The sequence below is a fragment of the Collimonas sp. GW821-FHT07E08 genome (assembly GCF_059418905.1).
The window spans coordinates 365-55,477 of sequence record NZ_JBWKQR010000011.1 but is presented as its reverse complement, the minus strand read 5'-3'; the positions used below and the strand labels follow the sequence as shown (position 1 = coordinate 55,477).

55 protein-coding genes, 3 tRNA genes and 1 riboswitch (1 of these 59 running past the window's edge) are annotated in these 55,113 nt (G+C 61.6%); of the genes, 26 read left to right on the top strand and 32 right to left on the bottom strand.

Features of this window, described 5'->3' with window-relative positions:
• The 3 genes in view from AC07RZ_RS15515 to AC07RZ_RS15505 are tightly spaced (at most 43 nt apart) and all read left to right on the top strand, a layout consistent with a single transcriptional unit that may run on beyond the window.
• Positions 1–574: the 3' portion of an RluA family pseudouridine synthase gene (locus AC07RZ_RS15515; RefSeq protein WP_494668585.1), read on the top strand. Its footprint begins 320 nt before the window's first position; the window shows 574 of its 894 coding nt (coding positions 321–894); its start codon lies off the left edge, out of view; the stop codon is at positions 572–574.
• A 43-nt stretch (positions 575–617) separates the two neighbouring features.
• On the top strand, positions 618–875 hold the full coding sequence (locus AC07RZ_RS15510; RefSeq protein ID WP_494668584.1) for a hypothetical protein: 258 nt from the start codon (positions 618–620) through the stop codon (positions 873–875).
• Positions 876–883: 8 nt separating this feature from the next.
• Positions 884–1,531: an esterase/lipase family protein gene (locus tag AC07RZ_RS15505; RefSeq protein WP_494668583.1), complete on the top strand. Its 648-nt coding sequence runs from the start codon at positions 884–886 to the stop codon at positions 1,529–1,531.
• Positions 1,532–1,563: 32 nt separating this feature from the next.
• On the opposite strand, the gene AC07RZ_RS15500 is transcribed toward AC07RZ_RS15505, so the two are convergent.
• The 6 genes from AC07RZ_RS15500 to ampC form a co-directional block, all read right to left on the bottom strand.
• A complete protein-coding gene (locus tag AC07RZ_RS15500; RefSeq protein WP_494668582.1) occupies positions 1,564–2,370 on the bottom strand; it encodes a hypothetical protein in 807 nt (268 codons plus the stop codon).
• Positions 2,367–3,017: an adenylyl-sulfate kinase gene (cysC, locus tag AC07RZ_RS15495; RefSeq protein ID WP_494668581.1), complete on the bottom strand. Its 651-nt coding sequence runs from the start codon at positions 3,015–3,017 to the stop codon at positions 2,367–2,369. Before cysC ends, AC07RZ_RS15500 begins: the two co-directional genes overlap by 4 nt.
• A gap of 288 nt (positions 3,018–3,305) precedes the next feature.
• Positions 3,306–4,613, bottom strand: coding sequence for an MFS transporter (locus tag AC07RZ_RS15490; RefSeq protein WP_494668580.1), 1,308 nt, complete (start codon positions 4,611–4,613; stop codon positions 3,306–3,308).
• Positions 4,610–5,062 (bottom strand): MarR family winged helix-turn-helix transcriptional regulator, encoded by a 453-nt coding sequence (locus AC07RZ_RS15485; RefSeq protein WP_494668579.1) that lies wholly within the window; start codon positions 5,060–5,062, stop codon positions 4,610–4,612. Before AC07RZ_RS15485 ends, AC07RZ_RS15490 begins: the two co-directional genes overlap by 4 nt.
• A gap of 173 nt (positions 5,063–5,235) precedes the next feature.
• The gene (locus AC07RZ_RS15480; RefSeq protein ID WP_494668578.1) at positions 5,236–6,393 is read right to left on the bottom strand and encodes an NHL repeat-containing protein; all 1,158 of its coding nucleotides are present in this window, start codon (positions 6,391–6,393) and stop codon (positions 5,236–5,238) included.
• Between the two features lie 156 nt (positions 6,394–6,549).
• Positions 6,550–7,740 (bottom strand): class C beta-lactamase, encoded by a 1,191-nt coding sequence (ampC, locus tag AC07RZ_RS15475; protein ID WP_494668577.1) that lies wholly within the window; start codon positions 7,738–7,740, stop codon positions 6,550–6,552.
• Between the two features lie 147 nt (positions 7,741–7,887).
• Between ampC and xth the strand changes: the two genes are divergently transcribed.
• Positions 7,888–8,655, top strand: coding sequence for an exodeoxyribonuclease III (gene xth, locus AC07RZ_RS15470; protein WP_342829002.1), 768 nt, complete (start codon positions 7,888–7,890; stop codon positions 8,653–8,655).
• A gap of 74 nt (positions 8,656–8,729) precedes the next feature.
• On the opposite strand, the gene AC07RZ_RS15465 is transcribed toward xth, so the two are convergent.
• Positions 8,730–10,238: a leucyl aminopeptidase gene (locus tag AC07RZ_RS15465; protein ID WP_494668576.1), complete on the bottom strand. Its 1,509-nt coding sequence runs from the start codon at positions 10,236–10,238 to the stop codon at positions 8,730–8,732.
• A 38-nt stretch (positions 10,239–10,276) separates the two neighbouring features.
• On the opposite strand from AC07RZ_RS15465, the gene lptF reads away from it, so the two are divergent.
• From lptF to AC07RZ_RS15450, 3 genes are read left to right on the top strand one after another with little or no spacing between them, the layout of a single operon-like run.
• On the top strand, positions 10,277–11,428 hold the full coding sequence (gene lptF, locus AC07RZ_RS15460; protein ID WP_494668575.1) for an LPS export ABC transporter permease LptF: 1,152 nt from the start codon (positions 10,277–10,279) through the stop codon (positions 11,426–11,428).
• Positions 11,425–12,558 (top strand): LPS export ABC transporter permease LptG, encoded by a 1,134-nt coding sequence (lptG, locus tag AC07RZ_RS15455; protein ID WP_494668574.1) that lies wholly within the window; start codon positions 11,425–11,427, stop codon positions 12,556–12,558. The genes lptF and lptG overlap by 4 nt, the downstream gene beginning before the upstream one ends.
• Positions 12,559–12,589: 31 nt before the next feature.
• Positions 12,590–12,991 carry a sirohydrochlorin chelatase gene (locus tag AC07RZ_RS15450; protein ID WP_342828999.1) on the top strand — a complete coding sequence of 134 codons (402 nt, stop codon included), beginning with the start codon at positions 12,590–12,592 and terminating at the stop codon, positions 12,989–12,991.
• Here the strand turns inward: AC07RZ_RS15450 and AC07RZ_RS15445 are convergent.
• Complete coding sequence (locus AC07RZ_RS15445; protein ID WP_494668573.1) at positions 12,972–13,883, bottom strand: LysR substrate-binding domain-containing protein; 912 nt, start codon at positions 13,881–13,883, stop codon at positions 12,972–12,974. The genes AC07RZ_RS15450 and AC07RZ_RS15445 overlap by 20 nt on opposite strands.
• A 125-nt stretch (positions 13,884–14,008) precedes the next feature.
• Here AC07RZ_RS15445 and AC07RZ_RS15440 point away from each other — a divergent pair, with 125 nt between their 5' ends.
• The 4 genes from AC07RZ_RS15440 (at position 14,009) to AC07RZ_RS15425 (ending at position 15,829) form a co-directional block, all read left to right on the top strand.
• Entirely contained in the window at positions 14,009–14,218 is a 210-nt protein-coding gene (locus tag AC07RZ_RS15440; protein ID WP_494668572.1) for a DUF3563 family protein, read from the top strand.
• A gap of 433 nt (positions 14,219–14,651) precedes the next feature.
• Positions 14,652–15,047: a hypothetical protein gene (locus AC07RZ_RS15435; RefSeq protein WP_144738913.1), complete on the top strand. Its 396-nt coding sequence runs from the start codon at positions 14,652–14,654 to the stop codon at positions 15,045–15,047.
• A 262-nt stretch (positions 15,048–15,309) separates the two neighbouring features.
• Positions 15,310–15,513 (top strand): hypothetical protein, encoded by a 204-nt coding sequence (locus AC07RZ_RS15430; RefSeq protein ID WP_494668571.1) that lies wholly within the window; start codon positions 15,310–15,312, stop codon positions 15,511–15,513.
• Positions 15,514–15,655: 142 nt separating this feature from the next.
• Entirely contained in the window at positions 15,656–15,829 is a 174-nt protein-coding gene (locus AC07RZ_RS15425; RefSeq protein ID WP_494668570.1) for a hypothetical protein, read from the top strand.
• A gap of 12 nt (positions 15,830–15,841) precedes the next feature.
• On the opposite strand, the gene cobA is transcribed toward AC07RZ_RS15425, so the two are convergent.
• The 7 genes from cobA to AC07RZ_RS15390 form a co-directional block, all read right to left on the bottom strand.
• Positions 15,842–16,618, bottom strand: coding sequence for a uroporphyrinogen-III C-methyltransferase (cobA, locus tag AC07RZ_RS15420; protein WP_494668569.1), 777 nt, complete (start codon positions 16,616–16,618; stop codon positions 15,842–15,844).
• A gap of 29 nt (positions 16,619–16,647) precedes the next feature.
• Complete coding sequence (locus AC07RZ_RS15415) at positions 16,648–17,994, bottom strand: GTP-binding protein (RefSeq protein ID WP_144738910.1); 1,347 nt, start codon at positions 17,992–17,994, stop codon at positions 16,648–16,650.
• Positions 17,994–18,929 (bottom strand): sulfate adenylyltransferase subunit CysD, encoded by a 936-nt coding sequence (gene cysD, locus AC07RZ_RS15410; protein WP_092397468.1) that lies wholly within the window; start codon positions 18,927–18,929, stop codon positions 17,994–17,996. Before cysD ends, AC07RZ_RS15415 begins: the two co-directional genes overlap by 1 nt.
• Before the next feature lie 31 nt (positions 18,930–18,960).
• A complete protein-coding gene (locus tag AC07RZ_RS15405) occupies positions 18,961–19,704 on the bottom strand; it encodes a phosphoadenylyl-sulfate reductase (protein ID WP_494668568.1) in 744 nt (247 codons plus the stop codon).
• Between the two features lie 2 nt (positions 19,705–19,706).
• Entirely contained in the window at positions 19,707–20,249 is a 543-nt protein-coding gene (locus AC07RZ_RS15400) for a DUF934 domain-containing protein (RefSeq protein WP_494668567.1), read from the bottom strand.
• Entirely contained in the window at positions 20,224–21,921 is a 1,698-nt protein-coding gene (locus AC07RZ_RS15395; protein ID WP_494668566.1) for a nitrite/sulfite reductase, read from the bottom strand. Before AC07RZ_RS15395 ends, AC07RZ_RS15400 begins: the two co-directional genes overlap by 26 nt.
• A 97-nt stretch (positions 21,922–22,018) precedes the next feature.
• On the bottom strand, positions 22,019–22,792 hold the full coding sequence (locus tag AC07RZ_RS15390) for a sulfite exporter TauE/SafE family protein (RefSeq protein ID WP_092397476.1): 774 nt from the start codon (positions 22,790–22,792) through the stop codon (positions 22,019–22,021).
• A 242-nt stretch (positions 22,793–23,034) separates the two neighbouring features.
• On the opposite strand from AC07RZ_RS15390, the gene AC07RZ_RS15385 reads away from it, so the two are divergent.
• Complete coding sequence (locus AC07RZ_RS15385) at positions 23,035–23,976, top strand: CysB family HTH-type transcriptional regulator (protein ID WP_092397478.1); 942 nt, start codon at positions 23,035–23,037, stop codon at positions 23,974–23,976.
• A 140-nt stretch (positions 23,977–24,116) separates the two neighbouring features.
• Here AC07RZ_RS15385 and AC07RZ_RS15380 read toward each other — a convergent pair whose 3' ends face one another.
• Positions 24,117–24,575 carry a hypothetical protein gene (locus tag AC07RZ_RS15380; protein WP_144738906.1) on the bottom strand — a complete coding sequence of 153 codons (459 nt, stop codon included), beginning with the start codon at positions 24,573–24,575 and terminating at the stop codon, positions 24,117–24,119.
• 363 nt (positions 24,576–24,938) lie between these two features.
• Positions 24,939–26,534 (bottom strand): MDR family MFS transporter, encoded by a 1,596-nt coding sequence (locus AC07RZ_RS15375; RefSeq protein ID WP_494668565.1) that lies wholly within the window; start codon positions 26,532–26,534, stop codon positions 24,939–24,941.
• Positions 26,535–26,726: 192 nt separating this feature from the next.
• Here AC07RZ_RS15375 and AC07RZ_RS15370 point away from each other — a divergent pair, with 192 nt between their 5' ends.
• Together AC07RZ_RS15370 and AC07RZ_RS15365 are read left to right on the top strand one after the other, a co-directional pair.
• Complete coding sequence (locus tag AC07RZ_RS15370) at positions 26,727–28,112, top strand: chloride channel protein (RefSeq protein ID WP_494668564.1); 1,386 nt, start codon at positions 26,727–26,729, stop codon at positions 28,110–28,112.
• Positions 28,109–28,756, top strand: a complete 648-nt coding sequence (locus AC07RZ_RS15365) for a class I SAM-dependent methyltransferase (protein WP_144738901.1) — start codon at positions 28,109–28,111, stop codon at positions 28,754–28,756. The genes AC07RZ_RS15370 and AC07RZ_RS15365 overlap by 4 nt, the downstream gene beginning before the upstream one ends.
• A 7-nt stretch (positions 28,757–28,763) precedes the next feature.
• Here AC07RZ_RS15365 and AC07RZ_RS15360 read toward each other — a convergent pair whose 3' ends face one another.
• The 8 genes from AC07RZ_RS15360 to AC07RZ_RS15325 all read right to left on the bottom strand — a co-directional run bounded on the left by AC07RZ_RS15360 (position 28,764) and on the right by AC07RZ_RS15325 (position 37,980).
• Complete coding sequence (locus AC07RZ_RS15360; protein WP_494668563.1) at positions 28,764–31,013, bottom strand: mechanosensitive ion channel family protein; 2,250 nt, start codon at positions 31,011–31,013, stop codon at positions 28,764–28,766.
• A gap of 125 nt (positions 31,014–31,138) precedes the next feature.
• Positions 31,139–32,116, bottom strand: coding sequence for a D-erythronate dehydrogenase (gene denD, locus AC07RZ_RS15355; RefSeq protein WP_494668562.1), 978 nt, complete (start codon positions 32,114–32,116; stop codon positions 31,139–31,141).
• 34 nt (positions 32,117–32,150) lie between these two features.
• Positions 32,151–32,939, bottom strand: a complete 789-nt coding sequence (otnI, locus tag AC07RZ_RS15350; protein ID WP_494668561.1) for a 2-oxo-tetronate isomerase — start codon at positions 32,937–32,939, stop codon at positions 32,151–32,153.
• A 25-nt stretch (positions 32,940–32,964) separates the two neighbouring features.
• Positions 32,965–34,287 (bottom strand): MFS transporter, encoded by a 1,323-nt coding sequence (locus tag AC07RZ_RS15345; protein ID WP_494668560.1) that lies wholly within the window; start codon positions 34,285–34,287, stop codon positions 32,965–32,967.
• A gap of 52 nt (positions 34,288–34,339) precedes the next feature.
• Positions 34,340–34,978: a 3-oxo-tetronate 4-phosphate decarboxylase gene (gene otnC, locus AC07RZ_RS15340; RefSeq protein ID WP_494668709.1), complete on the bottom strand. Its 639-nt coding sequence runs from the start codon at positions 34,976–34,978 to the stop codon at positions 34,340–34,342.
• A gap of 32 nt (positions 34,979–35,010) precedes the next feature.
• Complete coding sequence (gene otnK / locus AC07RZ_RS15335) at positions 35,011–36,318, bottom strand: 3-oxo-tetronate kinase (protein WP_494668559.1); 1,308 nt, start codon at positions 36,316–36,318, stop codon at positions 35,011–35,013.
• A gap of 3 nt (positions 36,319–36,321) precedes the next feature.
• Complete coding sequence (gene ltnD / locus AC07RZ_RS15330) at positions 36,322–37,215, bottom strand: L-threonate dehydrogenase (RefSeq protein ID WP_144738894.1); 894 nt, start codon at positions 37,213–37,215, stop codon at positions 36,322–36,324.
• 12 nt (positions 37,216–37,227) lie between these two features.
• Complete coding sequence (locus AC07RZ_RS15325; RefSeq protein ID WP_144738892.1) at positions 37,228–37,980, bottom strand: FadR/GntR family transcriptional regulator; 753 nt, start codon at positions 37,978–37,980, stop codon at positions 37,228–37,230.
• A 273-nt stretch (positions 37,981–38,253) separates the two neighbouring features.
• On the opposite strand from AC07RZ_RS15325, the gene AC07RZ_RS15320 reads away from it, so the two are divergent.
• The 5 genes from AC07RZ_RS15320 (at position 38,254) to AC07RZ_RS15300 (ending at position 44,721) form a co-directional block, all read left to right on the top strand.
• Positions 38,254–39,417, top strand: a complete 1,164-nt coding sequence (locus AC07RZ_RS15320) for an ABC transporter substrate-binding protein (protein ID WP_494668558.1) — start codon at positions 38,254–38,256, stop codon at positions 39,415–39,417.
• Between the two features lie 30 nt (positions 39,418–39,447).
• Entirely contained in the window at positions 39,448–40,620 is a 1,173-nt protein-coding gene (locus AC07RZ_RS15315; RefSeq protein ID WP_494668557.1) for an HPP family protein, read from the top strand.
• Between the two features lie 43 nt (positions 40,621–40,663).
• Positions 40,664–40,919, top strand: a riboswitch (cobalamin riboswitch).
• A gap of 87 nt (positions 40,920–41,006) precedes the next feature.
• Positions 41,007–42,884: a TonB-dependent receptor plug domain-containing protein gene (locus tag AC07RZ_RS15310; protein WP_494668556.1), complete on the top strand. Its 1,878-nt coding sequence runs from the start codon at positions 41,007–41,009 to the stop codon at positions 42,882–42,884.
• Positions 42,885–42,922: 38 nt separating this feature from the next.
• On the top strand, positions 42,923–43,915 hold the full coding sequence (locus AC07RZ_RS15305) for a FecCD family ABC transporter permease (protein ID WP_494668555.1): 993 nt from the start codon (positions 42,923–42,925) through the stop codon (positions 43,913–43,915).
• Positions 43,912–44,721, top strand: a complete 810-nt coding sequence (locus tag AC07RZ_RS15300) for an ABC transporter ATP-binding protein (RefSeq protein WP_494668554.1) — start codon at positions 43,912–43,914, stop codon at positions 44,719–44,721. Before AC07RZ_RS15305 ends, AC07RZ_RS15300 begins: the two co-directional genes overlap by 4 nt.
• Positions 44,722–44,740: 19 nt before the next feature.
• On the opposite strand, the gene AC07RZ_RS15295 is transcribed toward AC07RZ_RS15300, so the two are convergent.
• The 4 genes from AC07RZ_RS15295 to AC07RZ_RS15280 form a co-directional block, all read right to left on the bottom strand.
• The gene (locus tag AC07RZ_RS15295) at positions 44,741–45,640 is read right to left on the bottom strand and encodes a cobalamin-binding protein (RefSeq protein ID WP_494668553.1); all 900 of its coding nucleotides are present in this window, start codon (positions 45,638–45,640) and stop codon (positions 44,741–44,743) included.
• Between the two features lie 14 nt (positions 45,641–45,654).
• Positions 45,655–46,494, bottom strand: a complete 840-nt coding sequence (gene panC, locus AC07RZ_RS15290) for a pantoate--beta-alanine ligase (protein ID WP_092401763.1) — start codon at positions 46,492–46,494, stop codon at positions 45,655–45,657.
• Positions 46,495–46,565: 71 nt separating this feature from the next.
• The gene (locus AC07RZ_RS15285) at positions 46,566–47,429 is read right to left on the bottom strand and encodes a segregation and condensation protein A (RefSeq protein WP_092401760.1); all 864 of its coding nucleotides are present in this window, start codon (positions 47,427–47,429) and stop codon (positions 46,566–46,568) included.
• Between the two features lie 18 nt (positions 47,430–47,447).
• Positions 47,448–47,657 carry a DUF3460 family protein gene (locus AC07RZ_RS15280; protein WP_092401757.1) on the bottom strand — a complete coding sequence of 70 codons (210 nt, stop codon included), beginning with the start codon at positions 47,655–47,657 and terminating at the stop codon, positions 47,448–47,450.
• A 244-nt stretch (positions 47,658–47,901) separates the two neighbouring features.
• Here AC07RZ_RS15280 and bamE point away from each other — a divergent pair, with 244 nt between their 5' ends.
• Positions 47,902–48,315, top strand: a complete 414-nt coding sequence (gene bamE / locus AC07RZ_RS15275) for an outer membrane protein assembly factor BamE domain-containing protein (RefSeq protein WP_254785229.1) — start codon at positions 47,902–47,904, stop codon at positions 48,313–48,315.
• A gap of 21 nt (positions 48,316–48,336) precedes the next feature.
• Here the strand turns inward: bamE and AC07RZ_RS15270 are convergent, their stop codons facing one another.
• Together AC07RZ_RS15270 and metG are read right to left on the bottom strand one after the other, a co-directional pair.
• Complete coding sequence (locus AC07RZ_RS15270) at positions 48,337–48,816, bottom strand: GNAT family N-acetyltransferase (RefSeq protein WP_494668552.1); 480 nt, start codon at positions 48,814–48,816, stop codon at positions 48,337–48,339.
• A 12-nt stretch (positions 48,817–48,828) separates the two neighbouring features.
• On the bottom strand, positions 48,829–50,922 hold the full coding sequence (gene metG / locus AC07RZ_RS15265) for a methionine--tRNA ligase (protein ID WP_494668551.1): 2,094 nt from the start codon (positions 50,920–50,922) through the stop codon (positions 48,829–48,831).
• 185 nt (positions 50,923–51,107) lie between these two features.
• On the opposite strand from metG, the gene apbC reads away from it, so the two are divergent.
• Positions 51,108–52,196 (top strand): iron-sulfur cluster carrier protein ApbC, encoded by a 1,089-nt coding sequence (gene apbC, locus AC07RZ_RS15260; RefSeq protein ID WP_144738883.1) that lies wholly within the window; start codon positions 51,108–51,110, stop codon positions 52,194–52,196.
• A gap of 25 nt (positions 52,197–52,221) precedes the next feature.
• On the opposite strand, the gene AC07RZ_RS15255 is transcribed toward apbC, so the two are convergent.
• Complete coding sequence (locus AC07RZ_RS15255; protein ID WP_494668550.1) at positions 52,222–52,563, bottom strand: cupin domain-containing protein; 342 nt, start codon at positions 52,561–52,563, stop codon at positions 52,222–52,224.
• 115 nt (positions 52,564–52,678) lie between these two features.
• Between AC07RZ_RS15255 and AC07RZ_RS15250 the strand changes: the two genes are divergently transcribed.
• The 5 genes from AC07RZ_RS15250 to AC07RZ_RS15230 all read left to right on the top strand — a co-directional run bounded on the left by AC07RZ_RS15250 (position 52,679) and on the right by AC07RZ_RS15230 (position 55,113).
• Positions 52,679–53,086 carry a DUF4399 domain-containing protein gene (locus AC07RZ_RS15250; RefSeq protein WP_494668549.1) on the top strand — a complete coding sequence of 136 codons (408 nt, stop codon included), beginning with the start codon at positions 52,679–52,681 and terminating at the stop codon, positions 53,084–53,086.
• A 103-nt stretch (positions 53,087–53,189) separates the two neighbouring features.
• Positions 53,190–54,620, top strand: a complete 1,431-nt coding sequence (gene gltX, locus AC07RZ_RS15245; RefSeq protein ID WP_494668548.1) for a glutamate--tRNA ligase — start codon at positions 53,190–53,192, stop codon at positions 54,618–54,620.
• 71 nt (positions 54,621–54,691) lie between these two features.
• Positions 54,692–54,767: transfer RNA gene (locus AC07RZ_RS15240), tRNA-Ala, on the top strand.
• A gap of 41 nt (positions 54,768–54,808) precedes the next feature.
• Positions 54,809–54,884: transfer RNA gene (locus AC07RZ_RS15235), tRNA-Glu, on the top strand.
• A 153-nt stretch (positions 54,885–55,037) separates the two neighbouring features.
• A tRNA-Glu gene (locus AC07RZ_RS15230) sits at positions 55,038–55,113 on the top strand.

Here is a 55,113-nt window from a genome sequence, read left to right as displayed (position 1 = left end):
CCTGCCGGTGATCCCGAGCGGGCGTTTCCTGCATGAGACCTTGCTGGTGCGCCTGAAAAAAAAGACCGGGCTGGCCGACCTGACGCCGATCCACAGGCTGGACCGGGAAACCGCCGGCGTCGTGATTTTTTCGCACGACATGGCCAGCCGCGGCGCCTACCAGTCGCTGTTCCAGCAACGGCTGGTCGAGAAGACCTACGAGGCGCTGGCGCCGACCGCGCCGGACCTGGCGCTGCCTCTGGTCTACCGCAGCCGCATGGTGGACGGCACACCTTTTTTCCGGATGAAGGAAGTGGACGGCGAGCCCAATTCGGAAACCCGCATCGAGCTGATCGAGCAGCGCGCGAGCTGCAGCCTTTACCGGCTGCAGCCGCTGACCGGCAAGAAACATCAGTTGCGCGTGCATATGGCGGCATTGGGGATACCGATCGTCAACGATGCCTTTTATCCCGATGCCCATCCATGCAAAGGCGACGACTTGTCGGCGCCCTTGAAACTGCTGGCGCGCGAAATCGCTTTCGCCGATCCGCTGGACGGACGGCGCCGCCATTTCACCAGCCGGCGCGAACTGTAGACGAAGGAATGTTGGAACAGATGTCAGATACCAGGAGAACGCAATGAGATCAACCCGAGCCACGGCGGCGGTCGAACGTCTCAATGCCCGCAGCACCGATGTACGCTATTCGATGGTGAGGACCGCGGAGGAATTGTTTTACCTGACGCAGAACGCCGGCTTCGAAGCCCCGGTCCGCTTGAGCGAAGCGCTGGAGCTGGACGATTTCGTCAAGTTCGTCAACGCTTACGGGCCGCAAAAACCGAAGCGCATCAGCAAGCTGGATGTCGCTTTTGAAAAGCAGCTGCAAAAGAAAGATTAGCCGCAGCCATGGACGCCCAACGGCCCGGTAGCGCCGCCGTACATGCCATCCTGGTGCATGGCATGGGGCGCACGCCGGTATCGATGCTGCTGCTCGCCAAACGCCTGCGCGCGGCCGGCATGACAACCCATCTGTTTGCCTATTCGGCCGCCTTTGAGCGCTGGCTGCCCTGCGTCGAACGCTTGCGCAAATTCATTGCGGCGCGCACCGGCGACCAGCGCTTCATCGTCATCGGCCATTCGCTCGGCTGTGTCTTGACGCGGGCCGCATTGCCGCACCTGGCGCGGCAGCCGGAACTGGGCGTGTTCCTGGCGCCGCCGACCAAGGCTTCCAGCTACGCCATCAAGCTGGCGCAGTGGCGCCTGTTCAGGCTGCTGACCGGCGAGATGGGGCAGTTGCTGGCGCGCCAGGATTTCATGGATACCTTGCCGGTTCCGGATATCCCGTTGCGCGTGTATGCCGGCACCAAGGGGCCGCGCGGCAGCTGGATGCCGTTCGGCGACGAGCCGAACGACGGCATCCTGTCGGTCAAGGAAGTACAGCTGGGGGAAATACCGGTGCAGCTGCTGCCCACCATCCACACGGTCATCATGAATTCGCGGCAAATGACCGATGACATCGTGAGGGCTGTGCAGGCCAGGCCAGGCCACGGCTGATTCAAGGAACCGGCAGGCTGCGCCTTTCCCGGCTACGCAACTTCATACGCTTGACCTACCTCGTAGGCAGCGCACAAATCGGCAAGTCTCTGCGTGGCGTATCGATACAGCTGGTTGTCCAATTGGTTTTGCCTGTTGAACTCCAGGTACAGGCGTTCGCCGATTTCGTCCCTGATGCTGTCTTCCTGGCCTGACGTATCTGAGCGATTGACGTGTTCCGGTTGCAGCGCCAGCTGCGGGAAAACCTGGCGATATGCGTGCTCGATAACCTCGAGCGATTGTGCATATTTCTCGACTATGCCTATCGCTTTCCAGCTTTGCAGCAGCGCCTGTGCTTCCCGCAGGTCCGCTTCGCTTGCCTGCGCAGCGAGTATGCCTTGGCCGGCAAAGGAAGCTGAAGACAAATGGATGACCTGGTAGTTGCGAATCACGACGCCGCCCGGCGCCCCGGATAAAGCCCAGTCAAGGTAGTCTGCAAAAGTACCTGTCGTTGCTTCCCTGAATGGCTGCCCCGGGTCCTTGCGGGTAAATTCGTACACCGAGCGGGCCCGCAACAGCGGATTCCTCAAGAAAACGATCGGCAGCGCATTGCAGTGCGGCAGCGGCGGCCGCGCCAGATGGCTGGACAGTGCTCTTATCGCTGGATTGGCTTTCAGGAACTTGTATACGTCTGCGCTCGTTCTCAGATCGTGCGCGTGACTGCCTTCGTAGGTCGTCCATCGGTTTCCGAAATGCTGCTGCAGCGCCAGATCCAGGCTGGTGCCTGCATTCTTGAAGATGTGGTAATGGATAATGACAGGAGGATTGTCATCCTCCCCGATTGAATGCGGATGAATCATTTCGACGATCGATCAAGCAGGTTGAGGAGGAGGCCGACTCCCGCCTCAACCGTGGTGCGGCCGCAGTCAATAACTGCGGTTGGATGTTCTGGAGCTTCGTAGGGACTGTCGATGCCGGTCATGTTCTTCAGTTGCCCAGACCTTGTTTTCCGGTACAAGCCTTTTGGATCCCTTTGCTCGCACACAGCCAGCGGCGTGTTGATATATACCTCGATAAAATCGGCGTCGCCAATCAGCTCCCTGGCCATTTCCCGTTCCTTGTGAAACGGCGAAATGAACGCGGTAATAACGATCAGTCCTGCATCCATCATCAGTTTGGCGACTTCGGATATGCGGCGCATGTTTTCGGCGCGGCAGGCGTCGGAAAATCCCAGGTCCCTGTTTAATCCCGCGCGGACGTTATCGCCGTCGAGGATGTAGGAGTGCTTGCCCATTGCGTGCAATGCCATCGCAAGGGCGTTGGCGATCGTCGATTTTCCTGAACCGGACAGGCCGGTGAGCCATATGACCTTGGCGGCATGGCCGTTCAGTTTTGCGCGGTCGGTCCGGGTCACCGCGAAGAGCTGCGGATGCAAATCTTCCGCCCGGAATATCCTCTGAGGGGCCTCGCGTTCGACGACCGTCAGGTTGTTGAGACGACTGCCCATAAGGCCCTCTTTCTCGCATGAATTTATGGCTCGTTGCACAAAACGTCTTTGTATATTTGATTTATACCGATTTTAGTGTGCAGATTCTTGCAGTGAGGTAACGTTTGGTTTCGGATTGTAACTATTTGTGGGGGTTGAACGGCAACGGCAGGGCTAAGTTACAAAACGGTTTGTAAGCGGCAGGAGAGCGCTCGATATCGTAATTTGTTCAGGTGTATTGGCAGCAGTGGCGTGCCTGGCGCAACCAGCCTGCTTCTTTCCCTGGCGAAGGAAAGAAGCAGGGCGCTCTCAACGATTCGTTACAGGCATGGCCGGTATCAGGTCGCCGCCGGCATGATGGCCCTTGATGCGCAACACCATCACCGCGGCGACGATGCAAGCCGCACCCATCAATACCGACGACAAGGTGTAGCTGCCCAGGCTGTTGCGCAGCGAGCCGGCCAGCATGGTGGCGCTGGCGGCGCCCAGCTGGTGGCCGGCGACGATCCAGCCGAACACGATAGGCGCGGCCAGCCGGCCGAACACGTCGTTGGCCAGGCGCACCGTCGGCGGCACGGTGGCGATCCAGTCGAGGCCGTAAAACAGCGCGAAGACCGGCAGCCCGAAATAACTGAGGCCGAACGCGTGCGGCAGGAAAATCAGCGCAACGCCGCGCAGGCCGTAATACCAGAACAGCAGCACGCGCGCATTGAAACGGTCCGACAGCCAGCCTGACATGGTGGTGCCGAACAGGTCGAGCAGGCCCATGGTGGCGAGGATGCTGGCGCCGCCGACGGCGGAAATGCCATAGTCGCCGCACATGGCGATGAAATGCGAACCGATGTAACCGTTGGTGCTCATGCCGCAAATGAAGAAGCTGAAGAACAGCAGCCAGAAATCGCGGATTTTCACCGCTTTTCCCAGGGCTTCGAAAGCGATGGACAAAGGATTCTTGGATTTGCTGGCCGCATCCGGCGGCAGCTCTTCGAACTGGCCGTAGCGTTTCATGCCGATGTCTTGCGGCCGCTCCGGCAGGAACACCGCCACCAGCGGGATCGCCAGCGCCGCTACGCTGGCCACCAGGATGGCTACCGAGCGCCAGCCGAAATGTTCAACCATGTACGCCATCAAGGGCAGGAACACCATCTGGCCGGTGGCCGAGCTGGCGGTCAGCAAGCCCATCGCCAGTCCGCGCCGGGTTTCGAACCAGCGGCTGACAATGGTGGCCGCCAGCGTATTGGCGGCGACGCCGCTGCCGGCTCCCACCAGGATGCCCCAGGCCAGCACCATATGCCAGGGCATGGTCATGAAGGTGCTGACGAAGGTGCCGACTGCCAGCAGCACCAGCGCCCCCAGCACGATAGGGCGGATGCCGTAGCGCTGCATGGCGGCCGCCGAGAACGGCCCGATCAGGCCGTACAGCGCGATGTTGACCGAAATGACGAAAGAGATGGTAGTGACGCTCCAGCCGAACTCATGCTCCAGCGGCAGGATCATGACCGACGGCGTGGCGCGGATGCCGGCGGCGGCCAGCAATACGAGGAAAGTGATGCCGACGATGATCCACACGTAGCTGAAACGTGTGCGCGACATGATGGCTTGTATGGTCTGGTTCATAAAATGGCGTTTTCGTTTTGTTCGAATTTCACGTTTGCATCATCGACCAGGCTCATCAGCGCATGATGGGTCTGGTCGCCCAATATCGTATTGATTACATCTTGCGCCTTGCGCCAGTTGGGTTTGGACTGCCGCCACTTGCGTCCGCCTTCCGTGCTTAGGCGGACGCCGAAAGAGCGCTTGTCGGTCAGCATCTCCAGCGGCAGGTCGACGGTCTCGATCCAGCCGGCGCTGATCAGGGGCTTGAGCGTGCGGCTCATGGTGCTGCGGTCCATGCCCATGTTGTGCGCCAGCGGGATCACCCCGATCGGCCCGTATTTGCCGATCCTCGCCAGCAATGAATACTGGCTGATGGTGAGTTCGTCGGCGGCAAGGTAGTGGTCGTAGATATTGGTCATCTTGCGCGTCAGCTGGCGCAGCGTCGTGCAGCTGCATTCGTTTTTCATCATGGGCAATCCTTTTTGATGCATATGCATCCATGTATATGCATACTACAGATGGAGCCCAGGCAATGTCAACAGCCTTATCGCGTTTGTTGCGATTTGCACGCGGAGAGGAGCAGGGGCGGCAGAAGCCGCCCGCGGGGTTTGTTATTCAGGCAAGGCAGGCGCTGGACTGTGCGCTAGAACTTGAAAAGGCACAGGCAGGATGAAGAACCGCCGCTGCTGAACAAGGTGCTGACCTGGCCATCGGCCGTCACTTTGCGGATCAGGTTGTTGCCGCTGTCGGCGACATAGATGTTGTTGGCGGCATCGGCAGCGATGCCCTTGGGCTGGTTGAAGCTGGCCTTGTTGCCGCTGCCGTTGGCGTCGCCCGCGGTTCCCGCCGCGCCGGCCAGGGTGCTGACCACGCCGGTCAGGGACACGGTGCGGATCAGCTGGTTGCCGTTGTCGCTGACGCGGATGTTGCCGGCGCTGTCTATGGCAAGACCGTACGGCTGGCTGAAACGGGCGCGCTGCCCGCTGCCGTCATCGCTGCCCGAGCTGCCTGCGGTTCCGGCCAGGGTGCTGACGCCGCCGTTCTGGTCAATCTTGCGGATCGTGTTGTTGCCGGTATCGGCGATATAAATATTAACTGCGAGGTTGGCTGCGGGGTTGCTCGCACTGTCGAGAGCGATGCCGCGCGGCAGGTTGAATTGGGCACGGGTGCCGGCGCCGTCCGAGCTTCCCTGGCTGCCGGCGCTGCCCGCCAGCGTCGTCACCACGCCCGCCGCAGTGATCTTGCGTACCGTGGCGTTGCCGGTATCGGTCACGTAGAGATTGCCGGCGGCATCGCGCGTCACGCCCCATGGCTGGTTGAAGCGTGCGTTGCCCGCCGTGCCGTCATCCCGCCCGGCCTGGCCGGCGCTGCCGGCGATGGTGGTCACCAAGCCGGCGCTGGTGACCATGCGGATCGTATGGTTCTGGGTGTCGGCCAGGTACAGGTTGCCGGCTGCATCGACAGCGATGCCGCCCGGCTGGTTGAAGCGCGCCAGGCTGCCGTTGCCGTCGCTGCTGCCGCTATTGCCGGCGCTGCCGGCCAGCGTGCTCGCATCGCCGGCGGCGGTGATCTTGCGGACGGTGTTGTTGGCCGTATCGGCTACGAACAGGTTGCCGCCGGCATCGACGGCGATGGCGCCAGGCTGGTTGAAACGGACCTTGCTGCCGCTGCCGTCGGTGCTGCCGGCTTCGGTACTCGACGTGGTTGCGTCGCAAGTGGTCTGGCTGGTCCGGCAGCAGGCTGCGAGGACCAGGGCCAGCAAGCAGAGGGAAAGCCTGGCAGGTAGTTTGGCAATTCGCATGTGGTCTCTGGTAGATTGACTCGGATATGCCTGATGACAAATCGATACGAGAATATTACCGGATTCCAGGGCTTTCTTGGGAGCAAAGTTGGCGCGGCCGGAATTGCGCCGCCGCGCCGCCAGCGCCAGCCGGTTCGATTCCTTTGCGGCTGACAATCAATTTTTCGATGCGGCCTCGCTATCTAGCCGGGTCAATATCCGGTATGCCGCAGTGACCCGTTGGTCGATGGGATAGGATTTGTTCGCCAGGATCACGATGCCGATCTTTTTGGCCGGCACAAAAGCCACGTAGCCTGAAAAGCCATTGGTGGAGCCGGTTTTGTTGATCAGCACATCTGCTTGCGGAGGCAGCGGAGGGCTTAGCTTCGCAGCTGGCAATTCGTCGTAGAGGGAGGTGGTGGCGTTGCCCGCCAACAGCTGCTTCAGTTCTAACGGATAGGGGTATTGTTCCCAGATCAGGTCCTGCGTAAATTCTCCCGAGCCGAAATATCCCGTATGCGTGCCGGTGATCGCGCGCTGCAATTTCGCTTCCAGCTTGATTGCCTGCATGTTGGCGCCGATGAAGCGGATCAAGTCGGCCGAACCGGATTTCACTCCGTAGGCTTCAGACGCCAGTACGCCTGGATTCACCCTGGCCGGGACATCTTTTGCGGTGTAGCCTTGCGCGTAATCCTGCATCTGGCCGGCTGGCACATTGATATAGCTGTGCGTCATTCCCAATTCGGGGAAGAGCTTCTTTTCAACCGCGTCCTCAAAAGACATATCCATGCTCTTGGCGGCAATCATGCCGAGCAACCCGATGCTCGGATTTGAATATTTCCTGTATGTGCCGGCGGCATGGGCCGGCTGCCAATGCTTGAAATAATCCATGAGCTGCTCTGTATTGCCGATATTGTCCGGGACTTGCAGTGGCAGGCCGCCGGCGGTGTGCGTTCCCAGGTTCAGCAGGCTGACATTGTCAAAGCTGCTGCCGCGCAGGGACGGCAGGTATTTGCTGGCGCTGTCGCTTAACGACAGCTTGCCTTCGACCTGGGCGTAAGAAGCCAGCGTCGCCGTGAATGTCTTGCTCAGAGAGCCGATTTCAAAGAGCGTCTTGCTGGTAACGGGTTGCCGGGTTTCCTTCGACGCTACGCCATAGTTATAGAAATAATCCTGGCCATCGATGGTGACGGCGACCGCCATGCCCGGGATGCCGTAGCTTTGCATCAGCGGCTGGATAGCGCTGTCTACGGTGGCCTTGATGCCGGACTGGTCGAGGTTGGCGGCGGCACAGTTGCCGGCGGCGAGAATACAGGCTGAAAAGGACAGTAGTTTCAATATGCTCATGGTTTTTTGCGGATATCGCATGAAGTCTTGTGAAGACGGAAATATCCCCTGTTGGCGGATTATCCACAAGCGAGAATAATTTCGGCAAGGCTAAAGAAAATCTTATGGCTCTACATCATTGCCGGCTTGCGGTAACATCGTCGTTAATCAAACAAGGATCTGGAAATAATGCAAAAAATTGCGACCTGGAACGTCAACTCTCTGAAAGTCCGCCTGCCGCAAGTGCTGCAATGGCTGGCCGATAACCCGGTCGACGTATTGGCCCTGCAGGAAACCAAGCTGACCGACGACAAATTTCCCGCGGCGGAAATTGAGGCGGCCGGCTACCATGTGGCGTTCAGCGGCCAGAAGACCTATAACGGCGTGGCCATCCTGTCGCGCCATCCGATCACCGATGTGGTCAAGAACAATCCGCGCTATGAAGACCTGCAGCAGCGCATCATCGCCGCCACCATAGACGGCATGCGGATTGTCTGCGCCTATATCCCTAACGGCCAGTCGCTCGAATCGGAAAAATACCAATACAAGCTGCAGTGGCTGGATGCCTTGCACGACTGGCTGCAGGACGAATGCAGGCAGCATCCGAAGCTGGCCTTGATGGGCGACTACAATATCGCCCCGGAAGACCGCGATGTCCACGATCCTGCCGCCTGGGTCGGGCAAAACCTGGTGTCGCCGCCCGAGCGCGCCGCTTTCGTCCGCTTGCTGGGGCTGGAGCTGACCGATGCTTTCCGCATGTTCGAACAGCCGGAGAAACTGTTCAGCTGGTGGGATTACCGGCAGATGGGATTCCGCCTGAACCGCGGCATGCGCATCGACCATATCCTGCTGTCGCCGCCGTTGGCCGCGCAGTGCACGGCCTGCGTCATCGACCGGGCGCCGCGCAAATGGGAACAGCCGTCGGACCATGCGCCGGTGATCGCGACGCTGGGTTAAGTAATTCGGGCGCGGGAATAAAAACGGGGTGCCGGCATTGCTGCCGGCACCCCGTTTGCCATGCCAGTTACCGATTACTTGGCTGCGGCGGCGCGATTCATCAGGAACGTGGTCAGCAGGGCTACCGGGCGTCCGGTTGCGCCCTTGGCTGCGCCGCTTTTCCATGCCGTGCCGGCGATGTCCAGGTGGGCCCAGGTGTATTTCTTGGTGTAGCGCTCCAGGAAACAGGCTGCAGTGATGCTGCCGCCGGCCGGGCCGCCGATATTCGCCATGTCGGCGAAATTCGACTTCAGCTGTTCCTGGTAGCTGTCTTCGATCGGCATGCGCCATGCGGTGTCGCCGGTCGCCTTGCCGGCGCTCAGCAACTCTTCCGCCAGGGCGTCATGCGCGCTGTCGTGACGCGTGAACAGGCCGGAATTGTGGTGGCCGAGCGAAGTGACGCAAGCGCCGGTCAGCGTCGCGATATCGACCACGGCTGCCGGCTTGAAGCGCTCTACGTAGGTCAGCGCATCGCACAGCACCAGGCGGCCTTCGGCGTCGGTGTTGAGGATCTCGATGGTCTGGCCCGACATCGAAGTGACGATGTCGCCCGGTTTGGTGGCGGTGCCGGACGGCATGTTCTCAGTCGCCGGAATGACGCCGATCACGTTCAGCTTCAGCTTCAGCTCGGCGATGGCGCGGATAGTGCCCAGCACTGAACCGGCACCGCACATGTCGTATTTCATCTCATCCATGCCGGCGCCGCCCTTGAGCGAGATGCCGCCGGTGTCAAAGGTGATGCCCTTGCCTACCAGCACGGTCGGCGCATCCTTGGCCTTGCCGCCCAGGTGCTTGAGGATGATGAACTTCGGCGCTTCGCCGCCGCCGCGTGCAACCGACAGGAAACTGCCCATTTTCAGGGCTTCCAGCTGCTTGCGGTCGAGTACTTCGACCGACAGCTTGAATTCCTTGGCCAGTTTCTTGGCTGTGTTGGCGAGGTAAGTCGGGGTGCAGACATTGCCAGGCAGGTTGCCCAGTTCCTTGGTCAGGTCGATGCCGTTGGCCAGCGCCACGCCTTGCGCCAGGGCTTCCTTGGCGACAGCGGCTTTGGCGGCGGCGACCAGGAAGGCGACCTTCTTGATGCCGGATGTTGTCTCTTTTTTACTTTTCAGGGTGTCCGAGCGATAGCTGTTATCGCGCAGCACCAGGATACTGCTGCGGATGGCCCATGCCAGGTCGCGCTCCTTGACGGCGTCAAACGGCAGCGCCAGCAGGGCGTCGGCGCCGCCCAGCGTCGCCAGGACGCGCGCCACGCACAGGGCCGCCATCGACGTCACCTTGTCGTTCAGCTCGCCGTCCGCGCCAAGGCCGATCAGCAGCACGCGTTCGGCGGCGACGCCGGCGACTTTGCGCAGCAGCAGGGTGGAGCCTGGTTTACCGGAAATATCTCCGGACTTTAGTGCAGCAGTGATTTCACCAGATTTGTCAAGAGCTTGCGCTTGTGGCGAGAGTTTCTTGTTTTCATAGATCCCGACTGCGATACAGCCGGCTTTCAGAGAGGCAATTGAGGTTTTTGCGTCAATGGTTTTTATGCTAAAGTCCATCACTTACTCCTTTTTTTGATCCGCAATTATATTCCCCAATGATCTTTCAGCGCGCACTACGACGCGAATTAATTAGCACCGCCGGTGCAGTTTTCACTACGCTCTTCACAATTATCATCACGGTGATGCTGATCAAGATTCTGGGACAAGCAGCCGGAGGACAGATTGCGTCCCAGGACGTGGTCGCGCTGATCGGTTTCCAGTCCCTGAACTACATGCCGATCCTGCTGATCCTGACCGGCTATATCTCGGTGCTGCTGGTGGTCACGCGCAGCTACCAGGATTCGGAAATGGTGGTCTGGTTCGCTTCCGGCCAGAGCCTGGTGCGCTGGATCCAGCCGGTGCTGTGGTTCGGCCTGCCGATCATCGTCCTGACCACTTTCCTCAGTTTTGTGGCGACGCCGTGGGCCAACAGCGAGAGCGCGCAATACCGCGAACGCTTTGAGAAGCGTGAAGACATTTCCCGGGTTTCGCCCGGCAAGTTCCAGGAATCGGCGTCGGCCAACCGCATCTACTTCGTCGAAGGGCTGACCGGCGACGCCAGCAAGGTCAAGAATGTCTTCGTCAATACCCAGCAGGACGGCAAGAACAGCATCGTGGTGGCCAAGGAAGGCAATGTCGAGCTGGACAAGAACGGCGACAAGTTCCTGATCCTGTCGAAAGGGCGGCGCTATGACGTCCTCTCCGGCCAGAACGAGTTCCGGGTCATGGAATTCGAGCGTTACGGCGTGCTGGTGGCCAGCAATTCGCAAGCGGTCAACGGCGACAAGTCGGCGCGCGCCTTGCCCACCGCCGACCTGCTGAAAGACCGCAACGGCTTCAACATGGGCGAGCTGCTGTGGCGCCTGTCGCTGCCGCTGATGGCGCTGTGCCTGATGCTGCTGGCGATACCGCTGAGTTTTGTCAATCCGCGGGTCGGACGTTCGGCCAGCCTGCTGATCGCGCTGCTGCTGTTCATTACCTACAGCAACGTGACCAATATCTTCCAGGCCGCGGTAGTGCAGGGACGAATGTCGTTCGGCGTCGGCTGGTGGCCGATGCACCTGGTGGTGCTGGCCATCATCGCTTTGCTGTTCCTGTGGCGGCTCAACGTCAATAGCCGCTGCCATCCTCTGGTCATGTGGTCCGCTGTCAAGCACGCACGCCTGCTTAAAAACAAAAAAACGATCAAGAAAACGGCGGCAACATGAAAGTCCTGCAGCGTTATTTCACTTCCGAGATAGTCCGGTCCGTCCTGTTCACGCTGGCGGCGTTCCTGGCGCTGTTTGCCTTCTTCGACTTGATGAATGAGCTGCCGTCGGTCGGCCGCGGCGGCTATAAATTGCAGCATGCCTTCTTTTTCGTCCTGCTCGGCTTGCCGGGCTACGCCTACGAGCTGATGCCGATTGCGGCCCTGATCGGCACCATCTATACCTTGTCGCAATTCGCTGCGCGTTCCGAATTCACCATCATGCGCGTCTCCAGCATGTCGACCATGATGACCGCCAGGATCCTGGTCAAGATCGGCTTGCTGTTTGTGGTCGCCACGGTATTGATCGGGGAATTCGTGTCGCCCAAGAGCGCCGAGTTTGCCGAGAAGGTGAAGCTGGAAGCCAAGGGCTCGTCGATCTCGCAGAAATTCAAGACCGGCTTGTGGAGCAAGGACGTGATACGGTCCGGCGGCACCAGCGGCGACATCATCGGTTCGCGCTTTATCAATATCGGCGAAATCCGCCCGGACGGCCGGCTGATCGGCGTCAAGCTTTACGAATTCGACCGCAACCTGCACATGACGGCCCTGATCCTGGCCGGCCACGCCGACTACAAGGGCCAGCACACCTGGAACATGGAGGACGTGGTGCAGACCGATTTTGTCAACGGCACCTCGACCGAAGACATCACCAGTTCGATCGCTACCAAGAAATTCCCGAGCAAGGACCTGGTGTCGGAAATCACGCCGGAAATCCTGTCGGTCCTGTTTGCCGACCCGGACCATATGTCGGCCTACAACCTGTGGTCTTATTCCCAGCATCTGGCGGAGAACAACCAGCACACCGAGCGCTACGACATCGCGTTCTGGAAAAAGCTGGTGTACCCCTTGTCGGTATTCGTGATGATGGCGCTGGCCCTGCCGTTCGCCTACCTGCATTTCCGCACCGGCGGCGTCAGCCTGAAGATCTTTACCGGCATCATGATCGGCGTCAGTTTCCAGCTGGTCAATACGCTGTTTTCGCATCTCGGTTTACTCAACACATGGCCGCCCTTTTTCACCGCGGCCTTGCCCAGCACCATCTTCCTGCTGATCGCCATCGGCGCCTTGTGGAAGATCGAGCGAAACTGACGCCGCGCCTTGCGCGAAGATAGGGGAAACCATGTCTCAGTCTGCCTCTCATTCCACACCTCGCCAGGCGCTTATCCTGTTCGCCCACGGCGCCCGCGATCCGAGCTGGGCCGCGCCGTTCGAGTCCCTGCGGCAGCTGATCCAGCGCCAGCGGCCGCAGCTGCTGGTCAAGCTGGCTTTCCTTGAATTGATGCAGCCCGACCTGCCGCAGCTGCTGCAGCAGCTGGTTGCCGCCGGCGTCAGCGAAGCCAGCGTGGTGCCGGTATTCCTGGGGCAGGGCGGCCATGTGCGGCGCGACTTGCCGGCATTGATCGCACAGGCCCGCCAGCAGCATCCGCAACTGGCCATCACGGTGGCGCAGGCGGTAGGCGAACAATCCGACGTACAGGACGCCATCGTCCGTTACTGCCTTTCTACTCTGCCGCCTGGGTAATGCTGGCGCAGGTCTGCTGTCCCTTCGTTTGCAGCCAGCCGATAAAATTCGCCAGCACCGGGTCCTGGCCGCCGGGGCGGAACAGCAAGTGGAATCCTTTGTCGCGCAGCAGCAGGTCAGGGAACAGCGGCAACAGGCTGCCATGTGCGAGATCGTCCTCGATCAGGGCCAGCGATCCCAGCGCTACCCCAAGATCGGTCAGCGCTGCCTGCAAACTTAAAAAGAAATGTTCATAGATCTGGCCGGGAAGCTGGCCCTTGACCGCCACGCCGACTGCGCTGAACCAGCGCGTCCAGCTTTCCGAGCGGCTCGACAGGTGCAGCAGCGATGCCTGCAGCAGGTCGGCCGGCGCCTTGAAGCGGTGCTGCTGCAGGTAACGCGGCGACGCTACCGGCGTCAGCACGTCGTCCAGGAAGCGTATGCACTCGTACTCAGCGCGATGCATGGGACTGCGCCGTATCAGCACATCGAACGGTTCCTTGATGGCGTCGACGGCGACGGTCGAGGTGGTGACGCGGATTTCGACACGCGGGTTTTTTATCTGGAACGAGGACAGCCGCGGAATCAGCCAGCGCATCGCCATGGATGGCGTGCAGCTGACGCGGATGATGCGCACCTTGCCGGTATTGAGCAGCTGTTCGCCCGCCAGCGCGATGCGGTCGAGGCCGGCTTTGACGTCGGCAAAAAATATCCGCGCCGCCGCCGTCGGCTCGACGCCGCGCTGGCCCCTGACAAACAGGGTCTGGTCGAAATGCTGTTCCAGCAGCTTGATCTGCTGGCTCACCGCGCTGTGCGTCAGGTGCAGCTCGGCGGCCGCCAGCGTCAGGCTGCCGGTCCGTACAACGGCTTCAAATACGCGCAGCGGCTTGAGCGGGGGCAGTCGTGTTTTCATGTTAAAAAAACTTATATTGGGGATAGTTAATACGGCTTTAAGAAAAACCTGGGCGGACCTATTCTACAGCCATGGCAATCGGTTACGGAGCCTCCGATTTTTAGGCTCGCCGCTGGGAGTTCGATATGGCGTTTTCTAATATATTTTCTAATGGTAAATTGCAGCACCTGGTACAAAAGCTGGTGGCGTCGGGCGGCGGCGCAGCAGATTCGGAACAGGCTTATCTTGCTGCGTCCCGGGATCACCAGGACCTGGAGCGGCGCTTGCGGGTGCTGGATTGCCGGCACGGATCGGTCCTGCATACTTTGCGGGTGCTGAAAATCAGTTCCTATTAATTCTGTCGAACGCCGGCCGTCATCGGTGTGATGGTTCGGCGATACATATTTTGTGGCGAAAGTAAAGGGTTTTTACTTGACAGAATAGCTAGCCGGAAATATAATCCCCGCATTGCATCACATGGAGGTCCATATCTTGGACAGTTGTTCTAGTAGTAGACGTGGATGGGCCCTCAGCCCGGCACATAGCGCATAACCCTTAGCAGACCTCCCTCCGCTACAGCTTGTGCTATATGCGAGCTGTAGTATCGCGGCAAGCTATGCCGCAGCGATACTCCCATCCGTTTTTTTGCAAGACCGTTTTTCGTGCCGCCATCCGGCGGATTGCGTACGGCTGTGTTTGGCCATGTGCTTGCTTCAGGCGCACAGGCTTGACGCCGGCCGCGGCAATGCGCCTGGCAGCGCGGCTGACGGAAGTGGGAAGGAGATCGCCATGCCATTCGATAAACTGCATGCATTTTTCAACAAGCGCCGTTTTGCTGCGTCCGGCGACAGCGGCGAGACAGCTTTGCCATACCGTATCGTGACCACTTGCCGCAGTTCGGAAGTGGCCAAGCTCGAAGAGCTGATGCGGCGGCTGCTGTCGGCGTATGACGTGACTTACCAGGGCAGCGAACCTGCAATACAGGCGCATCTGACCAGCATCACGGTCGAAGTGATGTGTTCGGTGCGGGAACGCGGCGGACTGGTGCAATTGGTCACCCGCCTGGCGCAGGAAATCAGCGTGCGCAGCGTACGCTGGGAGAGCATTCCCCAGCGTTCGGCACGTCCTGTCCAGGACCGGACCGCATCTCGCGCCCGGCACGCTGCCGCGGCGCAGCCGGCATAACCAGGAGTTAGTGAAATGGACTGTTCCAGTTGTCCGAGCTACCGGACTAAAAAATTAGCACCAGAAAATAGTAAAGCAGGCGTGAGTTTGCCTGTCCCCGTCTAGCTATCCCACCTTTCCGGTGTCGATTGGCCAGGCTGGACAGCTTGCAATCGACTGGCGGAATGTCTTTTTCGCAGTCGTCCGTGCCATTGCCGGCACCTCGCCACGCTTTACATGTCGACCTTGTTTCCGAATCGGAAGCAGCACATGAAAAGGTGAAATGATGGCTATCAAAACCCTGCTGGGCATGGGCCCGAACAATCGCAATAACAGCGGCAGCAGCTGGACTTTCGGCTGGACGCCAAGCCAGGCATCGGCGCTTTCCGGCAACGTAAAAAATGCCGCCAAGCGTGAAGCCGGCCATGGCGAGCGCCAGGTCGGCGTCTACGGCGTACTGGCGACGCGCAATCTCAACGGGCGCTGAGCGCCGGTTGCAATCCGATGCCTGAAAGCCGGCTCCTGCCGCTGTTGGCGGCGGGACGGCTGGTTATTTGAATGCGGCAGTTTCCCGGCGTTGCAGCAGTGCAGGGCCTTGGCCGTCGCTAAGGAGCAAGAAGGAGCAAGAAATGAAATGGGAATTTTTGAACAAGAGAGTTGCAGTATTTCTGGTATTGACCGTAATAGCCGCCGGCCTGGTCAGCTGGATCAATGTTTTGTCGCCTGAAGACCGTGCCGATCAGTCCGGCCAGGTCCTGCAAAAAGCGCTGGCCTCGCCGGCGCACGGCAAACCGCTGCGGTGAGCGCTGACGGCGTCAGGCCGCATCCTGCCGGTCTTGCCGGCCGGTTTCCAGCGTTTGCCGGGCGCGGCTAGCCAAAGCCTCGCCTATCATTACCAGCACCGGGCCTTCGCACAACTGCAAGCCTGACTCCAGCTGGTCCAGCCGCAAGCGCTGGATGCGCTGGTTGTCGCGGCTGCAGTTTTCCACTACGACAACCGGGGTTGAGGCAGCACGGCCTTGCGCCAGCAGGCGCTGTGCAGTGGCCGCCGCTTCACGCCCGCCCATGTACTGCACCAGCGTGTCGCAAGAAGGAATATTGACTTCATCCGATTCGCCCGGAGCCGTGCTCGAGGTGAAGAAAGCAACGCTGCGCGCCACGCCGCGCTTTGTCAATGGCTGTTGGGAAGTTGCCGCGGCCGCCAGCGCAGCGCTGATGCCTGGCACCACTTCGACTGCGATGCCATGCTGTTCCAGCGCCCGCAGTTCTTCATCGGCGCGGCCGAACAGCATCGGGTCGCCACCCTTCAGGCGGACTACCACTGCGTATTTACGCGCATTGTCGATCATCTGCTTGTTGATGAACTGCTGCGCGGTGGACAGCTTGCCGCAGCGTTTCCCGACCGGGATCTTCAACGCTTGCGGGCACAATGCAAGCATCTCTTCGGTAACCAGCGCGTCATGCAAGACGACATCGGCCTGCGCCAGCAGCCTGGCGCCGCGCACGGTAATCAGGTCGGCCGCGCCGGGGCCGGCGCCGATCAGGTAAACCTTGCCGTAGGCAGGTTGGCGGGAGGAGTGAGTAGCTTGCATGGCTTGCCTGTCCAATCTATTGCTGCCAGTCAGTCGAGTCCGGGTTGCAGACGAATCATGCCGGCGGCCACGGTCTGGTGGGTGACTTCGTCAATCAGGATGAAAGCGCCGGTCGCGCGGATCGCATCGTAGGAATCGGCAGCGATGGCTTGCTGCAGGTTGAGCGAGACGCGGGCGATATCGTTCAGCTTGAGCGATTCGGCCGGGCGCCGTTCCTGGGTGTTGATATCGAGCAGCGTATCGACCTTGGAGATGCGCGCCGCGACCTGTTTGGTGCTGTGTTTCATCCAGTACTTGCGGCGCAGGTCGAGTGCGTCTTCCGACAGCCAGCAGAGGTCGGCGCTGACGGTTTTCAGCAAGGCTGGCGCGCGTTCGACCGAAGTCAGCATGTCGCCGCGCGAGATGTCCAGGTATTCGTCCAGCAGCAAAGTGACCGACTGGCCGACCACGGCCGACGGCAGCGAACCTTCCAGCACCAGGATGTCTTTCACCGTAGCGCTCTGGCCGCTCGGCTGCACCACCAGCTTGTCGCCCTTGTGGACCTTGCCGGCTTCGATGCGGCCCATGTAGCCGCGGAAGTCGTTGGCTTCGTGGCCGTTGTGGCGCGCCACCAGCTGCACCGGGAAGCGGAACGGCTCGTCATGCGATTCGTCGTAGACGCTGAGCGATTCCAGCAGCTCGATCAGGGTCGGGCCCTGGTTCCACGGCATGTTGTCGCCGGCTACCACCACGTTGTCGCCGGCCAGCGCCGACAGCGGGATAGGACGTACGTCGCGCAGGCCCAGCTGTGCGGCAAATTCCTGGTAGGCGGCAACGATGCGGTCGTACACGACCTGGTCGTAATTCACCAGGTCCATCTTGTTGACGGCGACGATCACGTGCTCGATCTGCAGCAGGTGGGCAATGGTCGAATGGCGTTTGGTCTGGGTCAGCAGTTCGACGCTGCCGTCGTCGCCCAGCTTCACCTTGGAAACGTCGATCAGGATGATGACCGCATCCGCGGTTGAAGCGCCGGTCACCATGTTGCGTGTGTATTGCTCGTGGCCCGGGGTATCGGCGATGATGAATTTACGCTTCGGCGTGGCGAAATAGCGGTAGGCGACGTCGATCGTGATGCCTTGCTCGCGCTCGGCTTCCAGGCCGTCGGTCAGCAGCGACAGGTCGATGGTGTCGCCCACCGTGCGTTTGTGCTTGGCGCGCGAGATGGCGTCGAGCTGGTCGGCGAAAATGCCCTTGCTGTCGAACAGCAGGCGGCCGATCAGCGTGCTCTTGCCGTCATCTACCGAACCGGCGGTGATGAAACGCAGCAGGCCGCGTTCTAGCGGCGCGTTGTCGGCGGTGACGGTATTGGCAACGGTGTTTACAACGGCGTTCATCAGAAATATCCTTCTTTTTTGCGTTTTTCCATCGAGGCTTCCGAAGTCTGGTCATCCATCCGGGTAGCGCCGCGTTCCGTGATTTGCGTCACCGCGGTTTCAGCGATGATGGCTTCCACGGTAGCCGCATCGGAGGCGACCGGGCAGGTGCAGGAAATGTCGCCGACGGTGCGGAAGCGCACTTCGCGCAGTTCCGCGGTTTCGCCTTCCCTGGCCGGCGTCAGGTCGGTCAGCGGCACCAGCAGGCCGTTGCGCGGGATCACCTGGCGCTGGTGGGCGAAATAGATCGGCGGCAGTTCAAGTTTTTCGCGCGCGATGTATTGCCAGACATCCAGCTCGGTCCAGTTGGAAATCGGGAACACCCGCATGTTTTCGCCTGGATGGACACGGGTGTTGTAGAGATCCCAGAGCTCAGGGCGCTGCGCCTTCGGGTTCCATTGGCCGAACTCGTCGCGGAACGAAAAAATGCGTTCCTTGGCGCGCGCTTTTTCTTCATCGCGGCGGGCGCCGCCGATGCAGGCGTCGAACTTGTGTTCGGCAATGGTTTCCAGCAGGGTCACGGCTTGCGCGGCATTGCGCGAATCGGTCAGCGGATTGCGCAGGCGCACCGTGCCGCGCTTGATCGAATCCTCGACTGAACCGACGATCAGGCGTTCGCCCAGCTCCGCGACACGCTTGTCGCGGAAGGTGATGACTTCTTCAAAATTGTGCCCGGTATCGATATGCACCAGCGGGAAAGGGAATTTGCCCGGACGGAACGCTTTCTCGGCAATCCGCAGCAGCACCACAGAATCCTTGCCGCCCGAAAACAGCAATGCCGGATTGCTGCACTCGGCCGCCACTTCGCGCATGATGTGGATCGCTTCCGATTCCAGCCAGTCCAGATGGCGGTTGGCGGCCTTGTCCAGGAAAAATTTTTCAACAACTGTGTTCATGTCGGTTCTTGTCATTTGAAGATGCGATGATTCAGGCGTTTGGCTGAGAGACGGACTTGATGCGGATCAGTTTGCCGTCGACCACATGCAAGCCGCATTCCTTCGATTCGGGATTTTCCCACCACCAGCGGCCGGCGCGCACGTCTTCGCCCGGCTGGATGGCGCGGGTGCAGGGTTCGCAGCCGATCGACGGATAACCTTTGTCGTGCAGCGGGTTGTACGGCACATTATTGCCGCGGATGTATTGCCAGACATCGTCCTCCGACCAGTCGGCCAGCGGATTGAATTTGGCCATGCCGTGCGCTTCGTCCTGTTCCTGCACATGCAGTTCGGCGCGCGTCTGCGATTGCGCCCGGCGCTGGCCGGTGATCCATGCCTTGTTGCCAGCCAGGGCGCGCTTCAGCGGTTCGATCTTGCGGATCCGGCAGCATTCCTTGCGCATCTCTATGCTGTCGTAAAACGCGTTCAAGCCGTTCTGTTCGACATAGGCAGCCACGGCTTCAGGCTGCGGCCGGTATGGCGTGACGTCGTAGCCGTAGGTTTCCTTGATGCGATCCAGCATGCCCAGCGTTTCGGCATGCAGGCGCCCGGTTTCCAGGGTGAAGATGGCGATCTTGCCCTGCAGCCGGTTGCGCAGGATCAGGTCGGTCAGCACCATGTCTTCGGCCGCCAGGCTGGAAGCGAACACCGCCGGCGTATATTCGGCGGCGATTTTTTCCAGCGTCGCCTTGGTGGCGGCGACCAGTTCCGGCAGTGATGAGGTCGGGCTGTTCATGGTCAGTCCTGGCTCACGGCTTGGCGCTGCACGCGGCGGAACAGCGGCGTTTTCTCATCCCACGAAGTCTGGTATTTTTCCGAGAAATCGGTCAGGCCTTTGAGGGCGTCGTTGATGTCCTTGTCGGCGCGTACCGCAAAGGCGTTGAAACCCACGCGCTGCATGTAAAACAGCTGGTCGCGCAAGACATCGCCGATGGCGCGCAGTTCGCCGTTGTAGCCAAGGCGGGTGCGCAGGTTGTAGGCGATCGAATAGCCGCGGCCGTCGGTGAATTTGGGGAAATCGACCGCGACCAGGGAAAAGCGCGCCAGGTCGTCTTTCACTACGTCCGCTTGCGCATCGCTGCTCAGCCATACGCCTACTTCCGCACGCTCCAGCAATTGCGCGCGCTGGGCGCTCCAGACGCTGAACGGCACGATTACCCGGCCGGCAGGGATGCTGACGCTGTCGGCGCTGTCGCCTTCGTTCAGGCGCAGCACGCTCCAGTCGTCGGCGACGACATTGCGGTTCTTGATGATATTAGTAGACACAGGCGTCCTCTCCATGGGTGTAGCCGGTCGGGATCGGGCTGGCGTAGACAAATTCCTTGAAGGGCGCGATGCCCAGGCGCTGCACCGTATCGATGAACAGCTCTTCTTCGGTGCGCTGCTGTACATACACGCTCAGCAGGCGCTCGATCACTACCGGCATTTGCTGCGCCGAGAACGATGGCCCGATGATCTTGCCGATGCTGGTGCTGTTGCCTTGCGCGCCGCCGATGGAAACCTGGTACCACTCGGAGCCGTCCTTGTCGACGCCGAGAATGCCGATGTTGCCGACATGGTGATGGCCGCAGGCATTGATGCAGCCCGAGATATTCAGTTCGATGTCGCCGATGTCGTGCTGGAAATCGAGGTTGTCGAATTTCTCCGCGATGGCTTGCGCGATCGGGATCGACTTGGCGTTGGCCAGCGAGCAGAAATCGCCGCCGGGGCAGCAGATGATGTCGGTCAGCAGGCCGATGTTCGGCGTCGCCAGTCCTTGCGCCTTGACTGCCTGCCACACTGTGAACAGCTCGCTGATCTTGACGTCGGCCAGCACCAGGTTCTGTTCGTGCGTCACGCGCACTTCGCCGAAGCTGTACTGGTCGGCCAGGTCGGCCACGAAATCGAGCTGGGCGGCAGTGATGTCGCCAGGCGGCACGCCGGTCTTCTTGACCGAGAGGATGACGGCGGCATAGCCGCTCACCTTGTGCGCCTTGACGTTGCGCTTGAGCCAGTTGGCGAACGCCTTGTTGTCTGCCTTGTGCGCCTCGAAGGCGGCATCGTCGGCAGGCAGGGTTTCGTAGGGCGGCGGCGTGAAATACTGGGCGATCCGCTGCAGCTCTTCAGCCGTCAGCGTAGCCGGGCCGTCCTTGATGTCGAGCCACTCGGCTTCTACCTGGCGCGCGAATTCCTCGGCGCCCAAGGCTTTCACCAGGATCTTGATGCGCGCCTTGTACTTGTTGTCGCGGCGGCCGTGCTGGTTATAGACGCGCAGGATCGCTTCCAGGTAGGTCAGCGCGTGCTGCCACGGCAGGAATTCGCGGATCACGCTGCCGATGATGGGAGTACGGCCCATGCCGCCGCCGACCAATACGCGGAAGCCGACTTCGCCCTCGGCATTTTTCACCACATGCAGGCCGATATCGTGCACGGCGGTAGCGGCGCGGTCTTGTTCGGCGCCGCTGATGGCGATCTTGAATTTACGCGGCAGGAAAGCGAACTCGGGATGGAAGGTGCTCCATTCGCGGATCATTTCAGCGTAAGGGCGCGGATCGATGATCTCGTCGGCGGCGACGCCGGCCAGCTCGTCCGAGGTCGTGTTGCGGATGCAGTTGCCGGAAGTCTGGATCGCATGCATTTCAACCGTGGCCAGCTCGGCCAGGATGTCGGGCGACTGTTCCAGGTTGATCCAGTTGAACTGGATGTTCTGGCGCGTGGTCAGGTGGCCGTAGCCGCGGTCGTACTTGCGGGCGATGTGGGCGAACATGCGCACCTGCGGCGAAGACAGCATGCCATACGGCACGGCGATGCGCAGCATGTAGGCATGGCGCTGCATGTACAGGCCGTTTTGCAGGCGCAGCGGCAGGAACTCTTCTTCCGTCAGCTCATCTGCCAGGCGGCGTCTTACCTGGTCGCGGTATTGCGCGACCCGTTCCTTGACTATCAGGTGATCGTATTGATCGTAGCGATACATCTTCGTCTTCCTTATGGGTTGCGGCGAAATTCGTCATGAACCCGCCGCGCCTTTATAAATGGATGCCGGGACTGCGCTGGCGCAATCCTTTCGTCACTTAGTAAATCAGTTTTACCGCAACGCTGGTCAGCGTCAGCGCCAGCAGGCCGCGCAGGAATTTTTCCGGTACTGCGCGCGCCGCCAGCGAACCGAGCGTGATGCCAGGCACCGAGCCGAGCAGCAGCGCGCCCAGCAGGTTCCAGTCGATCGAGCCCAGCCACCAGTGGCCGAGAGCGGCGATCGCGGTCAGCGGCACGGCGTAGGCGATGTCGGTGCCGGCGACTTCCGCCGGCGACAGGCGCGGATACAGCAGCACCAGGATGGTGGCGCCTACTGCGCCGGCGCCGATCGACGACATGGTGACCAGGGCGCCAAGCACCAGTCCTGCAAAAATCGTGGCCGCCGTCAGCTTCCTGCCTTGCAAATGTTTTTCCGGATGGGCGTTCAGCCAATGCTGCAGCTTGCCTTTAAACAGCAGGGCGATCACCGTCAGCAATACCGAACCCGCGATCGAATAGCGTATCACCTGGCCGATTTCGGCGCTGATGCCGCCCAGGTACTTGAGCGCCAGCGCGGTGGCGATGGCGGCCGGCAGCGCGCCCAGCGACAGCAGCTTGACGATATCCCAGCGCACGGTGCCGCGCGAGCGGTGAGCGACGGTGCCGGCGACCTTGGTCACCGACGCAAACGCGAGGTCGGTGCCGACGGCGACACTTGGATGGATGCCGAACAGCAAGGTGAGCAGAGGCGTCATCAGCGAGCCGCCGCCGACGCCAGTCAATCCAACCAATACTCCGACGGCAAAACCGCTCACTACATAAGAAACAGTCATATCACCTCGTACGAAACACCTGGAATCGTAATAAACTTCACATATATCTCCAACTACAGACTATTTATTTGCTTATATGCGCATTTGATATATGCAAATACGGCAAATACGCTTGCTTTCGGGAGCTGGAAGCAGGGGCGTTGGAGCGTGGTTGTTTTTTTGTAATGCATGGGAATTTGTTTTTTATCAAGTTCCCGGTTGTGCCGGACAGATTCTCATATAAAGAAAACCAAGGAAAATCCATGAATCTCCATCAGTTCCGTTTTGTCCGCGAGGCGGTGCGCCAGAACTACAACCTGACCGAGGCGGCTAAGGCATTGTATACGTCGCAGCCGGGTGTCTCCAAGGCGATCATCGAGCTGGAGGAAGAACTGGGCGTTGATATTTTTACACGCCACGGCAAGCGTATCCGCGGACTGACGGAGCCGGGGCGGGCGGTATTGCGCTCGGTCGAACTGATCATGCAGGAAATCGATGGCCTCAAGCGCATCGGCAACGAATACGCGGCGCACGACAGCGGCAGCTTCACGATCGCCACTACCCATACCCAGGCGCGTTATGCGCTGCCTAAGGTGGTGCAGGCGTTTACCTTGAAGTTTCCCAAGGTCCGCTTGTCTTTGCTGCAAGGCAATCCCAAGCAGGTTGCCGACATGGTGCGCAACGACCAGGCGGACCTGGCCTTGGCGACCGAGGCTATCGTCAACGCCGACGGCCTGGTGACCTTGCCTTGTTACCAGTGGGAGCATGTGGTGGTGGTGCCGCCGGATCATCCTTTATTGCAATCGAAAGCGATCACGCTGGAAGAGATCGCTGCTTTTCCGCTGATTACCTACGACAGCGCGTTTACCGGCCGGACCAAGATCGACCATGCCTTTTCTTTGCGCAACCTGAAGCCGGATGTGCTGCTGGAGGCGATTGACGCCGATGTCATCAAGACGTATGTCGAGCTGGGCATGGGGGTGGGGATTATCGCCGGGATGGCGTTCGATCCGGAACGAGACGGCGGCTTGCGTTCGATTCCGGTCGGACACCTGTTCGGCACCAACATTTCGCGGGCGGCCGTGAAGCAGGGGGCTTATCTGCGCAGCTATGTGTATACCTTCATCGAGCTGCTGGCTCCTACCATGAACCGCAAGCTGATCGAGCAGGTGATGAACGGCGAAAAGGACATGTACGAGCTATAGCCACGGTAGTTAAATGGGGTCAGAGTCGAGTTAAATGGGGTCAGAGTCGAATTGTTGACCGGTCAACAATTCGACTCTGACCCCATTTAACGCGGAGTACATATCGTTGCACTCAACGAATGTCCGCACCGCGCTAATTTTTAATAACCAGCATCCCGCACAGCATCCTCGGTAGCATGCTTCGCCACTTCTATGCGATGCATCGCATGCCGTTGCAGTTCCAGCACCCGCGGATCGTCTTCGCGCTGGCCGGTGTCGTTGCGGGCGCGTTCCAGCGCGTCGATGGCGTCGTGCAGGCGGCCGCGGTGGTCGAGGCGGGCGTCGGGGCGTTCTTCCTGGTAGATGTCTTTGCCCACGTACTGGGCAAGCTGGCTGATTTCACGCGTCGCCGCGTCGATTTCCGCCAGGGCCAGCTGTTCGCTCCTGCCCATTTGCCAGTTGTCGCCGGGACGGTGGTCGATCAGCCAGCGGGCGGCGTGCAGGTCCGCCAGCGCATGCAGGTATGCGCCGTGGTGGCCTGGTTCGTCGGCTTGCGCGGCGAGCGGCAGCACCGCGGGAACCAGCAGCAAGGAAAGCACGAGTTTGTGGATTGGTTTCATGGGATCTCCGGGATTGTTCTTGTGTGCCGAAGGCATGCGGGCTCAGCCATGCTGCCGGCGCCGCATTGCCGATCAGCGATAGTAGTAGGGATGCGGAGCGTAATAGCCGCGTGCCGGGACGACCACGCAACCGCTGACCGCGGTACACAAAGTGATGCCGAGCACGATTAATCCGATGAGCTTTTTCATGTTGATCTTCTTTCCTGTTTGAGTTGCTACGAGGTCAGAATGCCATCGGGAGATTGATACAGGTGCTTCCAGGCGGTGTGAGATGTAACGGTTTGTTAGGTTCGCCGCAATCGGCAACAAGCGCATGGAGCCAGGCAGCGCAACCTGGCTGCGCTGCCCTGGAACCGGCTTATGCTACTCGGAGACGACAGTTGTTTCGGCCTTGGCATGCAAGGTAATGAGCGGCACTTTGCTTACCAGCCACAACGCGATCACGGTGACCACTACCGCCAGCCCGACTCCCATATGGATCGATCCGATCAGCGCTTCGCGCGCCGCTTCCAGCAGCAGCTGGCCCTGGTGGCCGGCATTCGCCAGCTGCGCCAGCACGGTGGCCTGGGTTTCATGGCTGATCAGGATCTGCGGGTCGGCAAAACTGCTGAACCAGCTGTCCGCCTTGTCCTGCGCCAGCGCCTGGCGCACGCTGCCGGCGTACATGTGGTTGATCAGGGTGCCGATGATCGCGGTGCCGAGCATGCTGCCGATCATGCGCAGCGATTGCATCAGCGCGGTGGCGATGCCGAGGTGCTCGCGGCCGGCTTCCTGCTGGATGAAGATGGTCAGGTTGGGCAGGATGAATCCCAGGCCGAGCCCGCCTATCAGCATGAACGCGGCGATCACGCCGTGGGAAGTCCAGCGGTTCGAGATCACCACGCCGAGGCAGGACAGCGCCAGCAGGCTGAAGCCGATGTAGAGCATCACGTTCGGATTCTTGATCTTGGTGATGATGCGGCCGTTGGAAATGCTGCCGACCATGATGCAGGCCACCAGCGGCGTGATCAGCAAGCCGGCTTCCTGCGGCGACAGGCCGAACCCGCCCTGGTACAGCAGCGGCGCATAGAACATCAGCGAAAACATGGAGAACCCGCTCAGCACCGACAGCAGGAACAGGATCGACAGCCTGGGGTCGACCAGCAAGTCGAACGGCAGGATCGGCTGCGGTGTGTGATGCTCCCATTTCCACAGGGCGACGAAGGCGATGATGCTGGCCGCCAGCAGGCCCAGCATGCCAAGCGACAAGCCGTGCTTGGGCAGCATCTCGACGAACAGCTGCAGGCATCCCAGCGACGCGGTGATCAGCAGGGCGCCCGGCCAGTCGAGGCGGATCTTGGCGTCAGGATGGGTATGGCGCAGGTGCGGCAGGTATTTGTAGACGAAGAACAGCGACAGCACGCCGACCGGCAGGTTGACGTAGAACACCCAGCGCCAGCCCCAGTATTGCGTCAGGAATCCGCCCAGCGACGGTCCCACCGCGGTGGCGATGCCGAACGCCGTGCTCATCATCACTTGCCAGCGCAGGCGCACGTGGGCGCCGGGGAACAGGTCGGGGATGCAGGCGAACGCGGTGCCCACCAGCATGCCGCCGCCGATGCCCTGCAAGCCGCGCGCGATCACCAGCCACAGCATGCTGTTGGCCATGCCGCACAAGATGGAGGCGGTGGTGAACAGCAGGATGGAGACCAGCACGAAGGGCTTGCGGCCGTAAAAATCGCCGAGCCGGCCGAAAATCGGCACGGTGATTACCGAGGTCAGCAGGTAAGAGGTCGCCACCCAGGCGTACAGATCAAAACCCTTTAATTCGGCGACGATGGTCGGCAATGCCGTGCCGACCACGGTCGAGTCCAGCGCCACCAGCATCACCACAAAGGCGATGCCAAGCATGGCAAGCAGGGATTCACGGAACGGTAAAACCTGGTCGCTCGAGTGAGCGGAGGCGGAATGGATAGCCATATTGTTGTTTATCGGCGGAACCGCCGGTTGGGGGAACGGGGCACTGATTACCGTAACCAGCCTGCGCAGGGCGAGGGCCGATTCATTATTGCAAACACAAGATCATACGCCTCTTGGCGCGTTTCTGCTGCTGCTCCGCTGCCCTTGGCCGATATCGTATTTGGGGGATTTGCCCGGCGATAATTTATAATCATGTCTTTGCGCCCAAATCCGATGAATCCGCTGCCTCCCAGTTTTTCCGACCAGACGCTGCGCCAGCTGCGGCGCGCCTGGCGCAAATACGGCATTTTATGGCTAGGCGCGGTGCTGGTGGGCTTGATTGCGGTGCTCTACGCCTGGCTGATGGATGTCGGCTTCGGCATGTTCCGTTCCATGCAGCAGTCGCATTTCTGGCTGCCGCTGTTTATCACGCCGGCGGTCGGCGCCTTGTGCGTGTGGGCCACGCGCCGCTATTTTCCCGGTTCCGAAGGCAGCGGCATTCCGCAAGTGATCGCGACGCTGGAAGAGGACACCAGCCAACGCGGCGAATCGCTGCTGTCGCTGAAAATATTGGCGGGCAAGATCGGGGTGTCGTTCATCGGCATCCTGGGCGGCTTCACCATCGGCCGCGAAGGCCCTACGGTGCAGGTCGGCGCAGCCTTGATGTTCAACCTGCGGCGGCTCTATCCGCGCGCCAGCGCGGCATTGGAGCGGCGCCTGATACTGGCAGGGGCGGCGGCAGGCTTGTCGGCGGCATTCAACACGCCGCTGGCCGGGATCGTGTTTGCGATTGAAGAATTGACGCGCAGCTTTGAACATCGCGCCAGCGGCGTCGTCATTACCGTGATCATTTTTGCCGGCGCGGTGGCGCTCGGCTTGAACGGCAACTACACCTACTTCGGCACGATACAGATCGACAGCGCAATGACCGACATGGTGGCGCTGGCAGTGCTGGTTACCGGCATCCTGACCGGCGTCGCCGGCGGCATGTTCGGCTGGCTGCTGTTGAATGCCAAGCGCTGGATCCCGGCCCGGATCCAGCATTTGCGCAGCACCCGCCCGATCGCTTTCGGCGCGCTGTGCGGCTTGCTGGTGGCGGTGATCGGCGTGATTGCCGGCGGCGCCACTTTCGGCAGCGGTTATGTCGAGGCCAAGGGCTTGCTGGAAGGGCAGCAGCAGCTGTCAGTGTTTTATCCCTTCCTGAAAATGGCGTCGATGGTGTCGTCCTACCTGCCCGGCATCCCCGGCGGCATTTTTGCGCCGTCGCTGTCGATCGGCGCCGGTTTCGGCAACCTGCTGCACCAGGTGTTCAGCCACACCTCGTTGCCGATGCTGATTGCGCTGGCGATGGTGGGTTACCTGGCGGCCGTCACGCAATCGCCGATCACCGCATTCGTGATCGTGATGGAAATGATCAACGGCCATGCGCTGGTGATCTCCCTGATGGCGACGGCGCTGATCTCCAGCCGGGTGTCGCGGCTGTTTGTGCCGCCGCTGTATGACGCGCTGTCAGAGCGCTACCGGGTCGCCGCGAGTGCGGCGCTCGTCAATTTGGAAAAAACGGAAGTTAAGCAATTAGGAAATGAGTCGGGAAAATGATTAATACAGATATGGTGGCTTATTACGCCAAACGTGCTTCGACTTACGAAGAGATTTACCAGCGCCCGGAGCGCCAGGATGAACTGCTGACCCTGCAGGTGCGGGTGCAGGAACTGATGGAAGGCCACGATGTGCTGGAGCTGGCCTGCGGCACAGGATTCTGGACCGAACAGATCGCCGCCTCGGCAAAATCGGTCTACGCCACCGATATCAACCCGGAGATGATTGAACTGGCCAAGGCCAAGAAACTGCCGGCCGGCAAGGCGACTTTCGCGCTGGCGGACCTCAACACCTTCCAGCCGGATCGTCCGTTCACTGCGTGTTTCCTTGGTTTCTGGTGGTCGCACGTAGGGCGCCAGGACCAGGTGCGTTTCATCGCCCAGCTGCGCGAAAAATTGGGCAAGGATATCTTGCTGGTGATGATAGACAACGGCTACGTCGAGGAACAAAGCACGCCGATCGCCCGCACCGATGCGGATGGCAATACCTACCAGTTCCGCACCCTGCCCAACGGCGAACGTTACGAAGTCATGAAGAATTTCCCGACCGACAGCGGCCTGCGCAAGAAGCTGGCGCCGCTCACGCGCGAACTGCGCATCCTGCGGCTCGAATACTACTGGCTGCTCAGCTGCCGCATCAAATAAGGCAGCGTTAGTTCTTGGCGCCGGCCGCGGGCGCTGCCGGGGAGGAATCCGGCAGCGCGGTGTCTACCGCGGCCAGCGGAAAATTCGCCCATTCGGTGGCGAAATGCACCTTTGGGTCGTCATCCACTTTTTTCTTGATGCGCAGGTTGAAGCCGCGCATGACTTCGCTCTGGGTTTGCGGCTTGGTGCGGATGCCGGCCAGCAGCGCCACGCCGTTCAAATCGAAGCCGTTGACCCCGTAGATCTCGATCGGCTGCAGCAGCAGCCTGCGCAGGCGGCGGTCTTCCAGCATTTCGGCGCCGGTTTCGCGCATCAGGCGCAGCGCCTGGTCGACGTCTGAATCGTGGGTGATGCTCAGCTTGAGCGAGGCATAGGTATATTCGCGCGAATCGTTCTTGATCGCCGTGATCTGCGAAAACGGCACGCTGTGCACCGAGCCGTTGCTGTCGCGCAGGCGCACGGTGCGGATGGTCAGGTTTTCCACCGTGCCGGCGTGGCCGTTGCCGACATCGACCCAGTCGCCGACCGACATCGAATCTTCCATCAGGATGAAGACGCCGGTGATCAGGTCCTTCACCAGCGATTGCGAACCGAAGCCGAACGCCAGCCCGACCACCCCGGCCGAAGCCAGCAGCGGCGTGACATTGATGCCGAGGTTGGCCAGCGTGGTGATGACGGTGATGGTCAGGATCAGCAGCATCAGCGCATTGCGCAGCAGGGGCAGGATGGTGCGCATGCGGGTGCTCGGGTTCTTGCGCGCGTAACGGCTGTTGCGGGTCGGATTGATGGATTCCTGGATGAAGGTGTCGAGCAGGATCCAGACCAGCCAGGCCACCACCAGCGTCAGGCCGATCTTGCCCAGCGCCGAGACGATCATCTGGCCGATCAGGGTGGCGTTGGCGAATTCCAGCAGCGAATGTTCCCAGATCCTGGTCAGCAGTTCGAAGAAACCGATCCACAGCGCCAGCTGCAGCAGGCTGAAGCCGACGTTGCTGAGGCGCAGGATGTAAGGAGATTGCCGCCGCGTGGCCACCGCAGTCGTCTTGCGGGCGCGCACGCGCTGCAGCAGCGCGCTGATGAAAAACATGGCGATCAGCAGCGCCGCGCTGGCCAGCGCATGGTTGAGCGCCGAATTGTTGCTCGACAGGTCAAGGATGGTGGCGACGCTGACGGTGACGCTCAGCAGCAGGATCGGTATGTACCAGAACGCGGCCACCACTTCCAGCGTTTCCATGCGCGCCGGGTGGTCGCGCCGCACCGCCAGCGGCCGGTTGCGGATGATGTGCGCCACCGGGCGCCGGAACAGCAGGGCGAACACGCCGCCCAGTATCGCCGCCACCAGGCTGGCCAGGGTCGCCGTCACGCCGGCCAGGTGGACGCCGATGATCTGGTTCACATGAGGATTGTCCAGAGCGTCGCCGAGCCAGCCGGCGCAGCCGATCACATACAGCAGGTTAAAGCCGCGCTGGTACAGGATATGCACCGCGACCATGCGGTGGCCGCCGTGCGACAGCGAAAAAATGATGGCGCAGACGGCCTGGAACAGGCGTGCGCCGACCAGGGTGTACAGCAGCACGGTGGCCAGGGTCCGTCCCAGCGATTGTCCGTGCGCGCTATCCAGGCTGATGGTGACCGAGATTTCCACCACCAGCGCCAGCAATATCGGTGCGATATGGCGCCAGATATACAGCAGCAATTCCTTCATGCTGGGATCGGACGACAGCTTCGTTTCGACCTTGAAGCGCCGCTGCAGCCACTTGCCGAGATAGTACAGGGCGACGGCGACGGCGCCGAACAGGGCCAGCATGGCGAGGAAGCTGGCCAGCACCTGCCATCCGGTTTCCGACTCCTGGCGCTGCAGGATGGTCGACAGGTCTGCCCAGGCGAGGGAAAACTGCTGGTTCCAGAATTTTTCCGGCGTGACGACTTGCTTCAGATGCGCCTGGAAAGCATCGAGGCTATTGGAAATCAGGCCGATGAAGCCCTTTTGCTCGGGCGACGCCTTGCTGTTCTGCTGCTCTGCCTGGATCAGCGTGGCTACCAGGCTGCCGGTGGCGGGATTGCTTTGCAGGACCTTGGACAGCGAGTCCAGCGCGGACGGCGCCGGCGCTGCGGCGGGCGGGGTGCTGGCGCTGCTGGCGGAAGCCGCCGCGGCCGCGTGAACCGGCCCGGCGCCGGTTAGCACCAGGCTCAGCAGCAAGCCGCACAGCATGCCCATCAGCAAGCGGACTATGGAAGGGGAAGCGCTGGTCTTCATGTCGGCTGGGCAAAAGTCATAAAGTGACAATCTTACCGTACCGCTGCCGTATGGTCCGCAAGTTAAGCGCATGTCAAAAAAACATGCAGCCAACGGCCGATCGGCGGCAACCAGCCGCTGCACGCTTACGCCGCCGGCAAATCGTCTTCCATGTAGGCGCGCACGATGTCGTCGAAACCGGCGTCGCCGGCAAAACCCAGCGCCGTTGCGCGGCTGGCGTCCCAGGCTCCCGGCCAGCTTGAGATGATGCGGTCGATGGCCGGATCGTGGACCCATTCCACCCGCGCCGCGACCTGTTTGCCGGCGACCCGCTCCAATGCCGCGACCATGTCGGCGACGGTAACCGAGATCCCCGGCAGGTTGACGGTGCGGCTCTTGCCGAAGGCTTCGGCCGGCAGCGTGCAGCCGTGGATCAGGCTGGCGATCACTTTGCGCGGCGACAGCAGCCACAGGCGTACATCCGGCGCCACCGGGCAAACCGCTGGCTGGCCGTTGAGCGGTTCGCGGATGATGCCGCTGGCGAAAGACGAGGCGGCCTGGTTGGGCTTGCCGGGCCGCACGCTGATGGTCGGCAAACGCAATACGCGGCCATCGACAAATCCCTTGCGGCTGTAATCGTTGAGCAGCAGTTCGGCGATCGCCTTTTGCGTGCCGTAAGACGATTGCGGATTGAGCGCGGTATCGTCCTGCACCACGGCCGGCAGCACGCCGCCGAATACGGCGACGGAGCTGGTGAAAATCACGCGCGGCACGTTGGCGCAGGAACGGCAGCGTTCCAGCAGCAGGCGCGACGCGTCGAGGTTGATGCGCATGCCGAGGTCGAAATCGGCTTCGGCCTGGCCGCTGACAATCGCCGCCAGGTGAAATACCGCCGCCGTCTGCGGCGTGATCACGCGCTCCAGCAAAGCGCGCTCGGTGATGTCGCCGGTGACTTGCTCGATCCGGGCATCGTCGAAGCCGGCGGCGGCGGCGACGTCGACCAGGGTGATCTTGCTGATGGCTTGCAGCTGGCCGTTGCGGTCCGGCAGGCTGCCTTGCTTGAGCAGGCTGCGCGCCAGGCGCTGGCCGAGGAATCCGGCGCCGCCGGTGATGACTACTTGCATGGCAATTCCTTATTGAGCGTTGTTCGAAGCTTGCTTATAACCACGGCTTGAGCCAGCCCAGGCCGTCGGAAGTGGCGGCGCGCGGCCGGTATTCGCAACCGATCCAGCCTTGGTAGCCGAGGGCGTCGATCAATTCGAACAGGTACGGATAATTGATCTCGCCGCTGTCCGGTTCATGCCGTTCCGGCACGCCCGCGACCTGGATGTGGCCGATGCCGGCCTGCGGCCGCACCATGTCGCGCTTGAGCTTGACCGCCAGGTCGCCTTCGACGATCTGGCAGTGGTAGAGGTCGAACTGCACCTGCAGGTTGCGGGCGCCGACCTCGGCGCAGATCGCCTGGGCATCGTCCTGGCGGTTCAGGAAGAAGCCGGGGATATCGCGCGTGTTGATCGGCTCGATCACGATCGTGATCCCATGCGCCGCCGCTTCCGCCGCCGCATAGGCGAGGTTTTCCAGGTACACGGCGCGATGGCGGGCACGGTCCTGCTGCGGCTGGATCAGGCCGGCCATCACGTGCAGTTTCCGGTTGCCGAGCGCTTGCGCATATTCCAGGGCGGTGGCGACGCTGCGCTTGAATTCATCTTCGCGTCCCGGCAGCGAAGCAATGCCGCGTTCGCCGGCGGCCCAGTCGCCCGGCGGCGCGTTGAACAGCGCCTGCGTCAAGCCGTTGTCCCGCAGCCTGGCCTGCAGCTCGGCAGCGGCATGCTCGTACGGGAACAGGAACTCGACGCCCTCGAAACCGTCCCTGGCCGCAGCCGGAAAGCGGTCAAGGAAGGCGTGCTCGTTGTACATCATGGTGAGGTTGGCGGCAAAACGCGGCATTGCAGGACTCCCGGAAAATGCATGGTTAGCGGTTGACCATCTTGGGCGGCGTGCGCAAGATGGCGATCGAACCTATCACCAGCATGCCTGCAAGCATGAACATGCCGGTCTGGTTATTGTGCGTCGTATCTTTCAGCCAGCCGACCAGGAACGGGCTGACGAAACCGGCCAGGTTGCCGACCGAGTTGATCACCGCAATGCCGGCGGCAGCGCCGGTGCCGGACAGGAAGGCGGTCGGCAGCGACCAGAACAGCGGCGAGCAGGTCAGCACGCCCATCGCGGCCAGCGACAGGAAAGCGATCGCGATCACGGTGTTGTCGGCGGCAATCGCGGACACCACGAAGCCGACGGCGCCCAGCAGGGCCGGCACGATCAGGTGCCAGCGCCGTTCACGCAGGCGGTCGGAGCGGCGGCCGATGAGGATCATGGCGAACACCGCGCACACGAAAGGAATCGCACTGATCAGGCCGATCTTGAAATCGCCCACGACGCCGGAAGCCTTGACCAGGGTCGGCAGCCAGAACGTCAGGCCGTACTGGCCCATGACGATGCAGAAGTAGATCAGGCACATGTGCCAGATGCGGATATCCTTGAATACGGCGGCGGTCGACTTCGGGCTTTGCTTGTCTTTCTGGTCGGCGCGGATTTCCGCTTCCAGGAAGTCCTTTTCCGCTTCAGTCAGCCACTTGGCTTTGCGGATGCTGTTGTCCATCACGAAAAACACGGCGATGCCGACCAGGATCGCCGGTATCGCTTCGATCATGAACATCCATTGCCAGCCGTGCCAGCCGCTGGAGCCATGGAACGATTGCATGATCCAGCCCGACAGCGGATTGCCGAAAATGCCGGATACCGGGATCGCCGCCATGAAGGTGGCGACCACCTTGGCACGCCGGTGCGAGGGAAACCAGTAAGTCAGGTAGAGGATGATGCCGGGATAGAAACCGGCTTCCGCCAGGCCCAGCAGGAAGCGCAGGACATAGAACTGGGTAGGCGTCTGGACCCAGGCGAAACAGGCCGACAGTATGCCCCAGGTGATCATGATGCGGGCGATCCACAGCTTGGCGCCGACCCGGTTCATGATCAGGTTGCTGGGCAGTTCAAACAGGAAATAACCAAGGAAGAAGATGCCGGCGCCGAGGCCGAAAATGGTTTCGCTGAAGCCCAGGTCCTGCGACATCTGCAGCTTGGCAAAACCGACGTTGACGCGGTCCAGGTAGGCCACCACGTAGCACAGCATGATGAACGGCACAAAGCGCCAGAATACTTTCTTGTACAGGTTTTCGGCTTGTTCGGCCGGCAGGCTTGCAGTTGCCTGCGCACCTTTCTTCATGATCGTTGCTGACATCTCGTCTCCACCAGTTTGATTTTAAAATCTGGATGTTTCTATTTGTTGAAACTTACCAGCGCGCTCCAAATACCCGATACAACTCATCCAGCGCCGCCGTGCTCAGCGGCTCCGGTTTATCCTTCGCCATCAGCCACAGGCGCGCCGTTTCTTCCAGCTCTTCCAGCGCATATGCCGCCTGCGAAACGCTTTCGTGCCACAGCACCGGTCCCAGCCGTTCCAGCAATACCCCGCGCACGTCGGCCGCCAGCAGGCTGACTTGCCGTGCAACCTGCGGATCGCCGGGGCGGCAATAAGGGATCAGCGGAATGCGTCCGACCTTCATCACCTGGTATGGCGTGATCGGCGGCAGCACCGCGCTGTCATGCCAGACGCCGGCCAGGGTCAGCGCCACCAGGCTGGTCGAGTGGGTATGCACCACGGCTTGCATCTGCGGGTTGTTGTCGTAGATTGCGCGATGCAAGGCCAGCGTCTTCGACGGCTTGTCGCCGCTGACCCAGCGGCCGCCCAGGTCGACCTTGGCGATCTGCGCCGGCGCCATCCTGCCGAGGCAGGCGTCGGTCGGCGTGATCAGCCAGCCATCGTCGAGGCGGGCGCTGATGTTGCCTGCCGCGCCTACTGTGTAATTGCGTTGATACAGGCTGGCCCCGATCTCGCAGATTTCTTCGCGCAGCGCCTGTTCCTTGAGCATGGCGCTGGCGCCTGCCTGGTTCTTGGTAGTGGTCATGGTCGCGTTTCGCCTAGCCGATTTTCACCCAGCTGAAGCAGCGCCTTTTCAAAGAAATCGATGCTGCCGAAATTGCCCGACTTGAGCGCCAGCGCCAAAGGCGTGGCGCCGATCGACGCCGTCGCCGGCACGCCGGGATCGATTTGCGCCCCTATGCGCAAAGCCCGCACACCGAGCGCCTTGACCACTGCGCCGGAAGTTTCGCCGCCGGCGATCACGAAGCGCCGCACGCCGCTGGCCAGCAGCGCCGCGGCGATATCGGCCAGCGCCTGCTCTATCAATAAACCGGCGCGCTCGACGCCGAGCTCGGCCTGCACCTGTTTCACTTGTTCCGGCGTGGTGGTGGCATAGATCAGCGCCGGCTGCTTATCCAGGTGCTGCTGCGCGAAGGCCAATGCCTGTGCGACCACCGGTTCGCCGCCGGCGAGCGCCAGCGGATCTATGCGGAATGCCGGGCGTTTTTCCAGCCACGCCTTTACCTGGGCGTTGGTAGCTTTCGATGCGCTGCCGGCCAGCACCACCGACAAGCCCTCTACCGCCGGCAGTTCGCTGGCTGCCGCGCCTTGCTGCGGATCGAGCAGGCCTGCGCGCACAAAATTTCCCGGCAGGCCGAGCGCGATGCCGGAGCCGCCGGTAACCAGCGGCAAACCGTCGCAGGCTGCGCCGATGGCGTACAGGTCCTGGTTTTCCAGGGCGTCGACAATCGCCATGCGCACGCCCTGCCGGCGCAGTACGTCGAACCCGGCGCGAATCTGGCCGGTTCCCTGGGACACGGTCGGATAGCCGACCAGGCCGACCTTGGAAGGGGTTTGCTGCTGCAGCACGCGGACCAGGTTCGGATCGGTCATCGGCGTCAAGGGATGGTTCTGCATTCCCGATTCGCTGAGCAGCTGGTCCTGGATAAACAGGTGACCGCGGTACAGGGTGCGTCCGGTTTCGGGGAACACCGGGCAGGCAATCGTGAAATCGCTGCCCAAGGCGTCCAGCAAGGCGTCGGCGACCGGGCCGATATTGCCTTGCGGGGTAGAGTCGAAAGTGGAGCAGTACTTGAAAAAGAACTGGCGGCAGCCTTGCCGCTGCAGCCAGCGCAGCGCCGCCAGGGAATCGGCCACGGCTTCCGCCGCAGGCGCCGTGCGCGACTTGAGCGCCACCACGATGGCGTCCACGTCCTGCGGCGCGCTGTCCGGTATGCCGATGGTCTGCACGGTGCGCATGCCTTCGCGCACCAGCATGTTGGCGAGGTCGGTGGCGCCGGTGAAATCGTCGGCGATGCAGCCGAGCAGGGGGCTTGTCTGTGCCGGCATGGTTTACTCCTGCGCCGCCGGCAGCTGGATGCCGGGGAAAATCTTGATCACGGCGGCATCGTCCTCGGCGCCATGGCCGGCGGTGGACGCCATCATGAACATCTGGTGCGCGGCGGCCGAGAGCGGCAGCGGGAATTTGCTGGCGCGCGCGGTATCCAGCACCAGCCCCAGGTCCTTGACGAAAATATCCACCGCGGACAGCGGCGTGTAATCGGCTTTCAGGATATGCGGCACACGGTTTTCAAACATCCACGAATTGCCGGCGCTGTTGGTGATCACCTCGTACAGGGAATCGGCGTCGACGCCTTCGCGCAGTCCCAGCGCCATTGCTTCCGCCGCGGCAGCGATATGCACGCCGGCCAGCAGCTGGTTGATGATCTTTACCTTGGAACCCATGCCGTGCGCTTCGCCCAGCCGGTAGACCTTGCCGGCGATTGCCGACAGCACGGCTTCGCCTTTGGCATACGCCGCGGCCGGACCGGAAGTCATCATGGTCATCTCGCCGGAAGCGGCGCGTGCGGCGCCGCCCGATAACGGCGCGTCGAGGAACAGCAAGTGCTGCGCGGCCAGCCGTTCGCCCAGCTTGGCCGCGTATTCCGGCGCGACCGTGGCGCTGGCGATCACCAGGCTGCCGGGCTGCATGGCGGCAGCGGCGCCTTGCTCGCCGAACAGCACCTGTTCGGTTTGCGCGGCGTTGACCACCACCGTAATCACGACTTCGCATGACGCCCCCAGCTCAGCCGGGGTCTTGCAGGCGATGCCGCCTTCGCTGGCGAACTGCTGCAATACTTCCGGCCTGACATCGCAAGCATGCGCACGCAAGCCGGCGCGCAGCAAAGAACGGGCAACGCCCAAGCCCATGGCCCCAAGGCCGATTACACCTACGTTGATTGTCATTGTCGATCCTGATTAACGGGTTTTTGCAGCATTCTTGGTTTTCTGCGCAGCCTTGGTGTCGGCGGCGCCCTGCGCCATGCGGCGCGCTGCGTTGAACATGTGGTTTTGCGCCGCATTGCGCGCGGCCAGCGCGTCGCCGGCGGCGATCGCGGCGGCGATGGCGGCGTGTTCTTCATAGACCTGGCGCATGAAATCGTCGCGCCTTGCTTCATTGCTGCGGGTGACCGCGGTGGCGGCTTCCAGGTACTGGCTGAGGAACGCCAGCGTTTGCAGCAGGAAGGGATTGCCGGTGGCTTCGGCGATGCTGCGGTGGAACATGACATCGGCCAGCACGCCGTCGCCGCCGGCATCGACATCGGCGGCAATGCCTTTCAGCGCGGTTTCTATCGCTTTCAGCTGGCGCGGCGTGCGGCGGGTAGCGGCCAGCGCCGCGACTTCGGCATCGATGGCGCGCCGCAGTTCGACGATCTGCAGCACGGCGTCGGCCGACGAAGCCTGGTCGAACTGGATGCGCAAGGGCCGCAGATGGCCCTGTTCGCTGACATAGACGCCGCTGCCCTGGCGCGGCTCGACCGCGCCTTCGTTCTTCAGGCGGGAAATCGCTTCGCGCACCACGGTGCGGCTGACGCCGAACTGCTCGGACAGCGCCGGTTCGGTCGGCAGCTTCGCGCCCGGGCCGAATTCGCCGGTTTGTATCTTTTTCAGCAATTCCTGGGCGACGGTATCGCTCAGGGACGTCCGGTTGGCATTCAATTTATTGAACATGTTGTCTCTTCCAACGGCATATTTTTATCGTAATGTGAGCATATCATCATATGAATTATTGGAAAAATCAAGGCTTGTTTCAAAGCCGATCCATTTCTTTCATGCTTGTCATTGCCAATGATGCCGGGAATAGGGTTCTTGCCTTGGGTCAATGAATGGCCAGGCCATGGCGGCTAAGATCGCAGTGATGCAAACGTGCCGGCCGTCACATTCCAGTAGAATCCTGTCCTTGTGGAAAACTCCCTCATGCCACGCCACCAGGACGGATATTCGATGAACAGAATCGCAAGCGCTTACCTGACGTTATCTGCCATTGCCTTGTCCATGTGGAGCGCCCCGGCCGCGGCGCAAATCCGCATAGGCGTTGATATCGCCGTCACCGGCCCGGCAGCCGCAATCGGCGCGCCGACCAAAAACGCCATCCTGCTGTGGCCGAAAGAGATTGCCGGACAAAAGGTCGAATACATCATCCTGGACGACGCTTCCGATCCGACCAACGCGGTGCGCAATGCGCGCAAGCTGGTCAGCGAAGAAAAAGTCGACCTGATCGTCGGCCCCAACACCACGCCTGCGGCGCTGGCCATGCTGGAGGTGGCGGCCGCGGCGGAAACGCCGATGGTGGCGCTGGCGGCTTCGGCCTCCATCGTCGAGCCGCAGGACGCCAAGCGCGCCTGGGTATTCAAGCTGCCGCAAAACGATTCGCACATGGCGACCATCCTGACCCAGCACATGGCCGACAACGGCATCAAGACAGTGGCCTTCATTGGTTTTGCCGACGCCTATGGCGACAGCTGGTGGCGCGAATTCTCGCACCTGGCCGAGCTGCGGAAAATCAAGGTGGTCGCCGGCGAGCGCTACAACCGCAACGACACCAGCGTCACCGGACAGATCCTCAAGATCATGTCGGCGCAGCCGGATGCGGTGCTGATCGCGGCGTCGGCGACGCCGGCGGTGCTGCCGCAGAAGACCCTGGTCGAGCGCGGCTACAAGGGACGCATCTACCAGACCCACGGCATCGCCACCGCGGATTTCCTGAAAGTCGGCGGCAAGGATGTCGAAGGCACTTTCTTCCCGACCGGGCCGGCGGTGGTGGCCAAGCAGCTGCCCGCCTCGAACCCGGTCAGGAAGACCGCGCTGGATTTTACCCGCCGTTATGAAGCGGCTTACGGCGCCGATACCATGACGCAGTTCGCCGCCGATGCCTGGGGCGCATACATGCTGGTCGCGAATGCCGTGCCGCAGGCGCTGAAATCGGGCCAGCCCGGCACCAGGCAATTCCGCGCCGCGCTGCGCAACGCCTTGGAAAACACCCACAACCTGACCATCCCGCAAGGCGTGGTCAACATGAATCCCAAGGACCATGTCGGGCTGGACCAGCGTTCGCGCGTGATGGGCCGGATCGTCAACAACAAGTTTACCTATGCATACGGCGGCTAGTCCGCCACAAGAAAAACGAAAGTAAAAAAGATGGATCGATTCTGGTTGTGGCTGCGCGGTTTTGTCCCGGGGCAGGTGATGGTCAACGGCACCGAGCGCATGCGCGCCTGCTGCGGCGCCTTGCTGGGGATATTGCTGACCGGGCTGGTGAGCCATTGGGTCCTGGGGCCGACGGCCGCGCTGCCGTTGCTGATCGCACCGATGGGCGCTTCCGCCGTGCTGCTGTTCGGCGTACCGGCCAGCCCCCTGGCGCAGCCGTGGTCCATCATCGGCGGCAACCTGGTCGCGGCGGTGATCGGCGTCGCTTGCGCGCGCTGGATTCCGGATCCTTTGTTTGCCACTTCGATTGCAGTGTCGGCGGCGATCGGCGCCATGTTTGCGTTGCGCTGCCTGCATCCGCCCAGCGGCGCGGTGGCGCTGACCGCGGTGCTGGGCGGTCCGGCGGTGACCGGCCTGGGTTTTCATTTCGTGCTGGCGCCGGTGCTGCTGAATTCCTTGTTGCTGCTGCTGGTGGCGCTGCTGTTCAATAACGCCACCCGCCGCCGCTATCCGCATGTGGCCCACGTCGATCCCGGCAAGCTGCGCCAGACCAAGGACCAGCCCAGCGGCCGGCGCATCGGCTTCACGCAGGAAGACCTGGATCATGTCTTGCACCAGTACAACCAGGTGCTGGATGTCAGCCGCGACGACCTGGAAAACCTGATCCTGCAAACCGAGCTGCATGCCTACCAGCGCCGTTTCGGCGCGATCACCTGCGCCGACATCATGTCGCGCGATGTCGTCAGCGTCGAATACGGCACCTCGCTGGAAGATGCCTGGGCCCTGCTGCTGAAGCACCGGATCAAGGCGCTGCCGGTGATCAATTCGGCGCGGCGCCTGGTCGGCATCATCACCCAGACCGATTTCATGCGGCAGGCGAACCTGCAGGTGTACACCGGCTTCGACCAGAAACTGAAGCAGTTCATCCAGCGCACCACCACTACCCACTCCGACAAGCCGGAAGTGGTCGGCCAGATCATGACCAGCGCCGTGCAGAGCGCGGCGACCGACGCCCACATCGTCGAACTGGTGCAGCCCCTGTCCGATTCCGGCATACACCACATTCCGATTGTCGACGACCAGCGGCGCCTGGTCGGCATGGTGACGCAGTCCGACATGGTCGCGGCCCTGTACCGCGGGAATGCGAATTTAACCACACCCTGAGCCATTTCCGGCATGCGGCAATTGCCGCAAACCGGCGCGGGCCGTACAATGGCGGGGTTTTGGTGCACGCGGACATGTCCATGTCCGCAGTTAAACGGGAAACACGGCGCCAGGCGACTCGACAAGATCGCCGGCACAACGTGTGCTGCCCCCGCAACGGTAAAACAAGCGTCGCCGGTGGTCTCCATTGCTGGATTCCTCCGGTCGGCAGGGCGTATCTACTACCACTGAGCCTGGCTTGGGAAGGTTATGCGCTCCGACTTGTCAGCCCGGATACCGGCCAAAGCAGGTGGAGTAAACAATAAACGGCCGACAGGCATTTATTCGCTACTACCGTTAACCGGGCTTGCGGGGAGGCAGGCTGGGAACTCTTATCGTAATCGACCATGACATCATCTTTATCACGCCGCTGCGGCGCGACCTTGAAGCCGCTCGCGCTGGCTTCAGCCATTCTTTCGACTGCCGCCGCATCGGCGCAAACCGCCCAGGAGCAAACGCTGGTGCCAGTGGTGGTGACCGCGGCCCGGATCGAGCAGCCGCAAACCGACGCCTTGCCGCACACCACGGTCATCAGCGCCGAAGACATCCGCAATTCGCAGGCGCCGGACTTGCCGGCGTTGCTGCAACGCGAAGCCGGCTTGCAGATCACCCGCGTCGGCGGTCCCGGCCAGCAGGCTTCGCTGTTCATGCGCGGCGCCAATTCCTCGGAAACGCTGATCATGATCGATGGCGTGCCGATCCGGCGCCAGGCTTCGTTCGGCCTGCCCGCGCTTGAAAATATCCTGCCGGACCAGATCGACCACATCGAGATCGTGCGCGGCAACGTGTCGGCGATCTACGGTTCCGGCGCGATCGGCGGCGTGGTGCAGATCTTCACCAAGCGCGGCAACGGCGCACCGGCGTTCAACGCATCGGTCGAAGCCGGCTCGCGCGGCACTTACGAGGGCAATGCCGGCGTCAGCGGCAAGAGCGGCGACACCCGCTATGCGCTGTCGCTGACACGCTTCAAGACCAACGGCTTTTCGGCGCAGAACCCGTTGCAGAGTCCGAATGTCAATCCCGACCGCAACGGCGACGGCAATACCAGCGTCTCGGGTTCGGTATCGCAGGAATGGCGCGCCGGCAATGAAATCGGCGTCCGCGTTTATGCCAACGATGCCAAATACACCTTCGACGATGCCTATGGCACGCCGACCGACCAGAACAACGGCCACTCCAGGAGCCAGTCGCTGGCCCTGTTCAGCAAGAACCGCTTTACCCAGGACTGGACTTCGACGCTGACCCTGTCGCAAAACATCAATCGCGACAATCTCGACGGCCAGAGTGTATTCGGCGACAGCAGCAACGCCTACAAGAGCACCCAGAACCTGCTGCAGTGGGCCAACGAACTGCGCCTGTCGCCGATGTGGACAGCGACAGCCGGCGTCGACGCCGGCCGTGAAAAGGCCGATGTCAGCTCGAACAGCAGCTACGGCAATTCCAGCAACAGCTTTTCGCGCTCGACCTCCAGCGTCTATGCCGGCGCGCTCGGCAAGATCGGCCCGCACCAGCTGCAGCTGAACCTGCGCCATGACGATGTCGGCGGTTCCGGTTCGGACAACACCGGCTACCTGGGCTACGGCTTCGCCCTGACCGATAGCGTCAAGCTGATCGCCAATGCATCGACTGCATTCAATGCGCCGACCCCGGTGCAGCTGTACCAGCCGATTTACGGTAATCCGAACCTCAAGGCGGAACGTTCGAAATCCTACGAGCTGGGCGTGCAATATGCCGCCGGCGCCACCTTGCTGCGGGCCACCCTGTTCGATACCCGTACCCGCGACCAGTTCGGCTACGATCCGCTGACTTCGCAAACGATCAATATCGCCCGCGCCAAGAACCAGGGGCTGGAATTGAGCGCCAGCACCGTGCTGGCTGCAATCGACTGGCGCGCCAGCCTGACCTTGCAGAATCCGAAAGACGAGAGCAGCAACAAGATCCTGGCGCGCCGCGCCAAGACCCTGGGTTCCCTGGGAGCGGCCAAGAGCTTTGGCGCCTGGCGTCTCGGCGCCGATGTGCAATACACCGACAGCCGCACCGACATCCCTGGCAATCCGCGGCTGGGTACGTACTGGCTGACCAACGCCAATGCGCGCTACCAGCTGAACAAGGAAGTATCCTTGTTCGGCCGCATCGACAATCTGTTCAACCGCGACTACCAGACTGCTTATGGTTATAACCAGCCGTCACGCGGCGTCTTTGTTGGTGTAAATTGGCAGCAATGATAGAAACCGATCTGTCTGCCAGCGGATGACCCACACCATTGACTAGCATCACCACACTGCGCCGCGCCATCCTGATCCTGTGCTGCCTGACGGCAGTCGCAGGATTGGTGCTGTCGTTCGCGGTGCTGTGCGGTAGCAGCGGTTGCGGGCGGCCTATGGCGGCGGATCAGATCTATCTTTCCTTGCGCCTGCCACGGGCGCTGACGGCTTTCACCGTCGGCGGCCTGCTGGCGCTGGCCGGGGCGCTGATGCAGGTGCTGCTGCGCAATCCCTTGGCCGATCCCTATGTACTTGGTTTGTCCGGCGGTTCCGCCGCCGGGGCTTTGTCGGCCTTGCTGGTAGCCAGCCGTTTCGGCTACATGGGCGACGCCGCAGCTGCATTCGGCGCGGCGCTCGGCGCCGGGCTGGCGGTGCTGCTGCTGTTCGGCCTGGCGCGGCAGGCTTTGCGCCGCCTGCCGGATGTCGGCCAGCACAGCGGCCATCGCCTGATCCTGACCGGGGTGATGATCGCCGCCGGTTTCGGCGCTATCGTGACGCTGGTGCTGACGCTGGCGCCTGACGGGCAATTGCGCGGCATGCTGTTCTGGCTGATGGGCGACCTGGAAGACGGGCGCCTGCTGCTGCCGGCGGCCGTGCTGCTTTTGCTGATCTTGATCTGGAGTACCTTGAACGCGCGCCAGCTGAACCTGCTGGCGCGCGGCGAAGGATTTGCGCAACTGCTGGGAGTGCCGGTGGTGCGCCTGCGTTTGCTGACCCTGTGCGCCGCCTCGCTGGCGACGGCGGCTGCGGTCACGGTGGCCGGCACAATCGGCTTTATCGGCCTGGTGGTGCCGCATGCAATTCGCCTGCTGGTGGGCAACGACCAGCGCATATTGTTTCCGGCCAGCGTGCTGGCAGGCGGCGCTGCGCTGGCGCTGGCGGACCTGGCGGCGCGCACCGTGGTGGCGCCGACCCAGCTGCCGGTGGGAGTGGTCACGGCGCTGGTCGGGGTGCCGGTATTCCTGTGGCTATTGGCGCGGAGCCGCGCATGAACCACGCCACGCCGCCATTGCTGAGCGCCGAACAGCTGAGCGTGAGTGTGGGCAGCGGCGTCGGCCATAAAACCTTGTGCAGCAGGCTGGACTGGCAAGTCGCGCCAGGCCAGTTCTGGTGCGTGCTGGGCCGCAACGGCATCGGCAAAACCACTTTATTGCATACGCTGGCTGGCTTGAAGCGGCCGGCTGGCGGCCGCGTGCTGATTGCAGGCCGCGACATACGAACTACGTCGGCGCAGCAGCTGGCGCGCCTGCGCGGCTTGCTGGCGCAGCAGCAGGCCGATGCGTTTTCCAGCAGCGTGCTGGCGGCGGTGGTCGCCGGCCGCCATCCCTACCAGTTCGGTTTCGGCTGGGATATGGAGGACGACCGCGCGCTGGCGATGCAGGCGCTGGAGCGGGTCAGGATGGCCGCTTTCAGCACGCACGATGTGATGCGCCTGTCGGGCGGCGAGCGGCAGCGGGTGGCGCTGGCGACCTTGCTGGTGCAGGATCCGCTGCTGTTCATGCTGGATGAGCCGACCGCGCACCAGGATGCCGCGGCGCAGATCGTGGTGATGGAGTTGCTGCACAAGATAGCAAATGCGCTGCAGCCGCAAAAAGCAGTGATCGCGGCTTGCCACGACATCAACCTGGTGGCGCGTTACGCCAGCCATGTGCTGCTGCTGGGCGATGGCCAGGCTTGGCAAGGGGTCGCCGGCAGCATACTGCAGCCGGAGATATTGCAGGCTGCGTTCGGCTGTTCGTTCGAGGTAGTGGAAAACGGCGCACGGCGTTTGTTCATGCCGGCGGCCAGCCTGCTTTAGGTTTAGGGCGGCGGAACGATCACCGGCGCCGGCTGCGCGCCAGCTCCAGTTTCTGGCACAGCTCGGCGGCGCCATCCAGTATGCGCGGGCCGGGACGGCTCATCCAGTTCGGCGTCAGGGTAAACAGGTTGTCGGCGGCGACCGCCGCCATGCCGGGGAAGCGCCGCCAGCCGGCGCTGGGCGAGCTGCCGCCGTCGGCGGCAAAGATCACTTCAGGATTGGCTTGCAGCACGGCTTCGGTGCTGACGGTAGGCGCCAGCTGCGGCAGTTTGCCGAACACGTTTTGACCGCCGCACAAAGCGATCACGCTCGACACCATGTGGCTGCCGTTCAGCGTCATCAGCGGTTTTTTCCAGATCTGGTAAAACACCCGCACCGGCGGCTTCTGGCGGTAGGTCGCATCAAGCTGCGCCAGGCGCGCCTTGAATGCGTCTGCCGCGGCGGCGCCGCTGGCCTCGGTGCCGGCCAGCTGCGACAGCCTCAGCAGCGAGGTGGCGATGGTTTCCAGCTGGTGCGGTTCGCTTTCGAATACCGGGATGCCGATGGCGCGCAGCCTGGCGATCTGGCTGGCGGAGTTGCCGCTGCTCCAGGCCACCACCAGGTCCGGCTTGAGGGCAACGATCCGTTCGATATCGAGCGCGCTGCTGCTGCCCATCGAAGGTATCTGCTTGGCCGCGGGCGGGTAGTCGCTGTAGTCGCTGACGCCGACCACGTAAGCGCCGGCGCCGGCTGCAAACAGCAGTTCGGTAGCGTGCGGCGCCAGGCTGACGATGCGATGCGCCGGGTGCGGCAGCACCACCGCATGTTGTGCATCGTCCCGCACCGTGATGCCTTGCGCAGACGCCGCGGTGAACGACAGCATGGCCGCCGCCGTGGCAGTCCAGCTGCGCGATGTCCTGATGCGGGCGGGCTGCTGCACTGTCGGGGCCGGATTCAGATTTCGAGATTGTCGATCAGGCGCGTGCCGCCCAGCTTGGCGGCAGCCAGCACCACCAGCTTTTCGCCTTGCGCCAGGTCGCCCGCGGCCGGCGCCTGCAGATCGCAGCGCTTGCGGATCGAGATGTAGTCCGGCAGCCAGCCGCGGCCGCGCAGCTGCGCCATCGCCTGCCGCTCCAGTTCAAAGATGTCGAGGTGGCCGGCGCGGACTTCCTCGGCGACCTGGTTGAGCGTCTTGAACAGCGCCGGCGCTTCTGCCCGTTCGTCGGCCGACAGGTACATATTGCGCGACGACAGCGCCAGGCCGTCGTCGGCGCGCCAGGTTTCGGCGGCGATGATTTCAGTCGGCAAGGCGAACTGCTTGGCCATGTTGCGCACGATCATCAGCTGCTGGTAATCCTTCTTGCCGAACACCGCGACGCGCGGCTGGACGCAGGAAAACAGTTTCAGCACGACGGTTGTCACGCCGGTAAAGAAGCCGGGGCGGAATTCGCCTTCCAGGGTATTGCCGAGGTCGTCGGGCGGCCGCACGCGGAACTCCTGCGGTTCCGGATACAAGTCTTTTTCGGTCGGCGCGAACAGTACGTAGACGCCTTCCTTTTCCAGCTTTTCGACGTCGGCGGCGAAGGTGCGCGGATATTTGTCGAAATCCTCGTTGGGGCCGAACTGCAGGCGGTTGACGAAGATCGAGGCGACGATGGGATCGCCGTGTTTCTTCGCCAGCCGCATCAGCGACAGGTGGCCTTCATGCAGGTTGCCCATGGTCGGTACGAAAGCGGTGCGCAGCTGGCCGCGCAGCTGGTCGCGTAGCTCTTCAATCGAGGAGATGATTTTCATGTCTAAATCGGAGATAAGTTGTTTTTATTGGGAGGATGCGGTGCATCGCCGTGTGGCAGCGAAGTCGTCGGTTATGCCGGCGCGTAAGTCGGCGAATAGGCCAGCCGTACGTAAATGGGCGCGAACGGTTCCGCCTGGGTGATTTCAATCAGCGTTTCCTTGGCCAGCTCCAGCATGGCGATGAAATTCACCACCAGCACCGGCACCCCGCGCGAGGGATCGAACAGTTCGGCGAACTCGACAAAACGCGCCGATTGCAGCCGCCGCAGGATCCCGGTCATGTGCTCGCGCACCGACAGTTCTTCGCGGCTGATGGTGTGGTGGGCGGTCAGCTTGGCGCGCTTGATGACGTCGGCCCAGGCTGCCTGCAGGTCGTCCAGGTTGACTTCCGGCCAGCGCGTGACGATGCTTTGCTCGATATAGATCTGGGTGCGCACATAATCGCGCCCGAGCTGCGGCAGGGCGTCGATTTCGCGCGCGGCCAGCTTCATCTGTTCGTATTCCAGCAGGCGCCGCACCAGTTCGGCGCGCGGATCTTCGGCTTCTTCGCTGTCGGTCTTGCGGACCGGCAGCAGCATGCGCGATTTGATCTCGATCAGCATGGCGGCCATCAGCAGGTACTCGGCCGCCAGCTCGAGGTTGGTGATGCGGATCTGGTCGACGTATTCCAGATATTGCAAGGTCACTTGCGCCATCGGGATGTCGAGGATATTGAAATTCTGTTTGCGGATCAGGTACAGCAGCAGGTCGAGCGGACCTTCGAATGCTTCCAGGAAGACTTCCAGCGCATCCGGCGGAATGTAGAGATCGGTCGGCATGCGGAACAGCGGCTCGCCGTAGAGGCGCGCAAAAGCCACGCCGTCGATCACGTTCGGCGTCGAATCGGGTTGGCCCTCCAGCGTCAGTTCAGCGGCATCCGACAAATTCTGGCTCATCTGATATCCGGCAGGAACTTAGTGATTGTTCTGGTACACGTAGGGTTGTTGATCGACGCGCGATTCCTTGGTGCGCAGCTGGCTGTCGAGGTCGATCGGCGTCTTGTCCCACAGCAGGGCGCGGCCGGCCAGTTGCTGTTCTTCCAGCTTGGGGTTGTTTTGCTTGAGTTCTTCGACGAACTTGGTGATGTCGGACTGATAACCGTTAATTTGTTTGGAGAATTTCATGGTTGCTTTGATAATCCGGTGGGAGTAGCCGCTATTTTATGCTATTTCCCGGCCGCCGCAGCGGTTTGTCGTCGGCGCCGATATTCATATGGCAACAGAGGCGGCAACTGCGGGCGCTATACTTGGGCCGACACTGGATAAAGGAGGCAGCATGAAACCATGGGCACGCGCTATTTTGGCAATCGTTGTTCCGTTCCTGATCGTGGCTTGTGATCAGAATGGCAATTTCATACAGGAGGCGGGATTGGAAAAACTGAGCCGCGGCGTATCGACCGAAGCCGACGTCCGCAACGCCATGGGCCAGCCGGATACCGTATGGGAAGCGGAGAGCGGCGAGCGCTCCCTGGAATATCCGAAAGGACCGGCCGGCGCCCGCACCTGGATTTTCTACATCGGCAAGGACGGCAAGCTGAGCGATTACAAGCAAGTCTTGACCGAAGAGAATTTCGCCAGGATCAAGGTCGGCATGAACAAGGAAGAAGTGCGCAGGATGCTCGGCAGGCCGCGCACCGTGGTGCAGTTTACAAGGAAGAACGAGGAAGTGTGGGACTGGCGCTATACCCAGAGCGACGCCAGCCAGGCTTTCTTTAACGTGCACATGGATATCACCAGCGGACTGGTGACCGGCACCTCAGTGTCGCAGGTCTACGGACACTGATCTACGGAGACTGATGCCGCGCTAGCGTTTCAGCCAGCGCCGCATCACGATAGGCGGTTCTTCCAGCGGGTTGGCGCGGGTGTATTCGAGTTCCGGCGCCAGCTCGAATTCGAATACCGCATACAGGTCGACTACCCGGGTCTGGTCGGCGCGCACCGCCAGCCGCAGTTCATCGACGTCGGCGCCGCGGGCGCGGTGGATCAGCGCTTCCATCAGGTGCTGCGACAGGCCTTGGCCGCGATAGGTATGCAGCACGCCCATGCGCAGGATTTCCCAGACGTCGGTTTCGGTATCGGTCGGCAGCCAGCGCGCCGATCCGATCGGTTTTTCATCCAGCTGCAAAACGAAGCCGCCGCCGCGCTGCAAGTCGTGCAGCACCCGTTCCGTGCTTTCGCGATGGCCGCTGGAGCTGGCCGCGACCCGCTCGGCCCAGCAGGCGCGAGTCAGGCCGGCGATCAGCGCGGCATCGTCGGTGCTGGCTTCGCGGACTTGCAGGTTCATCCGGCGCGGCGCTTAGCTGACGCGCATGCCCGGCTCGGCGCCTGGCCACGGATTGAGTACATAGATGCCCGGATTGGCTTTGCCGTCGGCGGCCGAAGCTGCCAGCACCATGCCTTCCGAAATGCCGAACTTCATCTTGCGCGGCGCCAGGTTGGCCACCATCACGGTCAGCTTGCCGACCAGTTCTTCCGGCTGGTAGGACGACTTGATGCCTGAGAATACATTGCGCAAACGGCCTTCGCCGACATCCAGGGTCAGGCGCAGCAGCTTGTCGGAACCGTCCACGTGTTCGCAATTGACGATCTTGGCGATGCGCAGGTCGACCTTGACGAAATCGTCGATCTTGATTTCGGCGGCCAGCGGCTCGATGGCGCTGCCGGCGCTATCCGCGGCGGCGGCTTCTGCCGGGACCGCAACTGCCGGTGCGTCAAACAAGGCGTCCAGCATCTTCGGCTCGACCCGCGTCATCAGGTGCGAGTAGGCGTTGATGCGATGGCCGTCAGCCAGCGGCCGGCTGACATCGGCCCACACCAGCGGCGCGATCTGCAGGAAGATTTCGACCTGCGCCGCCAGCGCCGGCAACACCGGTTTCAGGTAGATGGTCAGGATCCGGAACGCTTCCAGCAAGCGGCTGCAGACTTCGTGCAGGGCCGCTTCCTTGCTTGGGTCCTTGGCAAGTTCCCACGGCTTGTTGGCGTCGACATAGGCGTTGATGACGTCGGCCTGCTCCATCACCGCGCGCAGCGCCTTGCCGTATTCGCGGCCGTCGTACAGCGCCTGGATATCGCCGGCGACGCCGCGCAACCTGGCCAGGAACGGATCGCTGCCGGTGGCCCAGGCAGTGCTCAGCTTGCCGTCGAATTTCTTGGCGATGAAACCGGCGGCGCGGCTGGCGATGTTGATGTACTTGCCGATCAGGTCGGAATTCACGCGCGCCACAAAATCTTCCGGATTGAAATCGATGTCTTCCACTTTCGCGCTCAGCTTGGCGGCGATGTAGTAGCGCATCCATTCCGGGTTCATGCCCAGTTCCAGGTAGCGCAGCGGCGAGATGCCGGTGCCGCGCGATTTCGACATTTTTTCGCCGGAGACCGTCAGGAAGCCGTGCACGAAGACGTTGTTCGGCACTTTCAAGCCCGAGAAGTGCAGCATCGCCGGCCAGAACAGCGTATGGAAGTAGGTGATGTCCTTGCCGATGAAGTGGTACTGCTCGGTCTTCGGATCGGCCATGAAGGCGTCGTAGTCGCGCCCGGTCTTGCCGAAATAGTTTTTCAGCGAAGCCAGGTAGCCGACCGGCGCATCCAGCCAGACGTAGAAATACTTGCCCGGCTCATCCGGGATCTCGATGCCGAAATAAGGCGCATCGCGGCTGATGTCCCAATCGCCCATGCCGCCGTCGCTTTCCAGCCATTCCTTGGCCTTGTTGGCGACCTCGGATTGCAGGCGCGGTTTGCCGTCGGCGTTGCCCAGGGCCCAGCCGCGCAGGAATTCCACGCATTGCGGATCGGACAGCCTGAAGAAAAAGTGTTCCGACGATTTCATCACCGGCGTCGCGCCGGTCAGCGTCGAGTAGGGATTCTTCAGGTCGGTAGGCGCATACACCGAGCTGCACACTTCGCAGGAATCGCCGTACTGGTCCTTGGCACCGCATTTCGGGCATTCGCCCTTGATGTAGCGGTCCGGCAGGAACATGTTCTTGACCGGGTCGAAGAACTGCTCGATGGTCTTGGTCGAGATGAAACCCGCCGCCTTCAGCTTGCGGTAGATATCGCGCGACAGTTCATGGTTTTCCGGGCCGTCGGTCGAATGCCAGTTGTCGAAGGCGATATGGAAGCCGTCCAGGTATTGCTTGCGGCCGGCGGCGATCTGCGCCACGAATTCCTGCGGCGTGATGCCAGCCTTTTCGGCGGCGATCATGATCGGCGCGCCATGGGCATCGTCGGCGCCGACGAAATTGACTTCATGCCCCTGCATTCGCTGGAACCGCACCCAGATGTCGGCCTGGATATATTCCATGATGTGGCCGATATGAAACGCTGCATTGGCGTAAGGCAGGGCGGTGGTGACGAATAGCTGGCGAGGAGTTGAAGTCAAAGTAATGCTCATTTGGCAATGATTTTGCAACGGCAAGCGCTGCTGGTTGGAATAAAAGAGTGATTTTAGCAGTGACAGGCCGGTCTCTGCTCTAATCCTTGCGCCTGTCCTCGCTTGCGCCGTAGCAGCGGCAGCGGAAAAGCGGCGATTTGGTTTAGACTTGGCGCATCTTATCAAGAACGTGCAGAGGAAAAGTAATGAGCGTCACGATTGAAGCGGTCAAGGCAGCGTTGTCCAGTGTGATCGACCCGAATACCGGCAAGGACCTGGTGAGCAGCAAATCGGCCAGGAATATCCGGCTGGAGGGCGCGGATGTACTGTTCGACATTGAGCTGGACTATCCGGCCAAGAGCCAGTTTGCGCTGATCGGCGATGCCGCCGCGGCCGCGGTCGGCGCGCTGGACGGGGTCGGCAAGGCCACCCCGCATGTCTATTCGAAAATCCAGTCGCATGCGGTGCAGCGCGGCGTCAAGCTGATGTCCAACATCAAGAACATCATCGCGGTGGCGTCCGGCAAGGGCGGCGTCGGCAAATCGACAACCGCGGTCAACCTGGCGCTGGCGCTGGCGGCGGAAGGCGCGCAGGTCGGCATCCTCGACGCCGATATCTACGGCCCCTCGCAGCCGATGATGATGGGCATCAGCGGCCGCCCTGAAACCAAGGACGGCAAGACCATGGAGCCGCTGGAAAACCATGGCTTGCAAGTGTCGAGCATCGGCTTCATGGTCGATCCGGACGAGCCCATGGTGTGGCGCGGCCCGATCGTCACCCAGGCCTTGCAGCAGCTGCTGGACCAGACCAACTGGCGCGACCTCGATTACCTGATCGTCGACATGCCGCCCGGCACCGGCGACATCCAGCTGACCTTGTCGCAAAAAGTGCCGGTGACCGGCGCCGTGATCGTTACCACGCCGCAAGACATCGCCTTGCTGGATGCGCGCAAGGGCTTGAAGATGTTCGAGAAGGTCGGCATCCCGATTCTCGGCATCGTGGAAAACATGAGCACCCATGTCTGCTCCAATTGCGGCCACGCCGAAGCCATCTTCGGCGAAGGCGGCGGCGCCAGGATGTGCGGCGAGTACGGTGTCGAATTCCTCGGCGCCTTGCCGCTGACCATGTCGATCCGGCAGCAGACCGATTCCGGCAAGCCGACCGTGGTGGCCGAACCCGACGGCCCCGTAGCGCATATCTATAAGGAGATTGCGCGCAAGGTGGCGATCAAGGTGGCGGAAAAAGCCAAGGACATGAGCAGCAAGTTTCCTACCATCGTGATCAAGAACGACTAAGGCGAAGTGGCGGCGGCTGCCTTTATCAAGGCGCGCCGGCAATGTCATGGTGGATCGCCAGCCAGATGGTGGGCTGGCCAGCATCGGTCCATTCGATGCGGTGGCGGCAATGTGCAGGGATGTGCAGCCAGGCGCCGGGCCGCATGACGTGTTCGGCGCCGCCTTCCAGCGTCAGTCCGGCGCCGCCGCTGAGCAGCAGCACCCATTCTTCCTGCGGGCTGTCGTACCAGAAGCCGGGCGGACTGGCCTGGCCGCTGGAAACGATGCGCTCGATTTTCAGGCCGCCGTGCTGATGCAGAAGTTCGAACACTTCTGCTGAACTGTCCGGCGGCAGCCTGGTCAACAGATTGCCATGGGCAATTTGCATGGCGGTCTCCTTATCTATGGCAGCGATGTATTATTGCACCCGGTGCATTGCACGGATTTTATGTGAGTTTTCCCGCCGCATTTTCCACCGCATTTTCCACCTAAAGGACAAGGCAATGAAATCACGAATTTTTTCGCTACTGTTTTCCGCGGCCCTGCTGAGCGCCAGCCTGCTGCCGCAAATGGCCCTTGCCGCATCGGTCTCTTTCCTCGAGCCGGTCGACGGCGCGGAGGTCAGCAGTCCGTTCACCGTCAGGTTCGGCGTCAGCGGCATGGAAGTCAAGCCGGCCGGCGACATGACGGCCAATACCGGCCACCATCACCTGCTGATCAACGAAGGCAGCATCCCGGCCGGACAGTCGATCCCGATGGACGACAAGCATTTGCATTTTGGCAAGGGGCAGACCGAAACCAGCGTCACGCTGCCGCCAGGGAAATACAAGCTGACCATGCAATTTGCCAATGGCGCCCACCAGTCTTACGGCCCTGAGCTGAGCAAAACCATCAACGTCACCGTCAAATAGCCGATAACCCCGGCCATCGCCGTTTCCATCCGCTGCTGCAACGCGGTAAAATGAGGTTTTCCTTGATAACGGCTTTGGCAATCCAAGGCCGTTTTTATTTACCATGACTGCCAGCACTCCAGCATCCACTGCTTCATCGAAACCGGTACGCACCCGTTTTGCTCCTAGTCCAACCGGTTACCTGCACCTGGGCGGTGCCCGCACCGCGCTGTTTTCCTGGGCTTACGCACGCCATTTCGGCGGCACTTTCGTGCTGCGCATCGAAGATACCGACCTCGAGCGTTCGACGCCCGAGGCGGTGCAGGCGATTGTCGACGGCATGCAATGGCTGGGTTTGCAGCACGACGAAGGTCCGTTCTACCAGATGCGGCGCATGGACCGTTATCGCGAAGTGATCGGGCAGATGCTGCAAGCGGGCACGGCTTATCACTGCTACTCGTCGCCGGAAGAAGTCGAAGCGATGCGCGAACGCATGCGCGCCGCCGGCGAAAAGCCGCGCTACGACGGCACCTGGCGTCCGGAGCCGGGCAAGGCCTTGCCGCCTGTTCCCGCCGATCGCAAGCCGGTGGTGCGTTTCAAGAATCCGCTCGACGGCGACGTCAGCTGGGACGATGTGGTCAAGGGCAATATCACCATCTCGAACCGCGAAATGGACGACCTGGTGATCGCCCGCCCGGACGGCACGCCGACCTATAATTTCTGCGTGGTGGTGGACGACTGGGACATGGGAATTACCCACGTGATCCGCGGCGACGACCATGTCAACAACACGCCGCGCCAGATCAATATCCTGAAAGCCCTGGGCGCGACCCTGCCGCTGTACGGCCATGTGCCGATGATCCTGGGCGCCGACGGCGAAAAACTGTCGAAGCGCCACGGCGCTGTCAGCGTCATGGATTATCCGGCGCAAGGCTACTTGCCGGAAGCGATGCTGAACTACCTGGCGCGCCTCGGCTGGAGCCATGGCGACGAAGAGATTTTCAGCATGGAACAGTTTTGCAGCTGGTTCGACCTCGATCACCTGTCGAAATCGCCGGCGCAATTTAATCCTGAAAAATTGGCGTGGATCAACAATCACTACATCAAGCTGGCCGACAATGCGCGCCTGGCGGCGATGGTCAAGCCGCTGATGGAACAGGGTGGCGCCGATTTCAGCAACGCGCCGGACCTGCCGAAAGTGATCGGCCTGCTGAAAGAGCGCGCCAATACCGTCAATGAAATCGCAACCGCGGCCATGCTGTTCTATCGCCGGCCGGCGCCGGATGCGGCATTGCTGGCGCAGCACTTTACCGAAGCGGTCAAGCCGGCGCTGGCCGATTTCGCCGCACGCTGCGCGACGGTCGAGTGGAACAAGGAAAGCCTGTCGCCGATGATCAAGGAAGTGCTGGCGGCGCACCAGCTGAAGATGCCGCAGATCGCGATGCCGCTGCGCCTGATGCTGACCGGGCAGTTGCAGACGCCGGCGATTGATGCGGTGCTTGAATTGTTGGGCCGTGAGGCCGTGATCGCACGTTTGCAACCGTATCTGGCGTAAAACTGCAATAAATCTGCAAATCGGGATTTACAAGCTCTAAATAAGCTTGCTATAATCTCGCTTCTGCAAACGGGGGTATAGCTCAGCTGGGAGAGCGCTTGCATGGCATGCAAGAGGTCAGCGGTTCGATCCCGCTTACCTCCACCAGCACATAGTAGTAAGGCAGCAACGTAGTACGGACAGAAAATGTCCCCATCGTCTAGAGGCCTAGGACATCACCCTTTCACGGTGAGTACGGGGGTTCGAATCCCCCTGGGGACGCCAGAATTATCTTGGTATCGGCAGGTAAGCGAGCAAAAAAACGGTCGCAGATTTTCGATGGCAAGTGTGTTCGATACAATCAATGAGGCCGCCAAATGCGGCCTTTATTGTTTCTGTCAGTAGTATGGATAAGGTCAGTAACACGGACAGATTTTTGTCCCCATCGTCTAGAGGCCTAGGACATCACCCTTTCACGGTGAGTACGGGGGTTCGAATCCCCCTGGGGACGCCA

Coding starts and splice junctions, on each gene's coding strand:
- AC07RZ_RS15510 (WP_494668584.1), top strand. CDS start 618: ATGAGATCAACCCGAGCCACGGCGGCGGTCGAACGTCTCAATGCCCGC.
- AC07RZ_RS15505 (WP_494668583.1), top strand. CDS start 884: ATGGACGCCCAACGGCCCGGTAGCGCCGCCGTACATGCCATCCTGGTG.
- AC07RZ_RS15500 (WP_494668582.1), bottom strand. CDS start 2,370: ATGATTCATCCGCATTCAATCGGGGAGGATGACAATCCTCCTGTCATT.
- cysC (WP_494668581.1), bottom strand. CDS start 3,017: ATGGGCAGTCGTCTCAACAACCTGACGGTCGTCGAACGCGAGGCCCCT.
- AC07RZ_RS15490 (WP_494668580.1), bottom strand. CDS start 4,613: ATGAACCAGACCATACAAGCCATCATGTCGCGCACACGTTTCAGCTAC.
- AC07RZ_RS15485 (WP_494668579.1), bottom strand. CDS start 5,062: ATGATGAAAAACGAATGCAGCTGCACGACGCTGCGCCAGCTGACGCGC.
- AC07RZ_RS15480 (WP_494668578.1), bottom strand. CDS start 6,393: ATGCGAATTGCCAAACTACCTGCCAGGCTTTCCCTCTGCTTGCTGGCC.
- ampC (WP_494668577.1), bottom strand. CDS start 7,740: ATGCGATATCCGCAAAAAACCATGAGCATATTGAAACTACTGTCCTTT.
- xth (WP_342829002.1), top strand. CDS start 7,888: ATGCAAAAAATTGCGACCTGGAACGTCAACTCTCTGAAAGTCCGCCTG.
- AC07RZ_RS15465 (WP_494668576.1), bottom strand. CDS start 10,238: ATGGACTTTAGCATAAAAACCATTGACGCAAAAACCTCAATTGCCTCT.
- lptF (WP_494668575.1), top strand. CDS start 10,277: ATGATCTTTCAGCGCGCACTACGACGCGAATTAATTAGCACCGCCGGT.
- lptG (WP_494668574.1), top strand. CDS start 11,425: ATGAAAGTCCTGCAGCGTTATTTCACTTCCGAGATAGTCCGGTCCGTC.
- AC07RZ_RS15450 (WP_342828999.1), top strand. CDS start 12,590: ATGTCTCAGTCTGCCTCTCATTCCACACCTCGCCAGGCGCTTATCCTG.
- AC07RZ_RS15445 (WP_494668573.1), bottom strand. CDS start 13,883: ATGAAAACACGACTGCCCCCGCTCAAGCCGCTGCGCGTATTTGAAGCC.
- AC07RZ_RS15440 (WP_494668572.1), top strand. CDS start 14,009: ATGGCGTTTTCTAATATATTTTCTAATGGTAAATTGCAGCACCTGGTA.
- AC07RZ_RS15435 (WP_144738913.1), top strand. CDS start 14,652: ATGCCATTCGATAAACTGCATGCATTTTTCAACAAGCGCCGTTTTGCT.
- AC07RZ_RS15430 (WP_494668571.1), top strand. CDS start 15,310: ATGATGGCTATCAAAACCCTGCTGGGCATGGGCCCGAACAATCGCAAT.
- AC07RZ_RS15425 (WP_494668570.1), top strand. CDS start 15,656: ATGAAATGGGAATTTTTGAACAAGAGAGTTGCAGTATTTCTGGTATTG.
- cobA (WP_494668569.1), bottom strand. CDS start 16,618: ATGCAAGCTACTCACTCCTCCCGCCAACCTGCCTACGGCAAGGTTTAC.
- AC07RZ_RS15415 (WP_144738910.1), bottom strand. CDS start 17,994: ATGAACGCCGTTGTAAACACCGTTGCCAATACCGTCACCGCCGACAAC.
- cysD (WP_092397468.1), bottom strand. CDS start 18,929: ATGAACACAGTTGTTGAAAAATTTTTCCTGGACAAGGCCGCCAACCGC.
- AC07RZ_RS15405 (WP_494668568.1), bottom strand. CDS start 19,704: ATGAACAGCCCGACCTCATCACTGCCGGAACTGGTCGCCGCCACCAAG.
- AC07RZ_RS15400 (WP_494668567.1), bottom strand. CDS start 20,249: ATGGAGAGGACGCCTGTGTCTACTAATATCATCAAGAACCGCAATGTC.
- AC07RZ_RS15395 (WP_494668566.1), bottom strand. CDS start 21,921: ATGTATCGCTACGATCAATACGATCACCTGATAGTCAAGGAACGGGTC.
- AC07RZ_RS15390 (WP_092397476.1), bottom strand. CDS start 22,792: ATGACTGTTTCTTATGTAGTGAGCGGTTTTGCCGTCGGAGTATTGGTT.
- AC07RZ_RS15385 (WP_092397478.1), top strand. CDS start 23,035: ATGAATCTCCATCAGTTCCGTTTTGTCCGCGAGGCGGTGCGCCAGAAC.
- AC07RZ_RS15380 (WP_144738906.1), bottom strand. CDS start 24,575: ATGAAACCAATCCACAAACTCGTGCTTTCCTTGCTGCTGGTTCCCGCG.
- AC07RZ_RS15375 (WP_494668565.1), bottom strand. CDS start 26,534: ATGGCTATCCATTCCGCCTCCGCTCACTCGAGCGACCAGGTTTTACCG.
- AC07RZ_RS15370 (WP_494668564.1), top strand. CDS start 26,727: ATGTCTTTGCGCCCAAATCCGATGAATCCGCTGCCTCCCAGTTTTTCC.
- AC07RZ_RS15365 (WP_144738901.1), top strand. CDS start 28,109: ATGATTAATACAGATATGGTGGCTTATTACGCCAAACGTGCTTCGACT.
- AC07RZ_RS15360 (WP_494668563.1), bottom strand. CDS start 31,013: ATGAAGACCAGCGCTTCCCCTTCCATAGTCCGCTTGCTGATGGGCATG.
- denD (WP_494668562.1), bottom strand. CDS start 32,116: ATGCAAGTAGTCATCACCGGCGGCGCCGGATTCCTCGGCCAGCGCCTG.
- otnI (WP_494668561.1), bottom strand. CDS start 32,939: ATGCCGCGTTTTGCCGCCAACCTCACCATGATGTACAACGAGCACGCC.
- AC07RZ_RS15345 (WP_494668560.1), bottom strand. CDS start 34,287: ATGTCAGCAACGATCATGAAGAAAGGTGCGCAGGCAACTGCAAGCCTG.
- otnC (WP_494668709.1), bottom strand. CDS start 34,978: ATGCTCAAGGAACAGGCGCTGCGCGAAGAAATCTGCGAGATCGGGGCC.
- otnK (WP_494668559.1), bottom strand. CDS start 36,318: ATGCCGGCACAGACAAGCCCCCTGCTCGGCTGCATCGCCGACGATTTC.
- ltnD (WP_144738894.1), bottom strand. CDS start 37,215: ATGACAATCAACGTAGGTGTAATCGGCCTTGGGGCCATGGGCTTGGGC.
- AC07RZ_RS15325 (WP_144738892.1), bottom strand. CDS start 37,980: ATGTTCAATAAATTGAATGCCAACCGGACGTCCCTGAGCGATACCGTC.
- AC07RZ_RS15320 (WP_494668558.1), top strand. CDS start 38,254: ATGAACAGAATCGCAAGCGCTTACCTGACGTTATCTGCCATTGCCTTG.
- AC07RZ_RS15315 (WP_494668557.1), top strand. CDS start 39,448: ATGGATCGATTCTGGTTGTGGCTGCGCGGTTTTGTCCCGGGGCAGGTG.
- AC07RZ_RS15310 (WP_494668556.1), top strand. CDS start 41,007: ATGACATCATCTTTATCACGCCGCTGCGGCGCGACCTTGAAGCCGCTC.
- AC07RZ_RS15300 (WP_494668554.1), top strand. CDS start 43,912: ATGAACCACGCCACGCCGCCATTGCTGAGCGCCGAACAGCTGAGCGTG.
- panC (WP_092401763.1), bottom strand. CDS start 46,494: ATGAAAATCATCTCCTCGATTGAAGAGCTACGCGACCAGCTGCGCGGC.
- AC07RZ_RS15285 (WP_092401760.1), bottom strand. CDS start 47,429: ATGAGCCAGAATTTGTCGGATGCCGCTGAACTGACGCTGGAGGGCCAA.
- AC07RZ_RS15280 (WP_092401757.1), bottom strand. CDS start 47,657: ATGAAATTCTCCAAACAAATTAACGGTTATCAGTCCGACATCACCAAG.
- AC07RZ_RS15270 (WP_494668552.1), bottom strand. CDS start 48,816: ATGAACCTGCAAGTCCGCGAAGCCAGCACCGACGATGCCGCGCTGATC.
- metG (WP_494668551.1), bottom strand. CDS start 50,922: ATGAGCATTACTTTGACTTCAACTCCTCGCCAGCTATTCGTCACCACC.
- apbC (WP_144738883.1), top strand. CDS start 51,108: ATGAGCGTCACGATTGAAGCGGTCAAGGCAGCGTTGTCCAGTGTGATC.
- AC07RZ_RS15255 (WP_494668550.1), bottom strand. CDS start 52,563: ATGCAAATTGCCCATGGCAATCTGTTGACCAGGCTGCCGCCGGACAGT.
- AC07RZ_RS15250 (WP_494668549.1), top strand. CDS start 52,679: ATGAAATCACGAATTTTTTCGCTACTGTTTTCCGCGGCCCTGCTGAGC.
- gltX (WP_494668548.1), top strand. CDS start 53,190: ATGACTGCCAGCACTCCAGCATCCACTGCTTCATCGAAACCGGTACGC.